General features: G+C 60.1%; 53 protein-coding genes and 2 pseudogenes (2 of these 55 cut by a window edge). 24 read left to right on the top strand and 31 right to left on the bottom strand.

All coding sequences use genetic code 11. From position 1 onward, the window contains the following. Positions 1-442: the start of an inorganic phosphate transporter gene (locus tag AC559A_RS11685; RefSeq protein WP_028571284.1), read on the bottom strand. The gene continues 794 nt to the left of window position 1, outside the view; the window shows 442 of its 1,236 coding nt (coding positions 1-442); the start codon lies at positions 440-442; the stop codon falls past the left edge of the window. A 373-nt stretch (positions 443-815) separates the two neighbouring features. Between AC559A_RS11685 and AC559A_RS11680 the strand changes: the two are divergent. Together AC559A_RS11680 and AC559A_RS11675 are read left to right on the top strand one after the other, a co-directional pair. Next, positions 816-2,099: pseudogene (locus AC559A_RS11680) on the top strand (sensor histidine kinase); the annotation flags it as partial. A 36-nt stretch (positions 2,100-2,135) separates the two neighbouring features. Continuing rightward, entirely contained in the window at positions 2,136-2,648 is a 513-nt protein-coding gene (locus AC559A_RS11675) for a sensor histidine kinase (RefSeq protein WP_498818052.1), read from the top strand. 32 nt (positions 2,649-2,680) lie between these two features. On the opposite strand, the gene AC559A_RS11670 is transcribed toward AC559A_RS11675, so the two are convergent. After that, a complete protein-coding gene (locus AC559A_RS11670; protein WP_498818049.1) occupies positions 2,681-5,845 on the bottom strand; it encodes a hypothetical protein in 3,165 nt (1,054 codons plus the stop codon). A gap of 235 nt (positions 5,846-6,080) precedes the next feature. On the opposite strand from AC559A_RS11670, the gene AC559A_RS11665 reads away from it, so the two are divergent. Both AC559A_RS11665 and AC559A_RS11660 read left to right on the top strand, forming a co-directional pair. After that, positions 6,081-6,677 (top strand): DUF1134 domain-containing protein, encoded by a 597-nt coding sequence (locus AC559A_RS11665; protein ID WP_498818048.1) that lies wholly within the window; start codon positions 6,081-6,083, stop codon positions 6,675-6,677. Positions 6,678-6,762: 85 nt separating this feature from the next. Continuing rightward, positions 6,763-7,230, top strand: coding sequence for a phosphatidylglycerophosphatase A family protein (locus AC559A_RS11660; RefSeq protein WP_498818047.1), 468 nt, complete (start codon positions 6,763-6,765; stop codon positions 7,228-7,230). A gap of 112 nt (positions 7,231-7,342) precedes the next feature. On the opposite strand, the gene pal is transcribed toward AC559A_RS11660, so the two are convergent. The 17 genes and pseudogenes from pal to AC559A_RS11575 form a co-directional block, all read right to left on the bottom strand. Continuing rightward, positions 7,343-7,918, bottom strand: a complete 576-nt coding sequence (gene pal, locus AC559A_RS11655; protein ID WP_028571282.1) for a peptidoglycan-associated lipoprotein Pal — start codon at positions 7,916-7,918, stop codon at positions 7,343-7,345. 39 nt (positions 7,919-7,957) lie between these two features. Continuing rightward, positions 7,958-9,289, bottom strand: a complete 1,332-nt coding sequence (locus AC559A_RS11650; RefSeq protein WP_498818046.1) for a hypothetical protein — start codon at positions 9,287-9,289, stop codon at positions 7,958-7,960. Positions 9,290-9,295: 6 nt separating this feature from the next. Further along, positions 9,296-10,183 (bottom strand): cell envelope integrity protein TolA, encoded by an 888-nt coding sequence (gene tolA / locus AC559A_RS11645; RefSeq protein ID WP_498818045.1) that lies wholly within the window; start codon positions 10,181-10,183, stop codon positions 9,296-9,298. A 36-nt stretch (positions 10,184-10,219) separates the two neighbouring features. Beyond that, positions 10,220-10,630 (bottom strand): ExbD/TolR family protein, encoded by a 411-nt coding sequence (locus AC559A_RS11640; protein WP_498818044.1) that lies wholly within the window; start codon positions 10,628-10,630, stop codon positions 10,220-10,222. Between the two features lie 24 nt (positions 10,631-10,654). Beyond that, positions 10,655-11,389 carry a MotA/TolQ/ExbB proton channel family protein gene (locus AC559A_RS11635; protein WP_028571278.1) on the bottom strand — a complete coding sequence of 245 codons (735 nt, stop codon included), beginning with the start codon at positions 11,387-11,389 and terminating at the stop codon, positions 10,655-10,657. An 85-nt stretch (positions 11,390-11,474) separates the two neighbouring features. Next, positions 11,475-12,224: an NAD-dependent deacylase gene (locus AC559A_RS11630; RefSeq protein ID WP_028571277.1), complete on the bottom strand. Its 750-nt coding sequence runs from the start codon at positions 12,222-12,224 to the stop codon at positions 11,475-11,477. A gap of 50 nt (positions 12,225-12,274) precedes the next feature. Continuing rightward, positions 12,275-12,937 (bottom strand): histidinol phosphate phosphatase domain-containing protein, encoded by a 663-nt coding sequence (locus AC559A_RS11625; protein WP_498818043.1) that lies wholly within the window; start codon positions 12,935-12,937, stop codon positions 12,275-12,277. A 7-nt stretch (positions 12,938-12,944) separates the two neighbouring features. Next, the gene (locus AC559A_RS11620) at positions 12,945-13,439 is read right to left on the bottom strand and encodes a bifunctional nuclease family protein (RefSeq protein WP_028571275.1); all 495 of its coding nucleotides are present in this window, start codon (positions 13,437-13,439) and stop codon (positions 12,945-12,947) included. Next, positions 13,436-14,800 (bottom strand): tRNA (N6-isopentenyl adenosine(37)-C2)-methylthiotransferase MiaB, encoded by a 1,365-nt coding sequence (miaB, locus tag AC559A_RS11615; protein ID WP_498818042.1) that lies wholly within the window; start codon positions 14,798-14,800, stop codon positions 13,436-13,438. Before miaB ends, AC559A_RS11620 begins: the two co-directional genes overlap by 4 nt. Further along, positions 14,797-15,399, bottom strand: a complete 603-nt coding sequence (locus AC559A_RS11610) for an adenylyl-sulfate kinase (protein ID WP_498818041.1) — start codon at positions 15,397-15,399, stop codon at positions 14,797-14,799. The genes miaB and AC559A_RS11610 overlap by 4 nt, the downstream gene beginning before the upstream one ends. 3 nt (positions 15,400-15,402) lie before the next feature. Continuing rightward, positions 15,403-16,509, bottom strand: a complete 1,107-nt coding sequence (locus AC559A_RS11605; protein WP_498818040.1) for a phosphotransferase — start codon at positions 16,507-16,509, stop codon at positions 15,403-15,405. Between the two features lie 42 nt (positions 16,510-16,551). Next, a complete protein-coding gene (locus tag AC559A_RS11600) occupies positions 16,552-17,478 on the bottom strand; it encodes a carbohydrate kinase family protein (RefSeq protein WP_498818039.1) in 927 nt (308 codons plus the stop codon). Positions 17,479-17,713: 235 nt separating this feature from the next. Then, entirely contained in the window at positions 17,714-18,190 is a 477-nt protein-coding gene (locus tag AC559A_RS11595) for a hypothetical protein (protein ID WP_498818038.1), read from the bottom strand. Continuing rightward, a complete protein-coding gene (locus tag AC559A_RS11590) occupies positions 18,187-18,483 on the bottom strand; it encodes a nucleotidyltransferase domain-containing protein (protein WP_498818037.1) in 297 nt (98 codons plus the stop codon). The genes AC559A_RS11595 and AC559A_RS11590 overlap by 4 nt, the downstream gene beginning before the upstream one ends. Before the next feature lie 105 nt (positions 18,484-18,588). Further along, positions 18,589-18,795 (bottom strand): annotated as a pseudogene (gene cutA, locus AC559A_RS11585) (divalent-cation tolerance protein CutA); the annotation flags it as partial. 47 nt (positions 18,796-18,842) lie between these two features. Beyond that, positions 18,843-19,136: a hypothetical protein gene (locus AC559A_RS11580; protein ID WP_498818036.1), complete on the bottom strand. Its 294-nt coding sequence runs from the start codon at positions 19,134-19,136 to the stop codon at positions 18,843-18,845. Positions 19,137-19,626: 490 nt separating this feature from the next. Then, complete coding sequence (locus tag AC559A_RS11575; RefSeq protein WP_084031833.1) at positions 19,627-20,121, bottom strand: MarR family winged helix-turn-helix transcriptional regulator; 495 nt, start codon at positions 20,119-20,121, stop codon at positions 19,627-19,629. 271 nt (positions 20,122-20,392) lie between these two features. Here AC559A_RS11575 and AC559A_RS11570 point away from each other — a divergent pair, with 271 nt between their 5' ends. The 5 genes from AC559A_RS11570 (at position 20,393) to AC559A_RS11550 (ending at position 28,132) form a co-directional block, all read left to right on the top strand. After that, positions 20,393-21,718: an OmpP1/FadL family transporter gene (locus tag AC559A_RS11570; protein ID WP_498818035.1), complete on the top strand. Its 1,326-nt coding sequence runs from the start codon at positions 20,393-20,395 to the stop codon at positions 21,716-21,718. A gap of 203 nt (positions 21,719-21,921) precedes the next feature. Further along, positions 21,922-22,290, top strand: coding sequence for a response regulator (locus AC559A_RS11565; RefSeq protein WP_498818034.1), 369 nt, complete (start codon positions 21,922-21,924; stop codon positions 22,288-22,290). An 11-nt stretch (positions 22,291-22,301) separates the two neighbouring features. Continuing rightward, a complete protein-coding gene (locus AC559A_RS11560; protein ID WP_028571266.1) occupies positions 22,302-22,925 on the top strand; it encodes a chemotaxis protein CheC in 624 nt (207 codons plus the stop codon). A gap of 21 nt (positions 22,926-22,946) precedes the next feature. After that, a complete protein-coding gene (locus tag AC559A_RS11555; protein ID WP_498818033.1) occupies positions 22,947-25,118 on the top strand; it encodes a PAS domain-containing hybrid sensor histidine kinase/response regulator in 2,172 nt (723 codons plus the stop codon). A 293-nt stretch (positions 25,119-25,411) separates the two neighbouring features. Beyond that, positions 25,412-28,132 carry a hybrid sensor histidine kinase/response regulator gene (locus AC559A_RS11550; RefSeq protein WP_498818032.1) on the top strand — a complete coding sequence of 907 codons (2,721 nt, stop codon included), beginning with the start codon at positions 25,412-25,414 and terminating at the stop codon, positions 28,130-28,132. Between the two features lie 17 nt (positions 28,133-28,149). Here AC559A_RS11550 and rnk read toward each other — a convergent pair whose 3' ends face one another. Beyond that, complete coding sequence (gene rnk, locus AC559A_RS11545) at positions 28,150-28,563, bottom strand: nucleoside diphosphate kinase regulator (protein ID WP_498818031.1); 414 nt, start codon at positions 28,561-28,563, stop codon at positions 28,150-28,152. A gap of 375 nt (positions 28,564-28,938) precedes the next feature. Between rnk and AC559A_RS11540 the strand changes: the two genes are divergently transcribed. Then, on the top strand, positions 28,939-30,531 hold the full coding sequence (locus tag AC559A_RS11540; RefSeq protein ID WP_498818030.1) for an FMN-binding glutamate synthase family protein: 1,593 nt from the start codon (positions 28,939-28,941) through the stop codon (positions 30,529-30,531). Positions 30,532-30,624: 93 nt separating this feature from the next. Here AC559A_RS11540 and AC559A_RS11535 read toward each other — a convergent pair whose 3' ends face one another. Further along, positions 30,625-31,008 carry a response regulator gene (locus AC559A_RS11535; RefSeq protein ID WP_498818029.1) on the bottom strand — a complete coding sequence of 128 codons (384 nt, stop codon included), beginning with the start codon at positions 31,006-31,008 and terminating at the stop codon, positions 30,625-30,627. Between the two features lie 36 nt (positions 31,009-31,044). After that, positions 31,045-32,541: a sigma-54 interaction domain-containing protein gene (locus AC559A_RS11530; protein ID WP_498818028.1), complete on the bottom strand. Its 1,497-nt coding sequence runs from the start codon at positions 32,539-32,541 to the stop codon at positions 31,045-31,047. 293 nt (positions 32,542-32,834) lie between these two features. Here AC559A_RS11530 and AC559A_RS11525 point away from each other — a divergent pair, with 293 nt between their 5' ends. The 5 genes from AC559A_RS11525 to AC559A_RS11505 all read left to right on the top strand — a co-directional run bounded on the left by AC559A_RS11525 (position 32,835) and on the right by AC559A_RS11505 (position 37,892). Then, the gene (locus AC559A_RS11525) at positions 32,835-33,860 is read left to right on the top strand and encodes a sensor histidine kinase (RefSeq protein WP_498818027.1); all 1,026 of its coding nucleotides are present in this window, start codon (positions 32,835-32,837) and stop codon (positions 33,858-33,860) included. Between the two features lie 139 nt (positions 33,861-33,999). Next, positions 34,000-34,431, top strand: coding sequence for a response regulator (locus AC559A_RS11520; RefSeq protein WP_028571260.1), 432 nt, complete (start codon positions 34,000-34,002; stop codon positions 34,429-34,431). A gap of 10 nt (positions 34,432-34,441) precedes the next feature. Continuing rightward, on the top strand, positions 34,442-34,852 hold the full coding sequence (locus AC559A_RS11515; protein WP_051434311.1) for a response regulator: 411 nt from the start codon (positions 34,442-34,444) through the stop codon (positions 34,850-34,852). Continuing rightward, positions 34,849-35,241 carry a response regulator gene (locus AC559A_RS11510; RefSeq protein ID WP_035261263.1) on the top strand — a complete coding sequence of 131 codons (393 nt, stop codon included), beginning with the start codon at positions 34,849-34,851 and terminating at the stop codon, positions 35,239-35,241. The genes AC559A_RS11515 and AC559A_RS11510 overlap by 4 nt, the downstream gene beginning before the upstream one ends. A gap of 44 nt (positions 35,242-35,285) precedes the next feature. Then, on the top strand, positions 35,286-37,892 hold the full coding sequence (locus tag AC559A_RS11505; protein ID WP_498818026.1) for a PEP/pyruvate-binding domain-containing protein: 2,607 nt from the start codon (positions 35,286-35,288) through the stop codon (positions 37,890-37,892). A gap of 6 nt (positions 37,893-37,898) precedes the next feature. Here the strand turns inward: AC559A_RS11505 and AC559A_RS11500 are convergent, their stop codons facing one another. Further along, positions 37,899-38,588, bottom strand: coding sequence for a sensor histidine kinase (locus AC559A_RS11500; protein WP_498818025.1), 690 nt, complete (start codon positions 38,586-38,588; stop codon positions 37,899-37,901). Between the two features lie 277 nt (positions 38,589-38,865). Between AC559A_RS11500 and AC559A_RS11495 the strand changes: the two genes are divergently transcribed. Together AC559A_RS11495 and AC559A_RS11490 are read left to right on the top strand one after the other, a co-directional pair. Beyond that, complete coding sequence (locus tag AC559A_RS11495; RefSeq protein WP_028571257.1) at positions 38,866-40,725, top strand: SLC13 family permease; 1,860 nt, start codon at positions 38,866-38,868, stop codon at positions 40,723-40,725. Between the two features lie 54 nt (positions 40,726-40,779). Beyond that, positions 40,780-42,000: a response regulator gene (locus AC559A_RS11490; protein WP_028571256.1), complete on the top strand. Its 1,221-nt coding sequence runs from the start codon at positions 40,780-40,782 to the stop codon at positions 41,998-42,000. 1 nt (position 42,001) lies between these two features. On the opposite strand, the gene AC559A_RS11485 is transcribed toward AC559A_RS11490, so the two are convergent. The 8 genes from AC559A_RS11485 to AC559A_RS11450 all read right to left on the bottom strand — a co-directional run bounded on the left by AC559A_RS11485 (position 42,002) and on the right by AC559A_RS11450 (position 51,357). Beyond that, positions 42,002-42,370, bottom strand: coding sequence for a response regulator (locus AC559A_RS11485; RefSeq protein ID WP_028571255.1), 369 nt, complete (start codon positions 42,368-42,370; stop codon positions 42,002-42,004). Then, positions 42,348-44,120 carry a sensor histidine kinase gene (locus tag AC559A_RS11480; protein ID WP_035262250.1) on the bottom strand — a complete coding sequence of 591 codons (1,773 nt, stop codon included), beginning with the start codon at positions 44,118-44,120 and terminating at the stop codon, positions 42,348-42,350. The genes AC559A_RS11485 and AC559A_RS11480 overlap by 23 nt, the downstream gene beginning before the upstream one ends. Beyond that, a complete protein-coding gene (locus tag AC559A_RS11475; RefSeq protein WP_498818024.1) occupies positions 44,110-45,366 on the bottom strand; it encodes a cytidylate kinase-like family protein in 1,257 nt (418 codons plus the stop codon). The genes AC559A_RS11480 and AC559A_RS11475 overlap by 11 nt, the downstream gene beginning before the upstream one ends. Before the next feature lie 9 nt (positions 45,367-45,375). Further along, positions 45,376-48,030 (bottom strand): PEP/pyruvate-binding domain-containing protein, encoded by a 2,655-nt coding sequence (locus tag AC559A_RS11470; protein WP_498818023.1) that lies wholly within the window; start codon positions 48,028-48,030, stop codon positions 45,376-45,378. Between the two features lie 268 nt (positions 48,031-48,298). Continuing rightward, positions 48,299-49,024: a hypothetical protein gene (locus AC559A_RS11465; RefSeq protein ID WP_051434309.1), complete on the bottom strand. Its 726-nt coding sequence runs from the start codon at positions 49,022-49,024 to the stop codon at positions 48,299-48,301. Between the two features lie 2 nt (positions 49,025-49,026). Next, positions 49,027-50,307, bottom strand: a complete 1,281-nt coding sequence (locus AC559A_RS11460; RefSeq protein WP_028571252.1) for a sulfite exporter TauE/SafE family protein — start codon at positions 50,305-50,307, stop codon at positions 49,027-49,029. Positions 50,308-50,375: 68 nt separating this feature from the next. Next, the gene (locus AC559A_RS11455) at positions 50,376-50,762 is read right to left on the bottom strand and encodes a response regulator (RefSeq protein ID WP_035261256.1); all 387 of its coding nucleotides are present in this window, start codon (positions 50,760-50,762) and stop codon (positions 50,376-50,378) included. A 19-nt stretch (positions 50,763-50,781) separates the two neighbouring features. Then, positions 50,782-51,357 carry a TetR/AcrR family transcriptional regulator gene (locus AC559A_RS11450; protein WP_498818022.1) on the bottom strand — a complete coding sequence of 192 codons (576 nt, stop codon included), beginning with the start codon at positions 51,355-51,357 and terminating at the stop codon, positions 50,782-50,784. Positions 51,358-51,618: 261 nt separating this feature from the next. Between AC559A_RS11450 and AC559A_RS11445 the strand changes: the two genes are divergently transcribed. The 7 genes from AC559A_RS11445 to AC559A_RS11415 all read left to right on the top strand — a co-directional run. Further along, complete coding sequence (locus AC559A_RS11445; RefSeq protein ID WP_156932840.1) at positions 51,619-51,993, top strand: dinitrogenase iron-molybdenum cofactor biosynthesis protein; 375 nt, start codon at positions 51,619-51,621, stop codon at positions 51,991-51,993. Positions 51,994-52,272: 279 nt separating this feature from the next. Then, positions 52,273-52,653 carry a response regulator gene (locus AC559A_RS11440; protein WP_498818021.1) on the top strand — a complete coding sequence of 127 codons (381 nt, stop codon included), beginning with the start codon at positions 52,273-52,275 and terminating at the stop codon, positions 52,651-52,653. A 132-nt stretch (positions 52,654-52,785) separates the two neighbouring features. After that, positions 52,786-53,355, top strand: a complete 570-nt coding sequence (locus tag AC559A_RS11435) for a CBS domain-containing protein (RefSeq protein ID WP_028571248.1) — start codon at positions 52,786-52,788, stop codon at positions 53,353-53,355. Positions 53,356-53,430: 75 nt separating this feature from the next. Next, positions 53,431-54,897, top strand: a complete 1,467-nt coding sequence (locus AC559A_RS11430) for an SLC13 family permease (protein WP_028571247.1) — start codon at positions 53,431-53,433, stop codon at positions 54,895-54,897. A 365-nt stretch (positions 54,898-55,262) separates the two neighbouring features. Then, positions 55,263-55,652: a response regulator gene (locus tag AC559A_RS11425; protein WP_028571246.1), complete on the top strand. Its 390-nt coding sequence runs from the start codon at positions 55,263-55,265 to the stop codon at positions 55,650-55,652. Positions 55,653-55,677: 25 nt separating this feature from the next. Beyond that, positions 55,678-56,247: a hypothetical protein gene (locus AC559A_RS11420; RefSeq protein ID WP_028571245.1), complete on the top strand. Its 570-nt coding sequence runs from the start codon at positions 55,678-55,680 to the stop codon at positions 56,245-56,247. A gap of 49 nt (positions 56,248-56,296) precedes the next feature. After that, positions 56,297-57,671, top strand: partial view of an SLC13 family permease gene (locus tag AC559A_RS11415; RefSeq protein ID WP_028571244.1) — the 5' portion only. The gene runs 92 nt beyond the window's last position; the window shows 1,375 of its 1,467 coding nt (coding positions 1-1,375); its start codon is at positions 56,297-56,299; its stop codon lies beyond the right edge, outside the window.

Genomic DNA, 57,671 nt, shown 5'->3' with positions numbered 1-57,671 from the left:
GTGAAATGATCCAGGACAGCACAATGCCGACCATTGTGCCCCACCGGACTACCTCCGGCCCGCCCGCCACGAACCCGAAACCGAGAATGCTCCCGACGATGGAATGGGTGGTGGAAACCGGAAAGCCGAACAGCGTGGCCAGAAGTACCCACAACCCGGCAGAAAGCAACGCCGCCAACATCCCCAACATCAGGATATTTTGATCCGGAATCATCTCCGGATTGATAATCCCCCTGGAGATTGTCGCGGCTACGTTGGCGCCGAGAAACACGGCGCCCGCGAAAGCCAGAGTGGAAGCAATCAGCACCGCCTGTTTGACGGTGATGGCCCGTGAACCCACGGAGGAGGCCATGGCGTTGGCGGCGTCGTTGGCGCCGATGCTGAAGGCCATCAGCAGGCCTCCGACAACAGCCAGAATCAGGACGATGGTGACGAGGTCCATTATGTATGGGGTAGGTTGTGTTCCGGAAATGTTTCGAGCTTTATGATCGGCGCTCCGACTCCAGCTCGTTGCGGCTCAAGGGTATCCGCCGTAAGATGTGGAAAAAAGCTTCAAGAACGGCCATGGAGAAACCGCCAAGTATAGAATCTTCACCTGTTTGTCAAAATATCGTCAACATCTTGTAACAAAGGTCCTGTAGCAGAAGATCGGTTCCTTCCGCCGACCTGGCTTGGCTCTCAATAAACCTTCCAGGTCGTTCCCAGGTCGTCCCAAGTCGTCACGGCATCTCCCGACCTGTTTTTTGCTTTAACCATCAATTATCAACGTATCGGGCGCAGATACGACGTCTCGCCCGAACTCCTTGAGGCCCGCCATGGCGAAATCATCCCTGCGTTTTCGAATTCTGGCCCTGTTCTGGGGGTTGTTACTGGCCGTGTTCATCCCCATGTACGTCTTCCTGGCCCAAACCGTCCGCTCAGACCTGATCGACCACGGCCAGGACCGGGCCCAAAAATTGCTCAACGCCACCTGCTGGCAGTTCCTCTCCGCGGGATTTCACGGCGATGAAGCCGCGATGCAGGCCTGGGCCACCGAGATTGGGGGACGGATGGACGTCCGGTTGACCTATACCGTCAATGGCCGGGTCGCGGCGGACAGCCATGTCCGGGCCGACCGCCTGGCGGAGGTGGAAGACCACGGAACGCGCCCGGAAATCATGGTCGCCCGGGAAGGCCGCGTCGGCACGGACATCCGGCTGAGCGGCACCATCGGCAGGGACTTGATCTATGTCGCCCAGCGCTGTCCCATGGGCGACGAAACCGCCGGAGTGCTGCGCATCGCCCTGCCCCTGTCCAACCTGTACGACCAAGTGGACATTCTCAAGAAGCGCTTCTTCATCATTCTCGGAATTTGCCTGATCGTCTCACTGCTGCTGAGCTTCTGGTTCACCCAGACGATTTTCTCCTCCATCAGGCGGCTGATCAATCTGGTTTCCGATGTAGGCAAAGGAGCCTATGACCGCCGCTTGCACGTCGACCGGGGCAGCGAATTCTCTCCCTTGGCCGAGGCCGTGAATACCATGGCCGAAGAAATTTCCCGGCACGTGAACCACATGGAGGAACAAAAGGCTCAGCTCGAAGCCCTGTTCAACGGCTTGAGCGAGGCCGTGCTCACCCTGGGGCAGAATGGACGAATCGTTTCCGCCAACCCGGCTTTTCGCAAATTCTTCCCGAAATTACAGAAACTGGAAGGCAAAACCATCCTGGAGGCCACTCTGGAGCCGGAACTGGCCTCAGCCATGGAGCGCGTCCTGCACGGCATGTCGGACCAGGAAGAACGCCTGTTGCTCCATCGCCCCGGCGGGAACGAACTTGAAGCCAGAATCAACACTTATCAGGACCCCTCCGGCGGTCAACGAGCCGTGCTGGTAGTCCAGGACGTCAGCCTGCCCAGGCGGATGGAGAAAATTCGCAGGGACTTCGTGGCCAACGTCTCCCACGAAATGCGCACCCCGCTGACATCCATCAAAGGCTACACCGAAACCCTGCTGGGCGACCCGCCGCCGGACCCGGAAACCGCCCGCTCCTTTTTACGGATCATCCAGCGCAATGCCGAACACATGGCGAACATCGTCACGGATCTGCTCAAACTGGCCCGCCTGGAGGCCGAGGCTCCCAGCAACACCCTGGAGATCATGGACGCCGCCGAGTCCTTGCGCTCGGCCATGGAGATGTGCGCCCCCTTGGCCCAGGGCAAGCAAATCCGGTTCGAAAACAATCTGGAGTCGGGCAGGAGCCAAAGAGGCGCTCCAGGAGGTGCCCCGGAAGGTGCATGGGTGCTTGGCGACAAGTCCCGGCTCGTCCAGGTTTTTCAGAACATTCTGGAAAACGCCATCCGATTCAGCCCCGAAAAAGGCAAGGTGAACATTTCCTGCCGTCCGGATGGCGAATACATGGTCTTCGCCATCCGGGACCACGGCGCCGGGATTCCCCGCGAACACCAGGAACGCCTCTTTGAACGGTTCTACCGCCAGGACGCGGCCCGTAGCGAGGGCAACGGCGGAACGGGCCTGGGGCTGGCCATCTGCAAGCACATCGTCCGCCACCACGGCGGCCGAATATGGGTGGAAAGCATCCCGGGCGAAGGCGCGACCTTTCTGTTCACCCTTAAGGCCGCGCAGCAAGGCAGGAAATCCGGGGCGAGTTGATCAGGATACTCGCCCATCTTCCTTGCCGGGGGTCAGCAAGAGGCCGGACGGCCCCCCCTTTCCGCGGACGGCAGATGCACGGCGAGACGCTGGATGTCCTCCAGATAGCCCCGCCAACCGTGGAGATAAAAGGCCAGGGCGCGAGAAAAGTTCTTGCCCACCAAGCCGTCCAGAAAGAGCTGGGAGATATCCCGTTCGCGCTGGAGCACATATTGGGAGAGCAGAAAAACCCGTCGCTCCTCCTGGCTCATCTGGCGCATCAGCCGTTCCAGTACATGCCGCGCCCGGGGCTGATACATCCAGAAGTACATCAAATCCAGGGCATTAACAATAACAGCCAGGTTCAGACTCTCTTCCTCCCTTGTCGCCGCGCAGACGAAACGCTCCGGTTTTTCCAGGACGCTGAGCACTTCGGTATCCGGATGCCGCAGCTCCAGGCCGGCGTACACGTCGAACATCCGGCGCAGTTTGGCCGCGTAGTCCAAGCTCCGCTCCCGAAAGTTCACGGCTCGGTCGGCCAGCCCCTCAATGAACCCGGCCACGATGTCCGAGGCCAGCTTGGAAATGACCGCGGCCCAGTTCTGAAGCACCACTCCCACCGCCGGCACGCCGGCCGCCCCCAAGGCAAAGCCGAGCAGAAAATTCAGAATCAAGGCCAATGGAATGGAGAGTATCGTCCGAAACAGGTTGCCCACGGCCGCGGCCTTGGGCAGTCCGCGAAACAAATTGTGCCCGGCCAGGTACAGCCCGTTGACCACCGCCATCACGGCATACAGCGCCATCGGCCCGGACTCGGCAGTTATCCCCATCCCCCGATCCAGAAGCATGGTCTTGACCAGCAAATCCAACAGCGGCACCGAAAACCCGGTGTACATCAACGAATCTGAGATCCGATTCCATTTGACGTATTCGCTCCAGTGCAAAAACGGAGTCCGCCGCAACCCTCCAGCCCCGAGCACGGCCTGGATAATGTTGCGCACCCCGGTGATCCCGAACCAGATCAACGCCCCGAAGTACGCCAGCACCCACCAGTCCTTGGTCAGAGCAAAGGTGGCGAAGGCCGGAACAAAGCCGCACAGAATTTTCAGCCAATTCTTAAGATGCGTGTTCAGGTAGCGCGAATGCGGGCGCTCCTTGGCCTTGGACGTGGCGGTGCAGTCCAGGCGCAGCTTCTTTTCCTCCTCGCTGGCGTACCCGCCCAGCAGGCGAATATTGCTTTGGTCAGGCGGAACGCAACGATATCCTTCCACCAGCCACTCCTCGCTTACCGGGCGAAGCAGACGACGCGATAAGCTTCGCGTAACCTGCTCTCCCAGGCCAAAACCCAGACCCAGGCACCGGCTTTGCCCCTGGTTGCGGCGACCAAGGCTGTACGTCCGGCGCAGAGCCACATCGATCCGAATGGGAATGCACCGCCTGCCGTTTCCGGAAACGCAGGCTCGCGAAGATTCCTGGACCGTTCCGAGAGCGTTCAAGGGAGTGCTTCCATGGGCGGATCCAAGCCTGTTCTCGGGCTCGCCGCGGAGGTGTTCCACCTGCCGTCGGCTCTTCTTGGGCAGCGTGTCCACCACGACCAGCCCCATCCCCGGAATCTTGGCTGATCCGCCGGTGGAGTCCGTACCGATGCGCGACTTGAGCATCGTGTTCCGGTAATACCCCCGAAAATGCTCCAACTCCTCAAGAATTTTCCGTAGCGCAGCCTTTTGGCCCGAATCGCGTTCCGGGTCGCCCTCCACCCGGTGCACGATGTCCATGACCAGACGCTTCAGGCGCACGGCATTGCCGGAATTGAGGGCGGCTTGCAGTTCCAGGATGCGGACGTGATCCGGACATCGCCCATACACGGCATCCTTGAAATTGAAGGATTCCAAACGAGTAATCCGGCCCCGGGCTTGATCCAACAGTTCCAGGACATCTTCGGCCCACAGTCCGCTGAGCCCCAGCGTGATCCGGAATCGGGCGTGCAGGCGCTCCAAACGGGCCAGCAGTTCCGGCAGGGACGCCCGCAACAATGACGGGGCCTGGTCGTCATCCGCCGGCACGAACGGGTTGAAAAGCTTGGGATTTCGAGCAGGGCGCAGATAGCCCTCAATCACGGCCTCGGCGTCGAACCGATTCATATCCTCGGCCAGCTCCATGGCGGCCCGGCGTTGGTCGTCCCCGCCAAAAGCGCAGCATTCGTGCAAATCGTCCAGTCGCTCCCGAAAGAGCGACAACAGGGAATCGTGGATCAACTTGCCCAGGTGGTGCAAGGAAGGTTGTCCGGTGCCGACGAGATGCAGCAGGTCGTCCCTGGACAGCTCGGGCATCAGCACGCCGAAACGACGGGTGATCTCCAGGCGGTGGGTCTCGTTGAAGGCGTCCAGGACCGCGAAGACATAGGCCTGTTTGAAATCGGAAGCACGGCGGCCCTCGTCCATGAACTCCTGGACATCCGGTTGGCGGATGAACCCCAGAAAATCACGGGTGTCCGTGAAGCCTCGCGGCGTCCAGATCAAGCGAAGATACCTTCCGCGAAACCGCGGCGAAAATTCCAGCCCGACCCGAACGTCCACCTCCATGATTTCAGCCGCGCGCATCAGTTCCTCGGCCACCTCCGGAGTCAGGGAGTTGTAATAGATCACCCGCAGCCGCCGGATGCCCTTGATCCAGGCGTCCATGATCAGGTGGGTGGCGGATTTACGGCCCTTGGTGTTGGCGTCGTGGACATGATCGTCAAAGGCGATCTGGTTCCAGGCCTCCGGCATTTCCACCAAATGGTACTTGCGCAACTGACGGGCAATGGCCCGAGGGCGTCCAGTGGCCGCGTCCCGAAAATCCCGTGCGAGTTGGAGTTTGGCGCTCTCGTCCTCGGCCCGAACCAGCTCCTTCATGATCTGCAGCAGCACCCGAGCCGTATTGTTGCGCAGCGCCACACCGGACATGGAGAAAATTTCCTCCCGCAACGCCTGCAGGGTGCGCAATCGCTCCTCAACGTCGCTGCGCTCCAGGGAACGAAACAGCCGAACCACGGCGTAGGCCACCCGCAACCCGGTGCTGGCGGCCATCTCCTTGATACCGTGAGGATGCAGGTACGGCGTGAGCAAGCTCTTCAAGTTCGGCTCGTCTTCGCCCTGCAGAACATCGTTGACGATGGCCAACAGCTCGAAGTCCTTCCGGTCGAAATAAAGACGGTCCACAAAGGTCGACAGCTTCACGAAATATCCATGAAATGTTGAAAAATTGGCAAAATCGAAAAACGACGTACTTTCGTAACCTCAATGTAACAATATCCGGAACAATGCACAATTCCGCCCCCCTGTATCTTCAAGCCTTTCCATCTTGATCATGCCCGCCGTTCAAAGTAGTGTCGCCTGCGGATCATCGCTTGAAATAACGATCCGACAGGAAACGTCATCCTGACTCCCAAACCGAGGCAACCCGGAGAAAATTATGAACACTTTTCGACGTACGATCATCGTCATGGGGCTGACGGCTTGGCTCTGCTCCTTCCTGGCCCTGACCCAGGTCATAGCCCAAGCCCCCCCTGAAATGGAAAGCGTATCCCAAACCTACAGCAAGGAAGAAATCAGTAATCATGTGGAGGGTTTCTTCGAAGGGACCTCCGAAGGGTTGGCCGACATCCTGAACAGAGTATTCGCCGACCAAGGCCGTCCAACCGGATTCATCAAGGGCGACGAGGCCGGCGGGGCCTTGGTGGTCGGGCTGCGTTACGGCAAGGGGCAGTTGCAGCTAAAGGGGCAGTCCCCTGTTGACGTGTACTGGCAGGGGCCGTCCATGGGCTTCGACGTTGGGCTGCATGCCGCGAAGGTCTTCACCCTGGTCTACAACCTGACCGACCCCAACCTGATTTTCCAGCGTTTCCCAGGGGTGGACGGCAGTGTCTACGTCCTCGGCGGGTTCAGCATGAACTACCAAAAGAGCAATGAGATCGTCCTCGCGCCCATCCGCACCGGTGTCGGCCTGCGCCTGGGTGCCAGCGTGGGCTACCTGCACTACACGAGACAGGAGCACATCAACCCGTTCTGATGCCGTTCCGGGCTCGGCACTTATGACGGAAGCGTATTTACCGCGCTTCTGAACAACCGGTCGGGCCCACACGAAAGATAACCCCATGCCCGCTTTTCTCGACCGCGTCGCTTCGACCATCGCCACCCTCGGACCGTTCGGCCTTCTGCCCAAGGCTCCGGGGACATGGGGCTCCCTGGCCGCAGTGGTCGCCGCTCCATGGCTGTTCATGCCGCTGTCTTTTTCCCTGCGCGTGCTGGTACTCGCGGGTGTGCTGGTGGTCGGGACCTGGGCCGCGGCCAGGGCCGAGCGGTTATTCGGGCGCAAGGATCCCGGATGCGTGGTGGTGGACGAGTTGTTGGGTCAGTGGTTGACTCTGCTGCCCTTTGCCGCGCTGACTCCCCTGCAACTGGCTGCGGGCTTCGTGTTCTTCCGAGTTGCCGATATTCTCAAACCCTGGCCGGTTCGCACGGTGGAACGGCGGGTTCCCGGAGGGCTGGGGGTGATGCTCGACGACGCGGTGGCCGCGCTACCGGCGGCGACCCTGCTCTGGCTCGTGGTTTCGCTGACATAGTCGCAATACAGACAGGACTGGCACGCATAGCCCCCACGCCGAATAAAAAACGCCGCCGGGCAACCCCGGCGGCGTTTTTTATTCGTGGTCGGTTCAAGAACCTTTCACATTCCTACATATCAAGTATCCGGAACTGCGCGCGACGGTTCTGGGCCCAGGCGGTCTCGTTGCTGGCCGGATTCAAGGGGCGTTCCTTGCCGTAGCTGACGATCTGCAGTCGATTGGGGCTGATGCCCAAAAGGACCAGGAACTCATACGCGGCCCGGGCACGGCGCTCACCCAAGGCCAGGTTGTACTCGGAGGTGCCTCGTTCGTCGGTATGACCTTCAATCAGCAGGCGGACATCCGGGTTTTGCTTCAGCAACTCGGCCTTGGTCTGCAAGACTTCCCGAGCGTCCGAACGCAGGTCGTATCTGTCAAAGTCAAAATGAATCATGTTCGCGGTGATCATTTCAGCCACCTGGCCCAACCGGGCCCGTTCCGATTCGGAACGCTCCCTGGCCAAACGCTCTTCAGCCAGTTGCTGCTCCCGCAGTCTGGCCTCTTCCCGCAGTCTCGCCTCTTCAGCGGCCTGTTCGGCACTGACGCCCACCGGGCTCGAATCAACCTGCTTCTTGGCGCAGCCAGACCCGAAGGCCAGCATCATGGCCAGGATCAGCCCCAATCCAACAACCCAATTCCCCCTCATACCTTTTCTCCTTAAAAAACTGTTGATGAAAAAAACGCATCACGGTTGCCGCGTCCAGGCCGGCGACGCGAACTCTCCCTCGCCCAGGGGCACCAGCCGGGCCTCGTCGCCGTTCCGGGTGGTCAGATAAATCTTGTACTCCCCACTCCGATTGGAACTGAATGCAATAAAATAACTATCCGGTGCCCAAGCCGGACTGACATCATTTCTTGGCCCAAAAGTCAACTGCCGTTCCCTCCCCGTAAGCAGGTCGTGCATAAAAATTCTATGCCCTTCGCTGGTTTGGCGAGAAAAAACCACCAGTCGCCCGTCCGGGCTCAGGCTGGGATTGGTATTGTAGGTCCCCTCGTACGTAACCCGGCGGGACTCCCCAGAGGCAATGTCCACAACAAAAATATGAGGATTTCCGAGCCTGCTGGAAACATAAGCCATTTTCGAGCCCGTAGCGTCGAAACTCGGCGAAATATCGATGGCCCAGCTCTGAACCACTCTTGGGCCCATGCGCAGATCCTCGGAAAGCTGGTAAATGTTCGGACTGCCTTCCGGATTCAAGCTGACGAAAATATTGCCTCTGTGGTCGAATACCGGAGAAATCACACTGTTCCCAGGCAGTTGAACGCGTCGAACGTCACCGCTTTCCTTGTCCAGAATCCCCAGATAATGCCGGCCGTCTTTGATCAGGGTGAACACCAGTCGTCGTCCGTCCCTGGACCAGGCCGGGCTCATGCTGATGCCCCCCAGGCTGGTCACCTGACGCATCCCCTGGCCCAGGGGAGAGGAGGCCCAGATTTCCTTGTTCTCTCCGTGGGTCCGGACCACCGCCAAGGTGGAACGAAAAAAATCCCCCTGCCCGGTCAGTTCCGCCATGAGGTCCGCGCAAAACCTGGCCGCGATCTCGGGCAGATCCGCCGGGGTCGCCCCGGTGTAGGCCTTGCCCAGAATCAGCCGCTGTTCAAAGGTCTCGAAGACCCGTAGCTCCACCGGACCGCTCGGACCGCCCCATCCGGCGGTAAGCACGAGATCGACCCGTTCCAGCCGAAACCGACGGAAATCCATGTCCTGGGCCGTGACTCCGGGCAGCACGTCACCTCCCAGGATACGGCTCCCCGGAATCAGCCGCAAAAACGGCATGAATCCGAGATAATCCTCCAGATACCCGGCAAGAGTATCGGCCTCGACCGGAGGCTGCTGTCCCGCGGCCAGTCCCAGGGGCTTGGCCATGACCATATTCAATTGGGACTGCCCCGGGCCGAAGATGTCGATGCTCAAGGTTTGTTGCGCGCCGACGTCTCGGACCGAGAAGACCACGCACGACAGGATCAACAAAAGCAGCGCCAAGCGTCGCGGGTCAGATACATGAAACAAGTGCATATTTGGTTACAACTCCTGAAGATTGAACGTGATGCGGACGGTACGCAAGTCGGGACGAGGCGGAGGCGGCAGTTGCCCGGTCTCCTCCACTGCTCGTTCCGCGGAGGCGTCGAAACCGGAATGCCCGGAGGAACGCACCACGCGGCTGCCCAGGACACGACCGTCCCGGTCCAGGGAGATATCCAGCACCGCGCTGAGATCCTGTCGCGAAGCGCCCTTGGGGAACCGCCACTGGGCCTTGACCCGATTCTCCACCATCTGCGCGTAAACTTCCAACAGCCCCCCGTAACCACTCCCGGCCTGTCCGTCCGCACCGCCGGAACCGGTGGCCCCGCTTTGGCGCAGGCCGGCCAGAGCCTGATCTCTTGCATCCGGCTGGGCCCGTTGTGCCACATCTCGCTGCACGGCCCCAAGGGCCTCGGCCATGACCTGCTCCCGGGTCGGTTCGGTCCGAGCGGGTTGTCGCGGCGGCTCTGGTTTGGGAGGACTCGGAGCGGGTTTCGGTGGTTCGGGTTTGGGTTCCGGCTTGGGTTCCGGCTTCGGCGCCGGTTTGGGTTCGGGGGTCGGTTTGGGCGGCTCCGGGATGGGGACCTCGGCCTTGGGCTGCGGTGGCGGCGGCGCGGGAGGCGTCACCGCCGGCTTGGGCGCGGGTTTGGGTTGTTCCTGGGCCGCCGGGACCGGCGGCGCGGGAGCCGGGGCGGAAGGGGCCAAGGGAGCGGGGCGACCGGGAGCGGGCGGATCAAGGCGGACCAAATCCACCTGATAGACCACGGGCTTGCTCAGATCGACCCGGATCTGCTTGCTGGAAGACAGCTGGAACAATCCAAGCCCCAGCACGCCGACATGCAGAAGCAGGGACAACCCAAAAACCAGAACATGCCTAGGAATACCCACCCTCACCTCGAAAAATCGCCCCGTCTTGGAACCGGCTTAAGGATCCCGAGGCTCGGACTCGGCCACGATGCCCAGCCGCTCGACACCGGCCTCGCGGGCTTCGGCCATCACCTGGACCACCAGCCCGTAAGGCACGTCCTTGTCCGCGCGGAGATAGAGAATTCTGTCACGGGTCTGGATCAAGCGTTGGACATGCTCACCCAGCCCGCCCAAGGCCACCTCGTATTGATCCAGAAAAATGGAGCCGTCGCTTCGGATGGTCAAGACCAAGGTGTCTTCGTCCTGCGGCAGGGTCTGCACGGTCCGGGTCTGGGGCAGATCCACCTCCAGCCCCTCGGTCATAAAGGGAGCCGTGGCCATGAAGATCACCAGCAATACGAGCATGACGTCGACGAACGGGACCACGTTCATCTGGTCCATATATCCTTGACCGGTATGGCCTTCCATAACTTTCTCCTTGCCCGGGAGCGCCTAGATTTCGTGTTCCGCCAGCCCGTTCTCTTCGGGCTCCAACTGCCCGGAAACCCAGGGCAGCTCACGTTGAACCCGGTTCAAGAACGCCCCGGCGAAATTGATCAGCTCCACCTCAATGCTGCCCAGCATTCCCCGAAAGTAATTGTAGGCCACGGACGCGGGGATGGCCACAGCCAAGCCGATGGCCGTGGCCACCAGCGCTTCGGACAAGCCCGGGGCCACGGTGGCCAGGGAAGCGCTGCCCATCTGCCCGATGGCATGGAACGAATGCATGATCCCCCAGACCGTGCCGAACAGCCCGATAAACGGGGCCGAACTGGCGCAGGTGGCCAGGAACGAGAGCGAGGAAGCCAGATTACGCATGGTGCTGCTGACGTTTTGACGCAGGACGCGGCGGAGGTTGTCCATGGCGATTTTGCTCTTCTGGGCCGCGGGCATGGTGGCCCCTTCCAGCCGCTTCAGTTCGGCCACTGCCTGGTAGGCCAGGGGGTAGAGCGGCGAGTCCGCGCCGCGAGCCAGGATATGAACCGCTGACCCAAGGTCCGGGGCGCTCTGAAAGCGCTTGAAGTCCACCAGGGCCTGCTGCTTGGCCCGGCGCAGAATCATGATCTTGTAGAAAATGATGCTCCAACTGGCCAGAGACATGCCCACCAAGAGCAGCATCACCAGTTGCACCACGATGGTCGCCTGACGGACCAGATCCCAAATGCCTGTCTGCGGAAGAAGCTCCATGAATGAATTTCCTGTACCTGTTTGTGATTATTGATGCCGTTTCGCGCGTCCGCTCAAGTCCGGTTCAAACTCCTGACTCCTGAACTCAATCCCCCTCCAACCGTTCCACCAGCTCCGGCAGGCACTCTTCGGCCGGCAGGTCCAAGCGAACGTCGGCCAGATCGCCGTAACTGGTCGGCCCCAGGTTGATCTCCACCACCCGACCGCCTCCGGCCTTGACCTGATAAGGGATGATGTTGGCCGGAGCCACGTCGCCGGAGGTGCCGATAATCACCGCCAGATCGGCCCGGTTGCTCCAGCGCTGGCTTTCGGTCAAGGCCGCCTGGGGGATGGCCTCGCCGAAAAAGACCAACGACGGGCGGACCACGCCGCCGCAGGCCTCGCACATCCAGGGCAGGTCCGCGGAGGTCAACCCCTCAGCCGCCTTGGTGGAATAATCGCGCCGACAGGCGTTGCAGTAAAACCCACGGCAGTTTCCGTGAAACTCGATCACGTTGCGCGTGCCGGCCTGCTGGTGCAAACCGTCGATGTTCTGGGTGATCACCACGTCCAGCCGTCCGGCCTGCTCCAGCCGGGTCAGCGCCAAATGAGCCGGGTTGGGCGCGGCGTTCCCAAACATGGTCAAAGCGTCCAGGAGAAACTCCCACACCGCCTTGGGGTTGCGTTCCAGGCCCCAGGTGCTGGCCACCACGTTGGCGTCGAACCGGGACCACAACCCGCCGGGGCTGCGAAAATCCGGAATCCCGCTGGGCACGGAAATCCCGGCCCCGGTCAACGCGACGACGCTCCGCGAGGAACGCCAGATATCGGCTGCCTGGTCGATAAGGTTGGACATGGTGGTGGGGGTTCAGGGGTTCAACGGTTCACGGTTCAGGGGTTGAGCCCTCATCCCTCTCCCTTCCGCCTTCCCCTGTCCACCAAGGCCCACGAATTGGCCTCGGCTTGCAGATATTCGTCCTGGGTCAGGCCGGCACCCAGGGCGACGCGGCGGCGCTGGTCGCGGGAGATCAGATCCCCAGGGGCGTGGGCGTCGTTGTTGATCACCAGTTTCGCGCCGAAACGGCGGGCCATGGCCGCCACGTGGCCGTTGGTCAGGCTGTGGCCCTTGCGGGTGGTGATTTCCAGGTGCACGCCCCGCTCGGCGGCCAGTTGGGCCTCCTCGGGGGTAATCAATCCGGGGTGGGCCAGGATGTCCACTCCGGCTTCGATGGCCGCCAGATTCGTGCCCAGTTCCACGGGTTCGACAATGGTTTCGCCGTGGACGACCACCAGTTCGGCCCCGTTCATCCGGGCCAAATCCGCCAAGCGGGCGATCAATCCGGGAGGAACGTGGGTCAATTCCACGCCCAGCAGGATGTCCAGCCCAAGGTACGTCGCGCCCTGGGCGGCCACGCGGCCCACGTTTTCCAAGACCAGAAACAGATTGCTGGCATCCACGTGATCGGTGAAGGCCATGGCCTGGTACCCGGCGGCCTTGGCCCGTCGGGCCAGTTCCGTGGGCAGCAGGGCTCCGTCGCTGAACAGGGTGTGGGTGTGCAGATCAATCATAAGCGGATCACATTTTGTATTTGGTGTCGTCAATAGTGTATTTTTCCAGGATCTCATTCCATTGCTGGGCGTCCTCGGTCTTCAGGACCGCCTGGTACCGGTTTTCGCGCACCTCCACGATATGGGCCAAAACCTCCTCGCTGACTCGGATCGGCACCTGGGCCCGCAAGCCCAGGGCGATGGCGTCCGAGGGTCGGGAATCGATCCGCTTCAATGACTCTCCCTGAAGCACCTCGATTTCCGCGAAATAGGTGTTGTCGTGCAGCCGGACCACGTCCACGTTGCGCACCTCGCCGCCCAGAGCCTCGATGGCCTGGAGCAGCAGATCATGGGTCATGGGGCGGGGCAGACGAACATCGTTGAGGACCATGGAGATGGCCACGGCTTCCATGGCCCCGATCCAGATGGGCAGAACCTGTTTATCCGACTTGTCCTTGAGGATCAGCACCGGAACCTGACTGTCCTCGTCCAGGGCCAGTCCGTAGATGTGCATTTCAATCATCCGTCCTCCTCCATGCATCCCCACAGCGAATGCTTTTTGGCCTCCCGAATCCGCACCGGAACGACGCTCCCGATCAAATCCCGCGGAACTCCCGACGTTACGGGAAAATTCACGGTCTGCCCGAATTCATCTCGCCCGCGACAGCTCGGGAGGTCTTCCGACGTTTTCTTGCTCTCGCCTTCCACCAGTACCTCGACCCGGCTGCCGACCATCCCGCGCAGCCACTGCTCGGACAGTTCGGCCTGCACGTCCTGCAGCTCCCGCAACCGTTCGGCCTTCACGTCCCGGTCCAGTTTGCCGTCCATGTTCGCGGCCCTGGTTCCGGGACGGTCCGAATAGACAAAAGAAAAACTGCTCGCAAAGCCCACGTGGCGCATGGCGTCCAGGGTGTGCTGGAAATCCCGATCCGTTTCGCCGGGAAAGCCGACGATCAGGTCCGTGGTCAGGGCTATTTCCGGGCGAGCCCGACGCAATCCCTCAACCAAGTCGAGATAGCGGTCAAGTGTATATTTTCGGCCCATGGCCCGCAATACCGCATCCGAACCCGACTGAAGAGGCAGATGCAGGTGGGGGCACAGGTTCGGGTGACGACCGAACGCGTCGATGGTTGCCGGAGACAGATCCTTGGGGTGGGAAGTGGTGAAACGCAGTCGCCGCAGCCCGGGCAGGGAGGCGATGGCCTCCAGCAAGGCCGGAAACCCAGGTTCTCCAGCTGTCTCCGCACCCTTCGAATCCAGCCCATAACTGTTCACGTTCTGGCCCAGCAGGGTGATCTCCCGTACACCCCGGTCCACCAGACCCCGACATTCGTCGAGAATCGACCCGCTGGACCTGGAGCGCTGGCGGCCCCTGGTCAGCGGGACGATGCAGTAGGCGCAAAAATTATCACACCCCTGCATGATGGTGACGTAGGCCTGGCGTTGGACGTTTTGCCCGGGCAGGGCCGCATCACGCTCGGGGAAGGACTCCGTGAAGTCCAGGAGGCTGAGTCGCAAACCGGGTTCGCGGATCAAACGGGCCAGGGCGTCAGGGACCATGGGCAGTCCGTCCGGACCGAAAACGAGCCGAACGTATGGAAACCGCGCGAAAAAGGCCTCCCCCACCTGCTGGGCCACGCAACCGCCCACGGCCACCAGCAGTTCGGGGTTGCGCAGCCACAGGTCTCGCAGTCGGCCCAAATGGCTGTAGACCTTCTGCTCCGGCTTCTCCCGCACGCTGCACGTGTTCAGAACCAGGACGTCGGCGTCGATCTCCGTGCCCTGCCCCCAACCCAGGCCTTCCAAAGACCGGGCGAGCCACTGGGAATCATGGACGTTCATCTGACAACCGAAGGTCGTGATGTGAAATCGCGGAGCGCTCATGAGAACCATTTCTCCAAAAATCGCAACACCTGATCCCTGGCCTGGTCAATGGTCGAGACCGCGCCGTCCACCACGCACTCCGCGTCGGGGTTTTCCTCAAAGGGCACGTCCACTCCGATCACCTGCCCCAAGCCGGGATGTTCGCGACCGGTGCGTTGTCGATCCAGAGCCTTTTCATACAACCCGGCCATGACCAGCCCTTCGGGCCGTTCCCGTTCCCGGGCCATGGCCACGTCCAGGGGGCAACGGATAAAGACTTCCGCAAATCGCCGAATCCGTTTTCGAGCCGTGGTCCGCACCGCTAAACGATGAGCCGTGCCGTCCATGAGCACGCCATGGCCCTGGGCGACCAGGTCCGCGGCTTCCTGGATAAAACGCTCGTAGGCCTGAATGCGTTCTTCGGGGGAATAGGACGGGGTCGGAAAGTAGGTCTTGCGACGAGCGTCCATTTCCAGATGAATGACCGAGGCCCCGCGCTCTTCCAATGCGCGGCCCACCGCCTTGGCCAGGGTGCTCTTTCCGCAGCCGGGCAGCCCGGTGAACCACACGGCCCAACCGTCAGGAAGCGCAATGGTCATGGAATCCTTGGAATCGGGCACGATTCAGTCCATATAGTCGTTGATCCGGTCATAGGCGAACCGCTCGTCGGCCAGGACATTTTCCATGAATCGGAACAACCCGAGGCGCACGTCCAAAGGGTGGCCGGGGTACCATTCCGGCGAGGCGATGACCAGGGCGCGAAAGACATGGAACGGGGCGATGACTTCCAGGATTTCCCGATCATTGGTCCGTTCCAGATAGGTGTCCCAGAAGGTCCGGTACAGCCGTTCGAAATCTCCGGAAAGCCGGGGTTGGCCGTACAGGCCGAAGAGCAGGTAGTTGCAGCTCATGGTCGAAACGTCGTCCGCTCCGTCGCCCCACTCGCCCCGGCTGCGGTCCAGGACCCGGAAGTCGCCGTCGGGCAGGATCAATACGTTCCAGGGATGAAAATCTCCGTGCACCGCGACCAGACGGTGCGCATAGCCGCGCAGCTTCCAGCGCCAGTCCACCAGTCGTCGTTCCAGGGCCTGGAAGCGCTCCGGCGTAAAGTGCTCATAGGGGTGTGGATAAGAGTCCACCAGCCCGAAAATACACTCCGACGCGCCGATCAGATTCCGGATCCGTCGCCAGTACAGGTCGGGATCATCCTTCTTTTGGCCATGCACCCCGGCCAGCCATAGAGCAAAGGCTTTGACCTTGGTCAGGTCCTCACGTTCCAGCCCGGTTCGGCGAATCCGCTCCAGGTCCCGGTAATAGTCGTAGCCCTGGACCATCTCGTTGACCATGAAGAATTCCTGGGGGGCCCGCACCGGAATCATCGCTCCGTCACTGTTCACGTAGCCCAGCCCCAAGGGACGGACATGCTTGTCCATCAGTCCCCCGGCCTCGTACTGGAACATCAGGATCGCGGCCCGATCCCAATAAAACTGGTGCCCGTACTTGTCCCCGCGCATGGTGGAAAGCACCGCCTCCCTGGTCTCTCCGCCCTGCTCGAAGCGGATGTACACCGGCTTGCCGTACCCGAAGTCCTTCATGCCTTGGGTTCCCTGTGCACCCATTTCCCGCGCTTCCAGGAGCTGGGCGTCCGGGCCGAACTGATCCCGCAGATACTGCCGCAAATAATCCAGATGCATCTGCAGGGCCGGGCGTTTCTGATTGCGCATGGGCATGGGAACCTCCCGTGGAATCTCGCTTGCCGTGTAGGAAAATGATCAGAAGTTTTCCGCGTACCTGGCCCAGAACTCCTCCACTGTGAAGTGGTGCTCCTGGGTGCCGTGATGTTCCACGGCGTAGGCCGCGCTGGTCAGGGCGACCTTGGCGGCCTCGGTCACGTCCCGGCCCTCCACCAAGCCCTTGATCAGCCCGGCCCGGAAGCAATCTCCGGCGCCGGTGGGATCGACCACCTTGGCGACTTTGGCCGCGGCCAGCCGGGTTTCTTCACCGGGCCTGAGCACCATGCAACCCTGCTCGCCCAGGGTGGTGATGATGGTCTTGGCCCGGGTAAGCAGCTGGGCCCGATCCGCCCCGGTGTTCTTCATGATCATCTCCAATTCGTAGTCGTTGGAAATGAGGATCTCCGCGCCGGTGAGCATCTCCAGCATTTGCTCGCCGGAAAAGGCCGGGATGTTCTGGCCCGGATCGAAAATGTAGCGCACGCCTTTTTCACGGTAGATCCGGCTGTACCCGGCCATGTCCTGAAGGTTGCCCGGAGCGACCACGGCCAGGGTGTCCTGAGGGACCACATTGGAGAAATCATACTCCGAGGAATGATTCATGGCCGCGGGGTTGAATCCGGTAATCTGGTTGTCGGACTGGTCCGTGGTGATATAGGCCGAGGCGGTCAGCTCGTCCGGAATGACACGGATGCCCGTTTGATCCATCTCCAGCTTCTCCAGCCACTGGACGTAGTTGCCAAAATCCTTGTCGCCCACCGAGGCCAGAATCCGGGGTTTCTCGCCCAGCAGACGCAGGGTGTAGGCAATGTTCCCGGCCGTGCCCCCAAATTTCTCGTTCACGCCGTTGACCAGAAAACAGACGTTCAAAATATGAATCTTGTCCGGCATAATGTGATCGGCAAAGCGGCCGGGAAAGGGCATGATGCGGTCATAGGCGATGGACCCGGAAACGAGAATTTGCATGGTTGCCTCGTGGTACGTGTTAAGTGGTGAACTAAAAAAAACACCAACGCCCTGGCGCGGTGATCCTGATGACGACGACACTGATCTTAATTGACCATTTTACCCCGCCCGCGCTTTATCGAGAGTGGCAGGAGGCATGTCATAATGGTGGGACAGGCATCTTGCCTGTCCGTGCAAACACGGATTCCTGCACCACCCAAATTCACAAACGGTACTTCAGCAACAGCCATATCCCTTACCGACCGCTTCGGTTTTTCATATAGCTTTTGATGCTTCCGTATGTCTCGATGAGATCCCAGACCGTTTTCATCAAGGCATTCAAGGCTTCAACCCGATCGCCGATATCGCCCGGATACTCATGAGCGAGGTCGTTGCGCAACTCTCTCCAGGAGGTCCATTCCGCGCGGGAGGGAATCAGCTCCAGGCGCTCCAAGCGATTCAAGATATCGATGAACGGTTTCGCCTCAACCTGCTCGCCAAGAAGAATCAAGGTCAGGGGAAACAGTTTTTCGCCGACGACATCCTGGAGCTTGGTATACCGATACACGAGCTGGTCGAGATAGGTGATGTCGTCCGCGCTCAAATCATCATAACCGGAGGGACTCAACGGGAAAAAACGCTGAACATGGTTATGGGCGTGCCGGATGCGGTCAATATGCAGATCGCACTCCGCGACAACGGTACGCCAGCGTTCCAGATGCAGTCCTTTCACAGCTCAATCCCCGTGGCCAGGGCCTGTTGCACGATGCCGCGGGCGTCCGTGGTGTCGGCCAGAACGACATCGATTTTTTGGTCGCCGATGGCGTGTTTTAGAGCCGCGCGAAACTGAAGCTTCCTTTTGTATTGATCCGCCACCGGTTCATTGAGTTGAATCAGCAGATCAATATCGCCGCCGCGTTTGCAATCGTCCACCCGTGAACCAAACAGGATAACGCTGCTCGAGGTTCCGAAAAACTGCTTGGCCAACTGAGAAATGGTGGCTTGTTCTCGTGGAGATAAGCGCATGGCTTACGCGAGTATAAAGCTCTACCTAACAGCGGAAGCGGTTTCCCGGCCGATCCAGTCGAGGAAGGGTTGGTGGCCGTCGGTGAGGGGCCAGGAGACGATGCAGGGGCAGTCGTAAGAGTGGACGGCCCGAACCCGTTCGGCCAGGGCGGGCAGTAGTTCGGCTCTGGTCTTGGCCAGGACCACCACTTCGCCGCTTTCCTCCACCTTTCCTTCCCACCAATAAAGGGATTGCATGCGGTCCAGAATGTTCACGCAGGCCGCCAGGCGGTTGGAAATCAGCTCGCGGGCGACGGTTTTGGCCTGGCCCATGGATTCCGCGGTCATGTAGACCATGATCGGCTGCATGGTCGCCTCCTCTACATGCCGGACAAATGATCCAGCACGGCGTTGCGTTCGGCGTCGTCGAGCAGGTCGACGCGCTTGCCCTGCATCCGCTCCACGGTCCGCTCCCACCAGGCCCGGTCCTGACCGACGCGGCGTTCCACGCGCACCAGGTCATGGCATTGCGTACAACGCTCCTTGACCAGGACCGCGCCGTCCAGCGCCTGGCCCAAAGCTTCACTTGGTGTTTTGGGGGATACGGCAGCCACAGCGGCGATCAATACAAAGCCAGCCATGGACAATCCAAGGATCGCTCTGAGTCTGTTCATTTGGTTTCTCCTTAGCATTGCGAATCGACGTTTTGAAAAACGACGCACACAGGCTCACCGACCAAGATCGTCATGCACAGTCGCATCTGAATCAAGAATTCGAGAACCGCAAATCAGGCTATGAGCTTTCGGAAAAGAAAGCAACGTGGGCCATGCGAGGCACAGGGCAGATTTGTTCTCGCACTACGGGCGCTCTAAATCGGTATCGAAATCGAAATCGTGATCGAAATCGATTTCTGGTAACTTTCCGATTTCGATAGCGATTTCGATTTCGATGATTGCTGGCCCACCCTGGAGTTTCCCCTTGAACATACTGCAATCTACCGCTCTGAAATTATAGAGATTTTGCAGAGTACAAAATAGCCCTGACGAGAGGCAAGGATACCCAGCCTCGCCACGGAAAGTCCATGGAGAAAAGGGATGGTTCCCCGCGAAGGGATGATAGGTCGATAATCTGCATTCATAAATAGGGGCCCGGCGCGCCGTGCCCCTACTCGAACGTCGCCGCGGATGGTTCGGCCTTGGGGGCGTCGTTCAGATTGGAGTAGATCAGCGACAAGACGTCCTTGAACTCTCTGATTTGCTTTTCACTCAGGCCGCGATAGGCTTGTTCGGCCAGTTGCCCGGCGACGCCCAAGATCCCCTCGCGCAGGGCCCGGCCTTCGGCGGTCAGGAATATCCGGCTGCATCGGCGATCGTGCTCGTCGCGTTGGCGCACCACCAACTGACGGCGTTCCAGGCCGTCGAGGATGCGAGTCATGTTGGTCATGTCCTTAAAGGTGGTCGAGGCCAGTTCACGCTGCACTCCGCCTTCGTGGCTCCAAAGCCGCCACAGGACCACGCACTGCTCCGGCGTCACGGAATAGCCTTGCTCTTCCAGCAAACGGTGAAACTCCCTTTTAATGCGCAGCGCCGCCCTGTTGACCAGAAATCCGGGAGAGTCCTCCAAGTCCATGTGCAACATCTTCTCCATCCATGCAGCCATTTAGTTGCCACTCCAATTATTGGTTGACTTTTTCCAGACCCGACAACATAGGCAGGCCTGTTGATGTATAGGCCGGGATCACCGCGTTCTGAAAGCTTGATGAACGATCGCGGACGTGCCCTGCTTCGCCTCCAGCTCCGTCGAATACCATTTTTTTCCTCCAGGGGAAAAAAGGTCCAGCGGCACGGGAGCACTGCTCGGCGAAACAAGCATTGGGCCCAGCCGCGGCGATGATCCATTTCCAGAATTGGCAACCGCAACAGGAGGACGTATGGCACGCACCGATGATTCGCAACGCTTCGGCATCACTCGAAGCCGCGCCCGTGGAGGGTACGGGGGACGCTCCCTTGGGATATCCAAATTTTTAGCCCTCGGTCTTGTCCTGATTATGGGACTGCTCGGCGTCGGTCCGGCCTACGGGGCGGGCTTCGCCCTGTACGAATTCGGGGCCAGGGGGACATCCATGGGGGGAACCATGATCGGGCGGGCGGACGACCCTTCGGCCGTGGCCTACAATCCCGCGGGAATCACTCAGCTTGAAGGGACCCAGACCATGGTCGGCTTCTCCCTGGTGATGCCCGAAGGAGATATTGAAACTCCCGGCGACACCACCAGCATCAAGAGCAACACCTGGATCCCGCCTCATGCCTACGTTACCCGCCAGATGAGCGACAGAATCTGGCTGGGCCTCGGCGTATACAACAGATTCGGTCTGGGAACCGAGTTCCCGGACGGTTGGCCGGGTGAGTACAATAACCTTTTTACACGTGTCAAATCGCTCTCTTTCAACCCGAACCTGGCCTACAAACTGACTGACTCCGTGTCGGTGGCCGTGGGCGCGGAGGTGATGTGGTTCGATTTTTACCAGAAGCGCATGGTCGGCCAGGCCTTGGGAGGGATGCGCGCCGAACTCGAGGGTGACTCCTGGGGCGTCGGCGGGAACATCGCCCTGCATTACAAGCCCAACGACACCTGGGCTCTGGGCCTGACCTACAAAAGCCGGGTCAAGCAGACCATCAAGGGCGATGCCACGTTCAAACGCAACCCCGCAGCCATGGCCCTGGGCTACTTCAACAACACCTCCGCCGAAGGCGACCTCACCCTGCCCGACTCCTTCGGGCTCGGCGTCATGTTCCGGCCTATTGAAAGGCTGAGCCTGGAAGCCAACGCCATCTACACCCTCTGGAGCACCTACGACAAGCTGGAAATCACTTACGGCAACGCCCTGACCCCGGGATCGCCCATGGGCGACAACAAGGTCTCCTCGGCCCAGAAAAATTGGAACGACGTCTGGCGTTTTCAGTTCGGCGCGGAATACGACCTGACCGACTTGATCAAACTGCGGCTCGGCTACGTCTACGACCAGATCCCGGACGACGACGAATACGCCGACTACATGACCCCCACCAACGACCGGAACATCATCACCACCGGCCTCGGTTTGGCCTGGGACAACCTCAGCCTGGACTTCTCCTATTCGTACCTCTGGTTCGGCGATCGCAGCATCAAAGGCCGGCCGGCCGACGGCGTACTGGACAGCACGTTCAAGGATGGGCGCACCCACCTGATCGGAACGAGTCTGAGCTACCGCTTCTAATCCCGCCCGCTTCACGGGCCCGGCGCATCCCCTCGCGCCGGGCCCTATTCTCCGCCTCCCCCGCGCAACAAGCCATTCGTTCCCCGCCATTCTTGACCTTGGCCGCGATCCCTGCAAAAGATGTTTTGTTGCGGCTTCACGGTGTTCCTCGAACCAAACCGTGATCCGTTGCACCACTAAACCATGAACGAATGGGAGCCCCCATGCCGAAAGTGCTTATTGCCGACGACTCCATGTTTCAACGTTCTGCTTTGACCAAGGCGGTCAAGAGCCTCGGACACGAAGTGATCGAGGCCAAAAACGGCCGGGAATGCCTGGACGCCGTGGCCGAACACGCCCCGGACGTGGTCCTGCTGGACCTGAACATGCCCGTACTCAACGGCTTCGAGGTTCTGGAAGCGTTGCAAACCCAGGGATCCACCGTTCCCGTGGTGGTCATCTCCGCTGACATTCAGGAAAGTTCCAGGGACCGTTGCCGGAAGCTGGGCGCCAGGGATATTCTGAGCAAGCCCTTCCCGGCTCAAAAGCTGGCAGCGCTGCTCACCGAGTTGACCGGCGCGTCGCCGAGCTAGGGAGGTTTTCGATGGGCCAACTCACCTCGAATCAACTGGACGTCCTTCAGGAGCTGATCAACATCGGCGTGGGCCATGCAGCGGGCACCTTGAACCAGATGAGCGGCCAGCACGTCAGCCTGTTCGCTCCGGAAGTGATCGTCGTTCCCATCGAAAAGATGCTTTCCGGCGAGATCATCGACGCCACGCAAAAAGTCACGGCCATCAAACTCAGCTTCAGTGGAAAATTCTCCGGCATGGCCTCGTTGATGTTCCCCCCGGAAAGCGCCAACAAGCTGATCACCATCATCCTCGGCGAAGAGCCCGTGGCCGAAGACATGGACATGATGCGCATGGGCGTGCTGCAGGAGGTGGGCAACATCGTCCTCAACGGCGTCATGGGCTCCATCGGCAACCTGCTCATGGAGCATATCGAATACCTGCCCCCGGATTATTACGAAACCAGTTTCGCCGACCTGCTGCTCAGCGACGGTCCACGCGACAACATGCTTCTGCTGGCCAAGACCAACTTCGTCCTGGAGGAACGCCTGATCCAGGGAGACATCCTGGTCATGTTCCGCTTGCGAACCTTCGACAGTCTGCTGGCGGCCCTGAACAGAATCATGGCCGAGCAGGGAATGCCCCTGGACGGCTGAGCCCACCGGATATCCATTGTCATGGACAACGCCACGACCGCCAGCGCGGACGCCGACCGATTCAGGATTCTCGACCACATCCCCCTGGGCGTTCTGGTCCTGGACGCCGACTACCGCGTCGTCTTCTGGAACAAATGCCTGGCGTACTGGACCGGACTGGGGGAAACGGGAATCACTGGTCGAGACATCCGGGAATTCTATCCCTTGTTTACCGAGAAGCGCTTCTCCACCCGCATTGAGTCGGTCCTGCGCGGCGGCCCGCCGATCATTTTTTCCTCCCACATCCACAAATATCTGATCCCGGCCAAGCTTCCGGACGGTTCGCACCGGCTTCAGCACGTCACCATCAGCCCCATGCGCGGACCGGACAACGTTTTTCAGGCCATGTTCATGATCCAGGACGTCACCGAGGTGAACACCCGGCTGATCCAGCGCAAACAGGCCGAGGACGAGCTGCGCCGCGTCCTGGCCCAGTTGGAAGCGACCAACGCCAAGTTGGAGGAATCCAGAGCCCAAGCCGTGCGCATGGCCGAGCAAGCCCAGGAAGCCAACGCGGCCAAGAGCATCTTTCTGGCCAACATGAGCCATGAAATCCGCACCCCCATGAGCGGGATACTCGGCGCCCTGGACATGCTCTCCAGCGATGAAAGGGACCCGGAAAAGCTGACGCTGTTGCGGATGACCACGGATTCCGCCCAGTCCCTGCTGCAAATCATCAACGACATCCTGGACCTGTCCAAGGTCGAGGCCGGAAAGCTGGAACTGCGTCCTGAAAACGTGGCCTTGGAACCGCTCATGGAGCGCTGCAGGCACCTCTACTCCTTTCCGGCCCAAGCCAAGAACCTGGAACTCCGGCTGGAGATGGGGCCCAACCTGCCCCAAACGTCGTGCCTCGACCCCACCCGTTTGGAGCAGGTACTCCGCAACTTACTGGACAATGCCGTCAAATTCACCACCCAGGGCCGGATCACCTTCGGCGTGGAACGCATCGACGCCCCCGACCTCGGCCCGGCCCTGCGCTTCCAGGTCCGAGACACCGGAATCGGCATTGCCGCCACAACCGGGGAATGTCTGTTTCAGCCTTTTTCCCAAGCCGACAGTTCCTACGCGAAAACCTACGGGGGCACCGGACTGGGGCTGTCCCTGTGTCGACGTTTAGTGGAGCTGATGGGTGGGACCATGTTTTTCCAGAGCACCGTCGGACAGGGCAGTACGTTTTCCTTTGTCATTCCTTTACATGACGCCGCGTTCCCGGCGTCAGAACCACCTTCCAGCGAACCTCCGCCCCTCTCGGCTTGCGACATGGCGCAAACAGCATCGCCTTCCCCCACGACCACCGCAAAAACGGCTGACTCGCCTGATGCGCACCCCTCGGCCCACATCCTGGTTGCCGAGGACGTGGACCTCAACCAGCAATACCTCGCCTTCATTTTGGGGCAGCATGGATACAGCTTCGACGTGGTTTCCAGCGGAGTCGAGGCCGTTCGAGCCTTCCAGGGCAGAGCCTACGACATCATTCTCATGGACATCCAGATGCCGGAAATGGACGGTCTGGAAGCCACGACCCGTATCCGCGACCTGGAACGGGATCGAGGCATGCCGCGTACGCCGATTATCGCCCTCACCGCCTACGTGCTGCCCGAGGAGCGGAAATCCTTCTTGAGCAAGGGCCTGGACGGCTTCTCGCCCAAGCCGATCCAGGGCGACCAGCTGCATGCCGAAATCCAGCGCTTGCTGACGGCACGGTCCGCCGAGACGCGCCTTTTCACTTTTTCAACCTCCCCCAGCGAATCTCCGCGGACACCGTCGGTTCCCGATTCCGAGCCCGTTCCCGATCCCTGCATTGATTCGCGACCGGTGTTCAATCTTCAGGACGTCAAGTCACGATTTCTGGGCAACGACAAACTGTGGCAAAAAATTGTCTTGCGCTTTAGCCAGGAAGAGCTGCCCGAATACCAGGAGCACATCATCCCCCTTCTCCACGGCCCGGACCTTCAGGAAACGGCCCGGCTGGCCCACAAGATCAAAGGAGCGCTGGCTACGCTCTGCGCCGACCCGGCCCGGGACGCAGCCCTGGTCGTGGAAACGGCGGCGAAAAGTGGAAATGTTCTGGAAACGCAAAACGGTTTGCATATGCTCCTCGCGGAGTTGAAACGCATCCCTGAGGCCCCGGAAACCGCAAAACGAGCATAACCATAAAAAAATAGTATCTACTCAGCACATTTTGTGTCCGCTCTTGCTCCGACAATCGGGGACGGGGTCGGCGCTTCGCTATCGGAGCAGGTATCGGAACAGGAAGAATTTAGAACGCCTCCCAGCGTTTTCGATTCCGATCCCGATTCCGACTCCGACTCCGACTCCGGCAACAGCATTACTCTGTGCTGAGTAGATACAAATTTATCAGCATTGTCGCATAGCCGCACCGGCCTTCACCCTGCTGCATCCCATCTGAAATAATGACGAACGAAAGAAAATCTCCTTGCGTCGTGTTGGTCAACGACGACCAGGCCCAACTGACGATCATGACCAACCTGCTACGCGGTGAGGGGCTGCGGGTCCGTCCCTTCTCCTCGGCCGAGGAGGCTTTGCAAGGCATGGCCGCCGACCCTCCGCCGGATTTGATCCTCACCGACCTGTACATGCCCCTGATAGACGGATGGCGGTTCTGCCGTCTGTTGCGCTCCCCCACTTACCAGGAGTTCAATACCGTCCCGCTGATGGTGGCTTCGGCTACCTTCTCGGGCGAGGAAGCCGCGCGGGTCACCGCTGAAACCGGGGCCGACGCCTTCGAACCCATCCCCCTGAATATTCCCCACTTTCTGAAAACGGTCCGCGACCTGCTCCGAGGACACAAGCAACCGCTGGACCGCTTGGTCCTGATCATCGAAGACAGCCGCTCCATGGCTCTCTTGTTGCAAAGCGAGTTCGCCGCCCAGGGATACCGGGCCCATGTGGCCCTGACCGCGGCCGAAGGCCGTGATCTGTTTCACAAACTGCCCTTCGAACTGGTAATCCTGGACTACCATTTGCCCGACCAGCTCGGCGACTCGGTCCTGGAAGAATTCATGAGCCTTCGGCCGGAAACGGTGTGCATCGTGATCACCAGCGATTCCAAACCGGAAATCGCCTTGAAATGCATTCGCAAAGGCGCCGCGGCCTATGTGCGCAAGCCCTTCAGCCCGGACTACCTTATTGATCTCTGCGCCAAGGCTCGAAGGGAACGGGCTTTGTTACGGGTCGAGGAACGCCTGGAGGAACGCACCCAGGAGCTGCGCAAAAGCGAAGCCCGCTACCGGTCCGTGCTGGAAAACATACTGGACGTCTACTATCGAACAGACGCTCAGGGGAACATCATTCTGGTCAGCCCGTCGGCCCTCCCAATGTTCGGCTGCTCCAGCCTGGAGGAAATCATTGGTCGCCCGGCGGCCTCGTTTTATCTGCACCCGGAGGAACGGCAAGGACTGCTGCTGGCCCTGAAACGTCAGGGCGAGGTTCTGGATTACGAGGTCACCCTGAAACGCCGGGACGGCGCCCCGGTCTTCGTTTCCACCAACAGCCGACTGTACACCGACGGCGAAGGCCACATACTCGGTGTGGAAGGGACGTTTCGAAACATCACGAAGCGCAAACAAGCCGAGGCCGCCCAGGCCAGGGCCGAGAGCAAATACAAGGAGCTCTTCGACAACGCGCCGGTGGCCGTCTTTCAGTCCACGCCGGATGGACGATTCCTGCGGGTCAACCCGATGTACGCCGAGCTTGTCGGCTACGACTCACCGCAAGAGATGCTGAACGCGATCACGGACATCGCGGCCCAGCTCTACGTCGATCCCGCGGATCGGGATGCCTACAAGCAGGAACTGGAACGCCACGATATGGTCAAGAACTACCAGGTGCGGCTGAAACGCCGCGACGGGACGCCGCTTTGGGTTTCCATGAACACCAAGGCCGTCCGGGACCGGGATGGAACCCTGATTTCCTACGACGGCTTTCTCAGCGACATTACCCAGGAAAAGGAGCTGGAGGAGCAGTTGCGCCAAGCCCAGAAGATCGAGGCCTTGGGTACCCTGGCCGGAGGCATGGCTCACGACTTCAACAACATCCTCCAGGCAGTGGGCGGCATGGCCCAGCTCATGCTGGGCCGAAAAACCAAACAGGACGAAGACTACCTGGGTCTGCTGAGCATCCGCAAGGCCTGCAACCGGGGCGCGGAGCTGATCCGCCAGCTCCTGGCGTACAGCAGGAAGACTCCAGGCGACCACCGGTCCATGGACCTGAACCGGGAAATCACGGAAGCGGTAGCCATTCTCCAGCGGACCATCCCCAAGATGATCGACATCCGCGTCCACCTGGCCCCGGACTTGAGGCCGATCCTGGCCGACCCGCTTCAAATCGAGCAGATCATTCTCAACCTCGGCACCAATGCCGCCGATGCCATGGCCGGAGTCGGCGCCCTGACGATCACCACCCTGAACATCCCGGATGAAGACGGCCCCCCGTCATCCCCGACGAATGTGGTCCGCCTATTGGTCACGGACACCGGTACCGGCATGGACCAAGACACGGCCCAGAAAATTTTCGATCCCTTCTTCACCACCAAGGAGGTGGACAAAGGTACCGGACTGGGGCTGGCCTCGGTCTACGGCACGGTCCAAAGCCACGGAGGCCGCATCACCTGCATCAGCACGCCGGGCAGCGGAACAACCTTTGTCATCGACTTCCCGGCCACGGACCACCCCCCGGACCCCTCTCAGATGTTCCCGGACGAACCAATCCCCGCTCCGCCAAAATCCTTCCATCAATTTGACGACCAGGACAGCGCCGACTCCACTCAAATCAGAATTCTCGTCGTGGACGACGACGATCTGGTCAGGGAAACCACCGTGGAAGGTCTGCGGCTGCAAGGATACGCAGTGGAGGAGGCCTCTCGCGGGGAGCAAGCCTTGGACCGAATTCAGGCCGACCCCGAAGCGTTCCATCTCGTGGTCCTGGATCTGAACATGCCGGGCATGGGCGGTCTGAAAACCCTGAATGTCCTGTTGAAGCTGAACCCGAAGCTCCGGGTCCTGATCGTCAGCGGCTATGTTGCCGACGGCTATGGCTCCAGCGTCCTGGCCACCGGGGCCGCGGGATTCCTGGGCAAGCCCTTCCAGCTTCAGACCCTGACGGAAACGGTGCGCGAGATACTTTCGCAAGGCGCTTCCGAGTAACCAGCCGCTTTGATTCGCTACATGCGATAATCTCCGGAACGCTCGGGCTGGTAGATCACGTCCACGATGGAAACCCGCATCATCCCGCCGCCGGGTCGCGGCCATTCGATTTCATCCCCCTGGGTCAAACCCAACAACGCACTACCCACCGGGGCCAGAATGGATATCTTTTGCCCCTGGGAATCCTCGCTGCCCGGATAGACCAAGGTCATGACGAACTCCTCCCCGGAGGGTTCCACCCGAAACTTCACGGTGGAATTCATGGTCACCACTGTCCCGGGAACCTCCTCCGGCGCGACGATCTCGGCCCGCTCCAGTTCCGCCTCCAGTTCGGCCATGCTTGGAAACGAGTTCGATGAAAGGGAGTCCAGCAACGTCTCCAGTCGCTTGGCATCCACTGACGACACGATGATATTTGGTTTTTTCCGCACGACTTCCTCTCGTTGATCAGAATGGGTGTTGTACGCAGGCAAAGGTCATCAAGCCCATATTTCTGAAAAAGGCAAGCCGAAGGAGACTTCCTCTCCCCCTTGCCCAGGCAGATTTGTTCCCTGGCCGTAGGCGCTCTGGATCGAAATCGAAATCGCTATCGAAATCGGAAAGATACCAGAAATCGATTTCGATCACGATTTCGGTGTTTTCTAGTCCACCCAAGGCGTTATCCCCTGGACACCCATCATCCTACGAATCTGAAATTATAGCGATTTTTCCGAGAACAAAATGGCCCTGCCCCCTTGCCTTTCCTCCCTACAATAATGTAGTCAATCCGGGCTTGTCCGCACTAATGTCTTTTTTCGGAGGAAAACATGAACCTGAACAAACCCAATGCCAACGAAGCCACCCAGAGCTTCAACCGCTCCAAGAGCGTCGTGGCCATGAGCGGGATCTGTACCCGCTGCGTGGACGGTTGCCGGGGCAATTGTGAAATCTTCAAGTCCACGTTTCGCGGCCGCGAAGTGATCTATCCCGGACCGTTCGGCAAGGTCACGGCCGGCGGGGACAAGGACTATCCCCTGGACTATTCCCATCTGAACATCCAGGGCTACGCCATGGGCGCCAAGGGCATGCCCGAAGGCGTGGAGCCCGGACCGGATACGGCCCTGTTTCCCAAGGTGGACACCCGCACCGAATACGGCTGGAACTCCAAGACCGCCATGGAAGTGCCGATTTTCACCGGAGCGCTGGGTTCCACGGAAATCGCCCGGGCCAACTGGGAGCATTTCGCCATGGGCGCGGCCATCAGCGGCATCAGCCTGGTCTGCGGCGAGAACGTCTGCGGCATCGACCCCGGCTTGGAGCTGAACAGCCAAAACATGGTCGTCAAGTCCCCGGAAATGGACCGGCGCATCGATGTTTATCGCCGCTATCACCGCGGATTCGGCGAGATGCTGGTCCAGATGAACGTGGAGGACGGCCGACTCGGCGTGGCCGAATACCTGATCGACAAGCACGGCCAGGAGTCCATCGAACTGAAATGGGGTCAGGGCGCCAAGTCCATCGGCGGCGAGATCATGGTCCACAGCCTGGAACGGGCTCTGGAACTGCAACGCCGGGGCTACATCGTCACCCCGGACCCATCCGACCCGGTCAATCAGGCGGCCTTCAACTCCGGCGGCATCAAGGAGTTCGAGCGGCACAGTCGGCTGGGCTTCATTTCCGAGGAGTCCTTCATGGCCGAGGTCCAGCGGTTGCGAAAGCTGGGCTACAAGCGGATCACCCTGAAGACCGGGGCCTACGGCATGCGCGAACTGGCCCTGGCCATGCGCTGGAGCAGCAAGGCGGAAATCGATCTGCTGACCATCGACGGCGCACCCGGCGGCACGGGCATGAGCCCCTGGCGGATGATGGCCGAATGGGGCGTGCCCAGCCTGTACCTGCACACGGCGGCCTACAAATTCGCCAGGCACCTGGAAGGACGCGGTCTGCGCGTGCCCGACCTGGCCTTTGCCGGAGCCTTTTCCAGCGAGGACGGCATTTTCAAGGCATTGGCCCTGGGCGCTCCGTACACCAAGGCGGTCTGCATGGGCCGGGCCCTGATGATCCCGGGCATGGTGGGCAAGAACATCGCCAAATGGATGATCGAAAAGGATCTGCCCAAGACCGTCTCGGCCTACGGGACCACCCCGGAGGAAATCTTCACCGACTATTCCAAGGTCAAGGACCTGGTGGGCGCCGACGAAATGCCCAACATCCCCCTGGGCGCGGTGGGCATCTACAGCTACTGCGACCGGATCAGGGTCGGCCTGCAACAACTCATGGCCGGAGCCCGCTGCTTCAACCTCCCGTCCATCACCCGCAACGAACTGATGTCCCTGACCGAGGAATGCGCCAAACTCACCGGCATCCCCTACGTCATGGACGCGTATCTGGATGAGGCCATGGAGATTTTGAACAGCTGAGAAACGCTTCCTCCAAAACGAAACACAAAAGGGCGCACCACGGTGCGCCCTTTGCCCCCCTCTTCACCACTATTACCATGTCTTCACAATGTGCTACCCCTCCCGCAACCGCTTCCGCTCCACCGCCTGCCGGACTTTTTGGAGCAGTTCGTCCAGTTTGGCGGGTTTCATCAGGTAGTCGAAGGCTCCGAGTTCCATGCCTCGGATTCCGGACTCCACGGAGGCATGTCCGGTGAGCATGATCACCTCCACCAGGGGCCAGCGGCCCTTGATTTCCTGGAGCAGGTTCAGGCCGTCCCGGCCTGGCATCTTCACGTCCAGGACCACTACGTCCATTTCGAGGCGTTGGAGCAGTTCCAGGGCCTCGTCTCCTCCGGCGGCCCCGTGTACGTCGTAACCGCGGTGTTTCAAACGCTTGATGATGGTGGATAAAAAATCCGCCTCGTCGTCCACCAGCAGCATTCTGACGTTTTCCATGCCTTTGTTCTCCTTACGAGTGGCCGCTTCAGCGCTTCAGGTATCCAGCCCCAACAGCTTCATTTTCCGCCACAAAGTGCTCCGCCCCCAGCCCAGTGCGTCCGCGGCTTGGCCGCGCTTGCCCTTGGCCTGCCGCAACGCTTCCAGGATCATCTGCTTTTCCATGTCCTTCCAGGTCGAGCCCATTGAGACGCCCAGTGGAACGCTCGGTGGATCGGTCGGTATGGAAGAATTTCCTCGCTCTTGCCCTGTTTCATCCCATAAATGATCGTTCGGGCCGGGTCGAGCCTCGTCGAGGAAGTTTTGTTGGCTCTTGCGAGCAGCGACCAGGCTGGAGGAGAATTCGGGCTCGGGACGTCCTTCCCGAAGCAGGTAGTCCGGCAGATGGGCGCGCTGGACCGTTTCCGTGAAACAGAAGGTCGCGGCATATTCCACGATATTCTTCAACTCCCGGACATTACCCGGATAATCGTAGTCCAGCAGAACGTCCAGGGCTTCCTGGGAAAACCCCGAGATGGTCTTGTTGGCCTGCATGGCAAAGGTGCGCAGGAACTGGTCCAGAAGCCGCCGCACGTCGCCCTCGCGTTCGCGCAGCGGCGGCAGATGGATGCGGATCACGTTCAGCCGAAAAAGCAGGTCGCTGCGGAATTGTCCGGAACGGACCATTGTTTCCAGATCTCGAAGGGTCGCGGCGACGATTCGGACGTTGACCTTGGTTCCCTGGCCGCTGCCCAAAGGAAAAACGGTCTTGTCGTCCAGAAAGGTCAAAAGCTTGGTTTGCAACCCCAGTGGCAGATCCCCGATTTCCGTAAGGAACAAGGTGCCGTTGTGAGCCAGCTTGAACCGTCCGGGCTTGCTTTCCGTGGCTCCGGTAAAGGCTCCTTTTTGATGGCCGAACAGTTCGGATTCCAGAAGCGTTTCCGGCAGGGCCCCGCAGTTGACCTTGATGAACGCGCCCTTGGCCCGGTCCGAGGCCAGATGGATGGCTTCCGCGATGATGTCCTTTCCTGTCCCGGTCTCCCCGGTGATCAGCACGGAGGAGTCCGTCTGCCCGATCATGGGCAGGATCTGGAAGATGCGCTCCATTTGGGGACTGTTTCCGATCAGGTGTCCGAAGCGGGCGGCATGCTCGGCCTTCCAGGACCATTCTCCTGAGTGTCGGATGTTTTCAACGGTTTCCAGATACCCACAGCACCCACCCCCTACGTCCGTCAACGGAGTCACGGTGATCCGAACCGGAATTTTCTTGCGATCCCGGTTGACGACGTTTCCATCCAGACAACAGGGCGCCGTCTCCTGGTCAAACCGCTCCCGTTCCACCGGACAGTTCTCAATGCACACCGCGTTGCGCAAAATATGCGCGCAACGGATTCCGCGGGCATCCAGTCGATCAAAACCGGTCAACGCTTCCATGGCCCGGTTCACGGCCACGATCCGTCGCTCCCGATCCAAAATCATCGCTCCCAGCGGAATTTCATCCAACAATCCCTGAAACGAAACCGCCCGGGAAAACAACCCATGTATTTCAGACAAATCAAGACTCCATGAATAACAAGACAGGGCAATTTTGTTCTCAATCCCTACCCGCTACTTGAATCGGTATCGAAATCGAAATCGTCATCGCAATCGAACGTCATGTCCAATAAAGATGGTGTAATCACGAGGTGATGCATAGCATTTTCCGATTTCGATTCCGATCGCGACGTGGATTGTGATAAGAACAGATTGGTTATGAATACCAAGACACCAGCCACTTGAACAAAACACCAGTCAAGGATAAAGGCAACCATAGCTGACTTGCAAGGATGAATCCCAGGAAACGGCCCATGTCCGAACACGCTTCCAGATACCGCTCCCTAACCGTGCTCATGGCCGTCGGTCTCGCCGCCCTGCCCTACTTGGCCGCCATGACGGTATTCTGGTTCAGCCTTACATCCTCCCCGCCCGCCATCCTGGCTCCTGAAAGCTACCCCCTGCGCGTCATTCTGGCCGGACTCCTCGGCCTCGGCCTGTTCGGCATCGGCGCGGCGATGGTCTTTTTGCGCCGCTGCATGGCCAGTGAGGCACTGCGCGAGTCACTGGTCATGGAGACCATGAGCGAACAGTTCATCGAAGCCGGGAAAATGGCCTCCATCGGCGAACTGGCCGCTGGCATCGCCCATGAAATCAACAACCCGGTGGCGATCATGGTCGAAGAGGCCGGATGGATGGAGGACCTGCTGCAAGAAGACGCCGAGATGGCCAACTCCCGAAACTTCGACGAGTTACGCCGGGCGTTGGGCCAAATCCGAACCCAGGGCGCCCGCTGCAAGGATATCACCCACAAGATGCTCAGCTTCGCCCGCAAGTCGGACCTACGGATGCAGGAGGTGCATCTTAACGCCATGATCCGGGACGTCGGCGCCTTGTCCGAAAATCACGCCCGTTACGCCAACGCCCGCATCGAACTGCACCTGGCCGACGACCTGCCGTCCATCACGGCTTCAGCTTCGGAAATACAGCAGGTCCTTCTGAACCTGTTCAACAACGCCCTGGACGCCTTGGAAGGCAGGGGGGGGACGATCACCGTCACCACCCACACCGTCGCAGACATGGCCGAGGTCGCCGTCGCGGACACGGGCATGGGCATTCCCAAAGCCAACCTTTCCCGGATTTTCGATCCCTTCTTCACCACGAAACCAGTGGGCAAGGGCACAGGCCTAGGACTTTCCATCTGCTACACCATCGTCAAAAACATGGGCGGCGACATCACCGTAGCCAGCCAGGTCAACGTCGGCACGACCATCACCATCCGTCTCCCCTTGACCAAGGACTCAAAAGAGCGGAAAGTTGCCGAAAGCGCGAGGACATGATCACGGACAAAAAAGCACGGCCGCTTCAAAACCACACCGGACTTCTTTGTGAAAAATTTACCGTGCGTCAATCCCACGCCGACGCCGGAAACGGAGACCTTCGTCTCACCCTTTGAACAACCAACCCCGGAGGCTGCACATGTCACTGGCAAAGATTCTTCTCGTGGACGATGAAGTTCCATTCGTGGACACCATGGTCAAACGGTTGTCCAAGCGGGACTTTGAAATCTTCACCGCCTACAGCGGACAAGAGGCCCTGGATCAACTGGACAAGCACCACGACATCGACATCGCGGTCCTGGACGTGAAAATGCCCGGCATGGACGGGATCGCAACGCTCAAGGAAATCAAGAGCCGCTTCCCCTTGGTCGAGGTGATCATGCTCACCGGCCATGGAACCGTGGAGTCGGCCATTGACGGCATGAAGCTGGGTGCTTTCGACTACCTGATGAAACCGGCGGAAATCGACGACTTGGTGGAAAAGGTCAAAAAAGCCGAACGGATCAAGCGCGAACGGGAAGAAAAGATCCGCGAGGCCGAAGCCAGGGAAGTCATGCATCGACGAGCTTGATTTCGAGTTCATGCCCACCGCTTCCCGGACCTCTCCCTTGGCGGCCCTTCACGTTCTGCTGGTGGACGACGAACAGGGCTTCGTCGACGTACTGACCAAGCGTCTGCGTCGGCGCGACGTTGCCGTAACCTCCGTCCTCTCCGGCAAAGAAGGCGTTCGCGCCCTGCGCGGAGGATCCTATGACGTCGCCGTACTGGATCTCAAAATGGAGGACTTGGACGGCATCGAGGTGTTGAAGATATTCAAGATCCTGGACCCGGCCATGCCGGTGATCATTTTGACCGGACACGGATCGGAACAGGCCGCCAGGGAAGGTCTGGCCCTGGGAGCAGCGGATTACCTGATGAAACCATGTGACCTGGACGAACTGCTGAACAAAATCGGCGCCCTGGCGCGCCATCCAGGGACGCAAGCCGCGTGAAGCGGACCAACGTACTGGTGGTGGACGACCAGGAAGATTTCCGAGTTCCCCTGGTCAAACGACTGCAAAAGCGCAATTTCACCGTCCGCGGGGTCCAAAAAGGCTGGGCGGCCCTGGAAATGATGGCCGAGGACCCCGCGGACGTGGTGCTCCTGGACCTGCGCCTGCAAGACATGGACGGCTTGGACATGCTCCAAATGCTGAAGCAGAGCCACCCCGCCACCCAGGTTGTCGTTCTCACGGGATACGCTTCTCTGGAGTCCGCCCAAACAGCCCAGCGCCTCGGTGCGTTGGACTACCTGATGAAGCCCGGCAACCTGGACGAAATTCTGTCCAAAATCAACGAGGCCGTGCTCTCCGATGCCCGCTCGGACTTCTCCCAAGCCTGATCCGTCGTCCCTGCGCTTTCGACCTCCCGGCTCCGCCCCCGACCATGCCCTCCACGCTATCCAGGCTCCTTGAGCAATTGCCCACGTCCACCCGCAAACGGGAAGAGGCCATATCCCGTAGCGTAGAGAATCTGCCCGGACTGCGGCAGGCCTGGGACCGTCTCGCCAACGCGGATACCGAATTCCTGAGCCGCGTCGCGGTGTGCGAACTCGCCTCGCGAGACGCCTCCCCGCCGACCATGACCACCCTGCGGGTCCAGAGCACCCGCATGTGCGTTTCGATCTTCGCCATGTTGCGCTCGGTCCGGGAAATGAGCACGCGGGATGTGAGCGATATTGAGGGACCGTTCCGGATCTTGGCTCAAACCATCCACATCGCCACCGCGCCTCCGGGGCCGTCGGAAGATCCGGAGTTGGTCGTTCCCCTTGCCCTGGTGAACGCGGATAACGCCCTGACCGTGGGATACAAGGCGGCCTTGCTGGGGAACGTTCGCCGACTTCACCCGCGTTCGAACCTTTCAGGGTGGCGCGTTCCGGACGGATTCGTGATCACCGCCGAGGCATACCGGCTGTTCATGGCCCACCAGGGTTTGGCGGACGAACTCAACCGGCTTTTGCAAATCCACGAAAGCGCCACGCTGGTGGATCAGTTGCGGCTCAGCTCGGAACTCCAACAACGCATCATCACCGCCCCGCTGCCGGATCGATTGCAAACGGCGGTCCGGGCAGCGTACCGCGAGCTGGAATCCGCCGCCGGACATCGCGGCGTGCGCGTCGTCCTGCGCCCCAGCTGCGTCGGAGAAGCCCCCCCGGAACGCTCGTTCACCGGGCAGCACCGCATCGAAGTCAATGTGGGCGAAGACCTGCTGCTCATGGCCTACAAGGAGGTCCTGGCTTCCCAATATGGCCCGGCGGCCATGAGCCACCGCCGAATTCGAGGATTGCGGGTCGAGGACCAGCCCATGGCCGTGGTCTGCTCGGCCATGGTGGACACCATGGCCGCCGGGCAGGTCGTCACCCGGCATTCCGCATCGTCGGCGTCCACCTTGGTGCATGTCCTCGCGGTCCCCGGCCTGGCCAAGGCTGTTTTCGAGGGCTATGTCCAGCCGGACGAATGGGAAGTGTCTCGCGAGTCGTCACGCATCATCGCCCGGCGGATTGTCGATAAACCGCAAAAATTCACGGCGTTTCTCGCTGAGGAAGGGGTTTCCCTCCTGGCCAACCCGCCCTCGATGCGCGACCAGCCCGCGTTGGAGGATGAGCGGATTGTGGACGTGGCCCGGCTGGGCATGGAGCTGGAAGCCCATTGCGGCGGTCCGTTACGCATGGAGTGGGCACTGTCCAAGGACGGTGATTTTTTTATCCAGCAGCTCCGGCATGTTCGCCATGCATCCTCTTCCGGAGCGCCAGGCCCGTCGTCGCTCCCTCGAGCATCCTCAGTCCCATCCGCCAACGAGGAGCCCCTTCTGGCTCAAGGAACCGAGTCGGTTTGTCCGGGCCTGGGCGCCGGGCGGGTCTTCGTCGCGCGCACCAACAACGACCTGCTGCACGTCCCGGAAGGATCAGTCCTGGTCGTCGCCCGCCCCTTGCGGCGCTGGTCCGGGGTTGTGCCCCACGTCGCCGCGGTGGTGGTCGAAACAGGCGGCGAGTTCAGCCATCTGGCCTCCATTGCCCGTGAATTTCAGATTCCCGTGCTCTGCGGCGTCCACAACGCCACGACCCTGCTGCAAAGCGGACAAGATGTCGTCGTCGACGCGACCAACCGCAACGTCCTCGCTCCCCCTTCGCCACAGGTCGCGCTCCCTCGCGGGAGCAGCTCCCTGAATCTTTCCACTCCACTTCCCGCTCAATCGGCAACCCCCGCCCACGCGACCCTGGCCACGATACTGAGCCAAGCGGCTCCCTTGAGCCGGGTCAACCCTTTGGCCCCGCGCATCGTGCCGGAAAACGTTCGGAGTCTCCGGGACGCGGCCCAGGCCAGTCGACTGCTCGCTTGCCGCCAACTCCTGAAGCTGTCTCATGCGCCCGGTCTGCTCCACCACCTGGCGGTCCCTCATCCGCTGAATTGGTGGGTCCTGGACCTGGACGATCCGCGCCTGGAAAAGCAGGTAGGCCGCCCCTCTTCCCTGGAGTCTCAAGCGTCGGCGTTCCATCCTGTTTTGCATCCAGTGCTCAACGCCGTCTGGACGGGCATCGCCCGAGCGGACTGGACCCTTTACGCCAATTCTCCCCGCCAGTTCCGCCTCTTCCGGTTCATTCGCCGCCTGCGGGCCGCGGTCCGTCCGCTTTCAGCACCCCGCCCGCGGATATTCATCCTTTCCGGAAGCACGACCCTGCTCAACCTCTCACTGGAACGCGCCCTGTTTACCATTCAGATCCATGAGGCATCACCAACCCGCAACGCCTTGAGCTTCCTCTGGCAGTGGTTCCCTCCCTGGACCCCGCTCCCGGACGTGCAAAACGTCGTGGTCGAAACGATCCGGGTTCGCGGCTTCTTTGTGGACCACGCCCCGGACGGCTTGTGCGCTTGGTCCACGGGGCACGATCCGTCGGAACTGCGCCGTCGCGCGGCCTTTCTCGGTGCGCTGATCGGGTTTGTCCAACGCCCGAAAGCCCCCTGGAATCTCGACTTCGACGATCCGCTATCGTGAGTGGGATCAAGAGATTCTGGTCTTTTCTCGGTCTTCAACGAGTTCCATCGGCAAACCCAGCGTGAGGCCCGTCCCGTCGGAAGCCAAGACCAGACGGGCCTGGAGACGCTGAAGAAGCAGAGCCAGGGCCGGGTCGGAAGCTTGCGCCCCGACAGCCCCATTGCCCCCGTTCCCGGACATCCGAACGCGGATCCCCTCAGAATCAGACTCCAGCCGGAGCCTCAAAGCCCCCTTGGAGGTTCCGGAACCAAGCAGAACGTTCATCGCGCAAAACAGCAAATGGAGCAGTTCAAAGGGTCTGGTCCGGATGGTTACGCATTCAGCACCCGGTTCCACGAGCACGGTCGCCCCCTTGCGCCGCGCCAGCCTCGCGGATATCTCTCCAAACAGCTTCAGAAAGTCCGCGACGTCCACGGCCCCAACCGGACTGTCGGCCGTATGGGCAAAGGTGTTGAAGCGCCGGACCACCCCGTCCGCCTTGATCACCTGATCGGCCACGTCCTGGACCACCTTGCCCAGGCGCTTTCGGTAGGCTGGACCATCATCGGCGTCCATGGCCAGCATGTCTCCCAGCAACCCGTTTTGTTCGTTGATAATCGCCAGATGGTTCTTGATTTCATGAGTAACGCTGGCCGAAATCGCCGCGAAAAACCCGAGTTCCTGACGATAAAGCCGTTTCCATTCCTCGCGCTGCATGTGCCCTCGCTTTGTGGAAAGAAGTTGTCCATCGGTCTGCATCCCGCGCTTATCCCCGGACTGACTGAAAAGTGCCGTGACCCCACCATCGACATCTCCACCCTGAACCAAACAAAAGCGCCGCTAATCGAGATCAGGTCGACACATCCCGGACCATGAGCTACAGGAAGAGCTCCTTCCAGCCCGGACCGCCCGCCAATGGCCCGGGATCACGGCCCGGATCGCCGCTGGAAAGATCGGCCAATGAAGCGAATCATCTTCAACAAGCGGGGAGCGCATGGCTGAAACGATTCCATTGACTCCGGAAATGCTTTGGGTCCTGGGTATTCTCGGTTTGACCGTCGTCCTGTTCATCTCCGAAGTGGTCCGGGTGGACGTGGCCGCGGTGACCATCATGATGATCCTGGGCGTCATGGGCCTGATCCCCGGCGTGCCCGCCCTGGTCCCCGGCGACCAGTTGTTCCGGGGCTTCGCCAGCAACGCGGTGATCTCCATCATCGCCGTGATCATTCTGGGCAAGGCCCTGGACAAAACAGGCCTGATGAACAAGCTGGCTTCCCTGATCCTGCGCGTCGGCGGACAGACCGAACGCCGGATCGTGCCGGTCATCTCCGGAACCGTGGGCGTGGTCTCCGGGTTCATGCAGAACGTGGGCGCGGCGGCCCTGTTCATGTCCGTGATCAAGCGCATCGCCATGCGAACCGGCCTGCCCATGTCCCGCCTGCTGATGCCCATGGGCTTTTGCGCCATTCTCGGCGGGACCCTGACCATGATCGGCTCCAGCCCGCTGATCCTGCTCAATGATCTGATCGCCACCTCCAATCGGATGCTGCCCGAAGGCGTGGCCCCCATGCGCACCTTCGCCATCTTCGACGTGACACCGGTGGGCGTCGCTCTGATTCTGACCGGCATCATCTATTTCGTGCTCCTGGGGCCCTTCGTCCTGCCGGCCCAAAAAGGGCAGGACCAAGAGGTTTCCACGGTGGAGTACTTCCGCCGGTTGTACGGCCTGGAAGGGGACATCTTCGAAATCCACGTCTTTGCCGGCAGCCTTTTGGACGGTAAGACCGTGGCCGACGCCGAAAGCCTGTTCGGCAACCGGGTCGCCGTCATCGGCCTGTACCAAAGCCGGGATCTGCGCATCGCGCCGGCCCACGACATCGTCATCCAGGCCGGTTCCCAGATAGGCCTGCTCGGCGCGCGCAAGGACATCGGCGACGTCTGCCAGGAGATGGACCTGCAATGCTCGGGCATGCTCACCCACTTCGCCGAAGTGCTTTCCGCGTCCCAGGCCGGAATTTCCGAGGTGGTCGTCCCGCCGCGTTCCAACCTGATCGGCAAGACGTTCCAGGACGTCCGGATGCGCAAGACCCACGGCATCTCGGTCCTGGCAGTGAACCGAGGAGGCAAGGTGATCCGCGGCAACCTGCGGGACCTGCCTTTGCAATCCGGAGACACGTTGGTCCTGCACAGCCTCTGGGAAGACTTGGCTGCCCTGGAGAAGAACCCGGACTTCGTGGTGGTCACCTCCAACTTTCCCCACGAGGTGATCCTGCACGAAAAGATGCCCCACGCCCTGGCCATTTCGCTGATCACCCTGGGGCTGGTGCTGTTCAGCGACCTGCGCTTGTCCGTCTCCCTGATGGCCGGGGCCGCGGCCATGATCGTCAGCGGCGTGCTGACCATGGATGAGGCTTACAAAAGCGTGAGCTGGCAGTCGGTCTTCCTGCTGGCCAGCCTGATTCCCCTGGGCTTGGCCGTGGAAACCACGGGCACGGCGGCCTGGATCGCGGTGCAGACCATCAACCTGCTGGGCGACGTGCCGGTCTGGGTGCTCCAGGCCGCGGTGGCCGTGCTCAGCACGGTCTTCACCCTGCTGATGTCCAACGTGGGAGCCACGGTTCTGCTGGTGCCCCTGGCCGTGAACATCGCCGTGCTGGCCGGAGCCGATCCGGCCATGTTCGCCCTGACCGTGGCCATCAGTACGTCCAACTCCTTCCTGATCCCCACGCACCAGGTCAACGCCCTGATCATGGGACCCGGCGGCTACCGCAACGCCGACTTCCTGCGCGCCGGGGGGATCATGACCGTGCTCTTCCTGGTCGTCTCCTTGACGGTGCTCAACCTGCTCTTTTAACTGTGTTGAAAAATCCTTATTCAGCTGTTCAACGGACAGCCGCGAGGTCGCTCCATGCCCATCCTGACCATATACAGCCCCGCCTACTGCCAGGAACAGGAAGTGGCCCACGCCGTTGCCGAGGCCCTCTCCCTGAAGATCCTGGAAGACCGCCGGATCATCGCCGAAGCCGCCTCCACCTACAACCTGTCGGAAAACAAGTTCTACCGCTCTCTGTTCGGCAAACCGTCCGTGTTCAACGCCTTCACCCGGGAACGGGAACGCTGCGTGAGCTGCTACAAGGCCGTGGTTGCCCGACACCTGCTTGAGGACGACCTGCTGCTTCTGGGCCTGGCCGGCTCCCTGGTTCCCAAGACCATGACCCATGTGCTCAAGGTCTGCCTGACCGCTGACGAGGCATTTCGGCTTCGGACCGCGGCCCGGTCCCACCACCTGGACCCCAAGGCTCTGGCCAAGTTGATCGCCCAGGAAGACGAGGCCAGAACCCGCTGGACCGAGTATCTGGCCCAGAGAGACCCCGCACGCGCCTCGCCCTGCGACATCCTGATCCCCATGGACGCGACCTCGCCCCAGGACGCCGCGGATCTGATCCAGGACCGGGCCCGGCGCGCCGTGACCCTGCCCACCCAGGAATCCTCCCAGGCGGCAACGGACTTCGCCCTGGCCGCCGGAGTCGAGGCGGCCCTGGCCGTCAAAGGTCATGTGTTCCGGGCGGACGTCAAACAGGGCCGGATCGAGCTTCGCGTGGACATGAACGTGATCCGGCCGGAACGCCTGGAAGAAGAATTGCGGGCCATCGTCCGGGATGAGGCCGGGGACGCCCCCCTGGAGATCAGGATGGGCCCGGACCTCTACCGGACCGACGTCTACCGCCCTTTTGACTTTGAAAACCCGGCCAAGGTGCTGGTGGTGGACGACGAGCGGGATTTCGCCGTGACGCTGTCCGAACGGCTCAAAATGCGTGAAATGGGCGCGGCCGTGGTCACCAGCGGGGAACAGGCCCTGCGGGTGGTCGAGGAAGACGAGCCCGAAGTGATCCTCCTGGATTTGAAAATGCCTGAAATCCACGGCATGGACGTCCTGCGCATCATTCGCCAAGGCCACCCCCGGGTGCCGGTGATCATCCTTTCCGGTACGGGCAACGAGGAAGATTTTCAAGCCTGCCTGAACCACGGGGCCTTCGCCTGCCTGCAAAAGCCCGTGGACTTCAGGGAACTCACCGAAACCATCCGCCGGGCCTACGCCACGTTGGACAGCGAACGAGGGAAAGGGTGAGTCACCCTCCCTCCCCCCGGCTCTCCAACAATTTGCGAATATTTTGAATCAGCACCTCGATTTTCAACGGCTTGAGCAGATACAGCGCCCCGGCCCGGGTTCCGGCCTGAAAGTCCCGCTCCGAGGTGTGCCCGGTCAGAAAGATGCAACGCATTCGCGGATGCAAAACGTGGAGCCGATCCCACAGTTCCAAACCGCTCACGTGAGGCATCTTCACGTCCAGCACGGCCAGATCGTAGTCATTTTCTCCGGCCAAACGCAGGGCCTGGTCTCCGGTGGTGGCATAGTCCGCGGCGATGCCCCGGATCGCCAGCCGTTCGGCCAAGGCGGAAACAAGCTCCAGTTCATCATCCACAAGCAGAATTCGCACCTTCCTCCTCCTTTTGAGCGTGAGTCACCGGCAGGGTTATCGTAAACGTGGTCCCCAGACCCAGCTCGCTCTGAACCTCGATCATCCCGCCCAGTTTTTTGACAAGTCCGTAGGTGATGGACAGCCCCAACCCCGTGCCGTGTTTCGGCTTGGTGGAAAAGAAGGGTTCGAAGATCCGCTTCATATTTTCCGGGGAAATGCCGCACCCGTTATCCGTGATGGCGATCCGGACCTCTGAAGATTCGGGGACGCTCAGGACAATGGCGATCCGTCCACCGTCCCGAACCGCGGCAAAAGCGTTGTTCACGATGTTCAGCAGCACCTGCTGCAACTGACCCTTGTCCGTGACGATCTCCGGAACAATTTCCGGAACGTCCAGGCTGACCTCGATGGCCCGGTACTGGGCCTCCTTGTCCAGAAAGCCCAGGACGTCCCGGACCGTTTGGACCACGTCCACCCGCTCCCACTGCACGTCCACATGCCGGGCAAAGCCCAGCAGCCGATGGGTGATGGCGCTGCAGCGCTCCACGGACCCGAGAATGGAGTCCACCAGCGACAACAGCTTCTTGTCCTGGCCGTACTTGTCCGAAAAGGAAAAGAGATCCTTGATCAAACCGGCCTTTTCATTGATTACGGCCAACGGATTGTTGATTTCATGAGCCACCCCCGCGGCCAAACGACCGATGGAGGCCATCTTGTTGGTGTGCTCCATGGTGTGCAAGGCGATGGAGCGCTTCATGTCCGCGTCGTAAATTCGCCGTACCAACATGGTGGCCGAGGTCAGAATGACCGCAACGATACAGGTCACGCTGATCAACAGGAAACCAAGCATTTCCAAGCGCAACCGCCACCAGTTGCGCATCATTTCCTGTTGCTGCTTGACGACCATGAAGATGAACGGCGTATTTTCCACGTAAACGTACCCCAGGTACGCGGGGTTTCGGCGTGTGTCATCGATTTCAAGAATGACCGGAACCTCCGAGTACGGAGGTACGGGATACGGAATCTCGCTCAACACATCGCCGTGAGAAAAGCTGGGGGTTTGCAGCACGCCTTGCCGATTGACCAGAAACGCGTCCGTCGTGGCTCGCAGGTTCAAGGACTGCACCAGATTGAAGAACTGTTCCGTGTCGATGGTCGCTCGAAGAATCATGATCGTGCCGTCGTAGCAGATCCGTTTCACGGCGATCACAAAATGCGGCACGTCCCGAAACCCCAGAAAAACGTCGCTGATGAACACCCGTCGATCCATGACTTCGGTAAACCAGTCCTGTTCTGAATAATCCTTGCCCTTCAGATCGAACGGTCCGACATAGGCCAGTTGTTTTCCCTGTCCGTCGATCAGACCGACATCAACGAATCCGCCGAAAGCCGCCTTCATGTTGTGGTAGAGTTCATGGAGAAAAAACTCGTCCGAAAGATCTTCGAACGAATGCTCGGCGATGATGAATTCCAACACAGCCCGGCGTTGCTGAAGAAACGAGGAGAGACTCAGCTTGGTGTTGGAAAGCAGGCTGTTGATCGGATAGACGAAATCCGCCTGCATGGCCCTGCGGTTCAGGTTGTAGTCCATGAACGTGATCAACAGCAGCGGCACCACGGACACCGTGGTTACCAGCAGCACGACCAGTTTCCAGATCCGCCGATAGTTGAATCCTCCTCCCCCGGCCTCGGGCTCCGGAGGATCGGCGGCGTCCCAGAACGCCGGCTTGAAGCGCTCCCACAGCGCGACGAGGGCGTTACGCGCCATTTTCATGCTCACCCGGATGTGTCGTCCGGGGCTGTTCCTCTTCCCGGACGCGAGCCTGTTCCAGGAGTCGGGTCAGGACGTCGATGTCCACCGGTTTTTGCAGGTAGGCGAAGGCTCCGGCGTCCAGGCAGTTGCGTTCATCCTCCTTGGAACCGTGGCCGGTGAGGATGATCACCTGGACCTGGGGATGGGCCGCCTTGACCCGGCGCAGAACCTCCAAACCGTCGATTCCGGGCATTTTCAGGTCCAAGACCATCACGTCCGGCTCGTCCTCCTCCACGAAGGCCAGGGCTTGCTCCCCGTCATACACCACCGCGGAGCCGATTTCCCGCATCAAAAGCCGCTCGGACAAGGTATGCACGAACTCCCGTTCGTCATCCACCAGCAACAATTTATTCCGTTTTTCGGGCTGATGTTGTCGATACATGGTCTTTTGGTAGAATTCCGGACTCAGGTTGATGATCACTTCCTCGACCCCAGGGACCCGGATTGCGATGTCCCGCAGTTCCTCTTCCAGCTTGGAAAGCATGATCACGTTCTGGGTGATGAGCAGCTCGACCCGGCCGCTCTCCGCCTTGACCTGCCCCGCGTGCCCTTCTTCGGCCAGGGCCAGTTCCACCGCGGCCTGGAGCTGAAAATCCCGCAACGCCTCGCGGGACAGATCGTCGGGTTGCAGCAGATCCTTGCGGGAGTGCTCTACGATGGCGTCCGCGGCTTCCTCCACGCTTTTGCGGTCCATGGGCAGGACCAGATCGTACAATGTATGGTCCCAGGGCTCCTTGCGGAGCAGTTCCTCGGCCCAGGTCGCCCGAACACGGTCGTCCCCGGCTACCCGTTCCCGAGCCAGGTCCAGGGAAAGCTTCAGATCGGCCATGGTCCGGTCCACCCGATATCCGAACTCCGCGATCAGGCAGACGTGAAAGACGTGGTTCACGGAACGGGGCACCAGGTGCGCCAGAAAACCCGAACAGAGAATCTTGTCCTGTTCCAGGTCCACCAGTTTGTCCGCCAGGGTCCGGCGGACCATGGCCAGATGATGCCGCTTTTCAACGGCGAGAAAGGCCCCCGTCCGCTTCCCCTGGAACAAGGACCGCTCCAGGGCCAGGGCCTGCACCCCGAACCGGGTCTGGGTCAGCTCCAGCAGCTTCGGATCGTCCAGCACCACCGCGCCGACCCGTTCGGCAACCAGCGCGACGACCTCCCCTTCGTGACAGAAGCACCCGTGAAAAATACTAATAATGCCCATGGCCGCACCTTATTGTTGGAGGTCCGATGTCTGTTCCAAAATGCATTTCCCGTTTTGGACCATGCCCCCGATGTCCGCGCACAGCATGGTCCGGTAATAGGACACCTGGTCCGGATTGAGCATGATCATGTCCAGCTGCCGGGTATGGATGGTCAGATAACCGAGAATCCGCAAAGCCGCCAATGTTTCCTCCAGGGGGCGGCCGCTGATCCGGGCGATGAGCATGTCCTCGTGGGACTCGATTTCAAAGCCTTGCTCCTCCAGCACGGACGCGATGAACCGGGTGCGCATGACCCGTCGCCGCAGATCCGCGGCTCCGCCCTTGAATGAAAACCGGGCGTAGTTCTCATAGGCCGGGTCGCCCGCCAGGGTCTCCACCGTGGAGAAATGAAAGCCCATCCTGGAGGTCAGATTGCAGAAATATTTCGAAATCATGAAGTAATTGCGCTGGGCGTACTCCGAGGCCCCGTCGGCGTTGAGGTTCGGGTTGGAGGCGGCCTGCAACATCACGGACATGAACCCCCTGCCGTCCACGGCCGGAGGCCCGGCCCAGGGCTTGGCCGTGATCCCGGCCCACAGCGCCTGCATGGGCAAGGACACGATATTGGAGATATGCACGTGCGGACCGACCACCGGTTCCCGGAACCCGTCCTCCAGGTCCAGCACCCACCACTGCATGGGCACGTCCACCACCAGACGCTTGCCGGCCCGCCGGACCAGGGCCGTCTCCTGTCCAAAGGAGAACATCTCCCGGACGCTCATTTCATGACAAAAGCGGGTGATGTCATGCAGGGTCCGACAATTCCCGGCCTTGAAATCCCGTCCGGCCGGATCGGTCAGGTTCAGCGGCGTGATCAGCCGGACCACTTCCTTCAAGGTCTCATGGACCGGGGTCCCTTCCATCAGTCCCTTGCGAGGTCGTTGCTGGGCCAAAAGCCGTTTCACTCGGCCGGAATGCACCCGACGCATGTCCGCGTCCAGGGTGACCTCGTTCCCGGTCCCGAGTTTTCGCGTCGCCTCGGGGACGTTGAACAACGCCGGAACCCCGAACTCCCGGGCCACGTTGGCCAGATGCCCGGTGATGCCTCCGGTTTCGGTGATCACGGCCGCGGCCCGGGGCAGCAGCGTGGCCCAGCGGGGATGGGCCTGGGCGGCCACCAGGACCGCGCCCGTTGGAAACCGCAGCATATCGTCGTTGGCCCGGACCACGAAGACCGGCCCGGCGGCAATGCCGGGACTGGCCGTATCCCCGCCCTGAAGCACCACGTCATCCGGTGCCGTTTCGCCGGTCACATCTTCATTCGGGGCAACGATTTCCGCGCCCCCCTCTTGCGGCAACTGCATCAACGGGCGGCACTGCACGATCACCAGACGGCCCTCTTCGTCCAGCACCCATTCCACGTCCACCGGAGTCTGAAACCCTTCTTCCAGCCGTCTGGTCGCCCGGGCCACCTGGGCGACCATGGCCCGGTCCAAGGAGGGAAGACGTCCTTCGGCCGGATCAAGATCCACGCGGGTCACGCCTTCCTCGGGCAGGCATTGAAATTTTTCCGTCTTCTCCGCCACCACTTCCTTCAGTATCCGCTCCGGATCGGTCCGGGAGACGACCCACAGGTCCGGAGTCACGCTGCCGTCCACCACGGCCTTGGGCAGGCCGGGCACGGCGTTGATCAGCAACGCGTCCGCCCGAATGTCCGTCGGACTGCGGGAATAGGCCACTCCTCCGGCACGAGCGTCCACCATGGCCATGCACCCCACGCACATGGGCACGTCCTCGTCCTTGATGCCCCGGTTCAAACGGTAGGAAATGGCGGTCACGGAATACTTTCCAGCCAAAATTTCCTTGAATGAAGCCAGCAGGTTGTTTGGATTGACGTTCAGCTCGGACCGGTACTGGCCCGCGAAGGACGCTCCGGAGGCGTCCTCCCCCACCGCGCTGGAACGCAGGGAAACCTTGACCCCGCCACGGGTCCGCCCCTCCAGCCGGATATACGCCGCTTCGATGGCCCGCCGCAGATCCTCGGGAACTTCGGCGTTGATGATCGCCAACTGGATCTCCGAGCTGACCCGGTACAGAGCCGAAGGGTCCTCCATTTCCGTGGATTGAAGCCGGCGGTCGATCTCCTTTTGCAGCGTGGTGTGGGCCATGAACCGCTCGTACCCGGCGGCGGTGACCACAAACCCGTGGGGAATACGCAAATCCGGGAAGCGCTTCAGAATTTCACCGAGATTGGCCATCTTGCCGCCCACGGCGTCGGCCATTTCCTTGTCCACCGCCTCCAGGTCCAGGACAAGGTCCGTGACCGGACTCACGCGACGTCGCTCCAGGATCTCGCGGATATCAGCGCGGATCTTCCGGAAGGCCGGCTCCAGATCCGCGTATCCGCCACCCGCCAATTCCCGGAGATTCTTGACGATGGAATAGACGTCCACCGTAACCGCCGTACACCGGGACCGCACAAAGACCATGCCGAAGCTGTGCATGCCCTTCAGGGTCTGATCCAGCTCGGTCATCACCCGCAAAGCCTGGTTGTTGGCTTCCAAAAGCCGCTTGAAGGAATTGTACTTGCCCTTGAACAGCGCGCTCACCGCCGCGGCCTCGACCTCGTCGATCTCCGGAGTCCGGTTGAACAGGCGTTTGATGTGGGTGAGCAGTGCGGTCATGGGGGGGGAGGGGTTCAGCGGTAAGCGTGCTCTGGGGCATCCCATGTATCGAGATCGAAATCGAGATCGAAATCGGGATCGAAATCGAAAATCATATAATGAGGATGATGGAATGAAAAGATGATTTGCATTCCTTTTGGAATTCGATTTCGATTTCGATTTCGCATACGGCAATGCATCAGCAGCGAAAAGATAGCGTGAAGGTTTCCGGTCCAGGGGTCCACGGCAACCGTTGAACCGCGAACCCCTGAACCATTGAACCCACGTCCTACACTTCCTTCTTCTTCCCGGCCTTCATCTTCATGCCGATCCCTTCGAACATATACAGGATGGCCATGCCCCACCACAGGGTGTAGATGACGTAAAAGACCAAGCTGAAAGTCAGGATGCCGGCCTTGGAGCGGGCGCTTTCGGGGACGATGCCGTAAAAATTGTAGCCCACTTCCACGGACTTGGAAATCACCTCGGCCACGTGTTTCGCATCCGCGAAACGTTCCTGGTGGTTCATCTCGTTTTCCAAGTCCTTGAACAGCCGATACCAGACATACATCAATTCCCGGGCGTCGGCCTCGCCGTAGCCGTACCGGGCTCCGACCCGTTGACCGTCGTTGTGGAACATATCCCGGGAGTCCGTGATCGCGGCCTGGACGATCAGCCCCAGGTCTCCCTCCACATGCACGGTGGCCCCGTCCGGGGAGACTCCTGCCCGCGCGGACTGAAGCACGGCTTGGGCCATCACGGCCCGACGCTCGTTGCCCACGTCGAGGCTGGCCTTGAATGTCTTACCCAGGAACGCTTCATTTTTCTCTTCCATCTGTTCCATGAAGTAGGCCGAGCCCTTGGAAATGGAGTTGAACAGATTGTCCGCGGCATGGAAAGCATTGACCTTGTCGTTTTCCAGACCCGGAAACAACGGCGACCACATCACTCCGAAGATGATGAAAAAACTGGCGCACAGAAACAGTCCGATGTTCAATTCCTTCTTGTTGATCATGACTATTCCTCCCCTTTCAGGGTCTTCATGTTCGTAAAGAACATATAGAAGACCCACGCGGCGAAGATGCCGATAATGATGAAGAACAAAACATTACCCGTGGCGCTGAGCGCCTTGCCCATGCCCGGAGAAATGTTCAGATAGCCCATGTCGCCCATCTTTTCCGGCAACACGAACAGCCGATTGATGAACCCGCCCAGGATGGTCGTGGCGTAAAAACCGCGAATGTAGATCCCCTTAACCACCTTGGTGGTCATGGCCCCGATCTGGATGCCGATCAGCGAGCCCAGCAGCATGCCCATGGCCAGGGTGTAAAAGATGAACCCATAGATGGCGTACTGGGCGATGGAAGCGTAGCCGGCGGTGAAGATGATCTGCAGGATGTCCGTGCCGATGGTGGTGAAAGAGGACACGCCCATCAGGTAGACGAAGATGGGGAAGGTCAGGAAGCCGCCGCCCACGCCCATGATCGCGGAGACGAAGCCGACCACCACGCCGCAGATGGCCACGAACCAGGCGGAAAGCTGCTTGCCGCCGGGGACCAGATCCTGGTCAAAGGTGATCATCGGCGGAATCTTCATGGCCTGGATCTTCGCGGCCATACCCGGTCCGGTGGGTTCGGAGCCGTGCGCCCCATGACCGCCGCTGCCGCCGTGCACGTCCACGATGTCCACCTTGCGCGCCCGCAGGAAGTCCAGCATGGCGTAGGTGCCCAAAAAACCCAGCAGCACCACGAACATCACGCTGATGAATGTGTCGCTGAGGATCGGGTTGATTTCATACAAGGTCCGGTTGACCACGCCGCCGCCGGTCACGCCCACGCCCGCGCCCACAAGAAAAGCCACGGCCAGGGCCACGGAGACGTTGCCCAACTTCCTGTGGATCACGGTGCCCATGATCGCCTTGGCGAAGATATGGAACAGGTCCGTGCCCACGGCCAGAATGCCCTTGATCCCGGCGCTCATCAGGGCCGGGGTGATGATGAAGCCGCCGCCCGCGCCGATGCACCCGGTGATCAGGCCGGCGAACATGCCGATCAGGATCGAAATGTAGAAGATGAAGGGGGAGTAGAAGCTGGGCATGTAGGAATACTTCCCGCCCAGCATTTCCGGCAGATCCGCGTGGGACAACCCCACGCCGATGGCACAGGGAATAAGCAGAAGCATCAGAATGAACATCCGCTTCCTGCTCCTGAGAATGTTCATGGACGTTTCATAGTCCCACTTGGCGTATTGGACGGCCCCGAGATGCATCATCGCGGCCAGGTTTCTGAAAAATCGCATTTTTAAATTCCTCCAGGGAAGAAGTTCAGAGTAAGGTGGACGATCCCCGAACAGAGCGAGCGTGTTGGTTATCCTGGTCTTGCCTCACCCCCTTCGCCGCGGCTCCGGATCGCTTCGGAGACCTTGTCCAGCAGTTCATCGATGGGACAGGGCTTCATCATGTAGTCGAACGCCCCCAGATCCATGCCTTGATCCGCGGTTTCCAGCGTGGCGTGCCCGGTGAGCATGATCACGGGAACCTCGGAATTGATGCGCTTCAACTCCCGCAACGTGGCCACCCCGTCCATGCCCGGCATGCTCACGTCCAAGACCACGGCGTCAAATGCTTTGCCCCGCATGGCTTCCAACGCCTTCTCCCCGGAATCCACGCCCTCGGCCGCGATGCCGCGCAGCCGCAGCCGCGTGATGATGGTTTCCAGAAAAGTCCGTTCGTCGTCGATCAAGAGAATGTGCATGACGCCTCCTCGTGTCTGTTCAGCGCGGTTCCAGCATCTTGCGACAGGAGTCCATGATCTCGGCGTAAAAGGACTCCACGGGATAGAGGTTGAACAACTTGAACCGAACGATGCCCACCACCAGAGCGAAAAGAATGACCGCCGTACGAAACGGCTTGCAGTCCCGGATGGTGCCATCTTGCCGGCCCTTTTCGATGCCTTCGATGAACAGCTCCAGGAAACAGTTGTAGATTTCCTCGATGCACTTGCGGCAATCCGGGTTCACGGCCGCGAGTTGATAGGGATAGTTGCGGAACAAAAGCAAAAATTCGAACTCCATGGTTTCCGAGAGCGTGAAAAACTGGTGCACCGCGCGCTCCACCAGCTCCATGCCGGTTCCCTGCTTTTCGATGTTCTCCGAAACTTCCCGCAGGATGTCCTTCTTCACCTTGATCAGCAGTTCGATCAGGATGCCTTCCTTGTTCTTGAAGTGGTGAAAAATAGTCCCCTCCGCGGCCCCGCTGAGCTTGGAGAGATCGGCGATGGACGTATCCTTGAAGCCGCGCTCGGCGAACAGCTTTGAGGCCGCGTTCAGGATTTCGATACGATAGGACACGGTGAGCTCCTTGACTTGATAAATTTTGAACAAGCTCCCGAGTGAGTACTCGGTCAGTTCGATTCGGCCTTATCGATTTCAAAAAATCTTGTCAAGCATCAAAACTCTCCGAGCGGATGCCCAAAGAAAGATTTGGCCGACATCAGCGACGCCCCCTCGGCTTGTCGAAATCATCGCTCAAAGGTAAGAACGGGCTGGCTCAGCCGAGCAATCACCCCTTCCCCTCACCCCCCAGGCCCTTCGGGCCATTGGAAACCGCCCATGAAACGCAAGAACTCCAAGCCAGGCAGCATTGCCAAGCCCCGAAAAATCATGGTCGTCCTGCATGAGGACGACGTGGCCCCTCGTTTCGATTTGGCTCTAGGGTTGTTCATCGCCGAGTTCGCTCCCGACGGAAGCAAAATCATGGAAAAAACCCTGGTCCTGCCGCATCCGTCGGCCGAGGACCTTTGCCGCTTGATTCTTACCGAAAAGATCACCGTGCTCATCTGCGGCGGAATCGAACAGGAATACTACGATTACCTGACCTGGAAAGATGTCCGGGTCGTCGATTCCGTCATCGGCGACTACCAGTGGGCCATCCGCCGTTGCCTGGAGACCCACCTCCAGCCCGGAGACATCCAGCGTCCGGCCTGACAGAACTCCCTCCCTCCTCCCCTCTCGCCTCAAATTGTTTCAACTAGAAACACCCTGGTTGATTCATTTTAATTCATTTTAATTCATCTTCGCACTCATCGCCCGCCACTCCTTATTATCCTATTGATATCATTGCTTGTTACATCTGGCACATGATTTGCTCAACTCATTGTATCCGAATGACGGCCAAGCGCCTTTGGTGACGTTCATTCAGGAGATCCGCGCTCACGAGGTCGCTGTCCGGCCTCGTTTCGGGAGCCGCCGGTCAAGGGAGAATCAATGTGCCTACTTGTTATCGAGACCGATCATCTCGTTCGCGACAATCTGACCCATCATCTGCGCCAGCGGGGTTTCACGGTGCGCGCGGGGCAAACCAGGGCGAGCGTAACGCGCATACTGGGAGAATGCGCCGTGGACGTGGCTCTGCTTGGTTTGGAGGGAGTCGGGCGCGAGGCATTGGAGTTTCTGCGGATCATCCTCGCGACAAGCCCCAAGACCAGGGTGATCCTGATGACGCCCCCGGACTGTCTGCATTACGCCATTGAGGGGATGAAGATGGGAGCTTTTGACGATGTCCCGGTGCCTTACGACATCGATTTGCTCTGCGCGAAAATCAGGCGGGCCGCGTCGCAAAGAGCCAGACGCACGAAACCTCCCTGATTCCGGAAAAGGATTTCTGAAAAGCGGCTATGGAAAGCGATCGATTTTGCGCTCATCGCGGGCGAGCGAGCTGCAAAACCAGTAACCCGCCGCCGAGGCGAGAACGACGACGTAACCAAGGAGGATAAACGAGTGAACACCACATTTACCATTCGCGAACTGATGCGTCCGGTAGACCAATTTCCACGCATTTCCGGCCGGTCCTTTTTCCATGAAGCCATGCTGGCTCTGCAAAAAGCCGATGAAGCATTTCAGTCCGGAAAAATCAGACAACGCATTTTACTGGTGGAGGACGAAAGGGGAAGGGTCATCGGCAAGATCACTCCCATGGACGTGGTCCGGGGGCTGGAGCCCAAGTACGACCGGGTCGACAGTCTCAGCGACGACATCCGCTACGGCGTGCCCCAGGTCGTCCAGTCCATGAAGGAGGAATTGCGGCTGTGGCAGGAACCGCTGGACGATCTGTGCCGCAAGGCCGCGGAAGTGCGGGTGGAAACCTTCATGAATAAACCGGAGCCGAACCAGACCGTGAACATCGACGAAAAGATGGACAATATCCTGCACATCTTCGTCACTTCCCGCCGTAATTCCCTGTTCGTCGTGGAAAACGACGCCGTCGTCGGCCTGCTGCGCTTTTCCGATCTCTATGCAGCCATCCGCGAGGTCGTTCAGGCCTGCGGCCTCAAAGCGCCCACGGCATAGCCGCCGTGTCGCGACATGTCACCGGTGACCGTTCAGAATCAGAATCCACCTCACATTTCTCAAGGAGCAAAAATCGTGAGCACCATACAGGCAACGCCATCCAAGATCGATTTCAAGCGGCTGTTTTTTCTCTTTCTCGGCATGTTTCTGTTTACCGTGGTCTACTACGCCCCGCCCTGGCCCGACGCCGTGGACCCCATGGGTAAGACCTTCGTTCTGTCCACGGAAGGCAAAGCCGCTATAGCCTTGTTCCTGCTGGCCGGGACCTGGTGGGTGTTCGAGGTCCTGCCCATCGGCATCACCGGCCTGACCATCGGCGTGGTCCAGGCTCTGTTCTTCATCCGTCCGGCCAGCGCGGCCTTCAAGGACTTCATGGACCCCTCGGTGCTGTTCATCTTCGGGTCCCTTGTCATCGGCATGGTCTTCACCAAGGTGGGCATCACCAAGCGGATGGCTTACAAAATGCTCTCCATCGTGGGCGAGCGCACCTCCATGATCTACCTGGGATGTTTCGTGGTCACGGCTTTGCTGACCCACGTCATGGCCCACACCGCGGTGGCCGCCACCATGTATCCTCTGTTGCTGTCCATCTACGCCCTGTACGGCGAGGGCGACCGGCCCACCAAGTTCGGAAAGGGGCTGTTCATCGGCATGGCCTTCATCGCCGGCGCGGGCAGCATCATCACCCTGCTCGGCGCGGCCCGTGGCATCGTGGCCTTGGGGTTTTACAACGAGATCACCGGCAACGAGATCACCTTTTTCGAGTTGACCTACTACATGGCCCCGGTGGGCTGGCTGATGGTCTTCATGCTCTGGGGGCTGATCATGGTCCTCTTCAAGCCGGAAAAATCCAGCATCGTCGGTCTACGGGAAAAGGCCAGGCAGCTCAGCCGGGAAATGGGCCCCATCACCCGCAATGAAATCATCTCCGGGTCCATCATTCTCTCGGTCATCGTCTTCCTGTCCCTGCAATCCTTTATCCCGGTCCTGGCCCAGTTCAACAAGGCCGCGGTACTCCTGGTCTCCACGGTCCTCTTCTTCATCCTGAAGATCCTGGACATCAAGGATCTGGAAGACATCCCCTGGAACATCGTTCTGCTCTTTTCCGGGGCCATGAGCATGGGCTTCTGCCTCTGGCAGACCGGGGCCGCCGAGTGGCTGGCCATCAACTGGCTGAGCTTTTTCCAGAACGCCCACTGGTTCGTCTTTATCCTGGCCATGGCCTTCTTCGTGATGGTCATGACCAACTTCATCATGAACGTGGCCGCCATCGCCATCTCCATGCCCGTGGCCCTGGTGGTCGCTCCCTATCTCGGCATGGCTCCGGAAGTCGTGGTCTTCGCGTGCCTGATCACCGCGGGCATGCCCTTCCTGCTCCTGGTGGGCGCGGCGCCCAATGCCATCGCCTACAACTCCAAGCAGTTCACCAGCGGCGAGTTCTTCGCCGCCGGCATCCCGGCCTCGATCCTGCTCATGGCCCTGGTGGCCCTGGCCGTACTGCTGATCTGGCCGTTGCTTGGCATGCCGGTGCTCGCCCAATAGCCGCCCAATAGTCCCTCCATTTGCGTCTCCCGGTCCGAAAAACGGACCGGGAGACGCTCTTCCCTTTCCCGCCCCTTTCTCTCGTCCCTGGCACAGACTCTCGACAGTCGGTCGCCTTCCCGCGGTTTCGACTCTTTCAAGCCATCTTGATTTACGTGAAAAAAAAAACTATCGGGGAATGTCTCGAAATGAGACTAGCGTTGACGTGGCAATTCAGCAGGGCTTCTCAAGGCGAAACAAAATGAAACGCCTCAACGCCATGACCAAGGACAAGCCTGGTCGATGGAAATCTCCATTGGCATGTGCTTTTTTGAACAAACTGTTTCAGACCCGTCCCTGAAGGCGATCCGGCCGATGGAGAACCGATGCCCCTACTTGTCGTCGAGTCCGACCAGCTCTTTCGGGACAACCTGGTCCATCATCTCCGCCAGCGCGACTTTACGGTCTATACCGGCGAGAATCTGGACGACGTTTTGCACCTGCTCAAGGAACGAACATTTCGCGTCATTCTGCTCGGCCTGAGCGGAGTGGGCCAGAAGGGTCTGGAGATGTTGCGCGCCATCCGCTCCGCCAGTCCGTTGACCAACGTTATCCTGATGACCACCCCGGATTGTTTGCAGTACTCCATTGAAGGCATGAAAATGGGAGCCTTTGACGACATTCTGGCGCCCTGCGACATTGACTTGCTGTGTACCAAGATCAAACTGGCTGAAACCAAACCGCAAACCATATCCCCGCACGAACCGAAAAGCTGATGGGGATGCAACAGGAGGACATCTCGTGGACACGACGTTGACAATTCGCGAACTTATGCGTCCCGTGGATCAATTTCCACGGATTTCCGATCAGGCCTATTTTTACGAGGTCATGCTGGCCCTGGAAAAAGCCAATGAAGAATTTCTGGCCGGCTCGGGCAAACAGCGCATCCTGCTGGTGGAGGACCAGAGCGGGGCCGTCGTGGGCAAGATTTCGCCCAAGGACGTGGTCCGCGGCCTGGAGCCGCAATACGACAAGATCGACAGCTTCAAGGACGACATCCGCTACGGCCTGCCGCAGATCGTGGAATCCATGAAGCGGGACTACATGCTCTGGCAGGAACCCCTGAGCGACCTGTGCCACAAAGCCGGGGAAATCAAGGCCGAACGCCTGGTCAGCAAGCCGGGGGCCCTTCATTCAGTAAAACTGACGGACCGCATGGACAGCGCCTTTCACCTTTTCGTCACCACCGGGCACGACTCCCTGTTCGTCATGGAGGAAGAGAACATCACCGGCTTGCTGCGCTTTTCCGACGTCTACACGGCCATCTGCAAGGTGGTACAATCTTGCGGCCTCAAGCCTTCCAAAGCGTAACGACCCTTTCACCACTACAATTCCCGAAAACATTTAAGGAGGACGAGGCGTGAGCGCTGCACAAGCAACCCCATCCAAAATTGATTTCAAACGGCTGTTTTTTCTCTTTCTCGGCCTGTTCCTGTTTACGGTCGTCTATTATTCGCCACCATGGCCCGACGCAGTAGACCCCATGGGCAAATCCTTCGTCTTGTCGCCGCAGGGCAAGGCCGCCTTGGCCCTGTTCCTGCTGGCCGGAACTTGGTGGGTGTTCGAGGTCTTGCCCATCGGCGTCACCGGGCTGACCATCGGCGTGGTCCAGGCCCTGTTCTTCATCCGACCGGCCCAGGACGCCTTCAAGGACTTCATGGACCCCTCGGTCCTGTTCATCTTCGGCTCCCTGATCATCGGCGCGGTGTTCACCAAGGTGGGCATCACCAAGCGGCTGGCCTACAAAATGCTGATCATCGTGGGTGAGCGCACGTCCATGATCTATCTCGGCTGTTTCGTGGTCACGGCCCTGCTGACCCACGTCATGGCCCACACCGCGGTGGCCGCCACCATGTACCCGCTGCTGCTGTCCATTTACGCATTGTACGGCGAGGGCGACCGGCCCACCAAATTCGGCAAGGGGCTGTTCATCGGCATGGCCTTCGTGGCCGGGGCCGGCAGCATCGTCACCCTGCTCGGCGCGGCCCGGGGTATTGTCGCCCTGGGATTTTACGAGGAAATTACTGGAAAGAGCATCTCCTTCTTCGAGCTGACCTACTACATGTTCCCCATCGGCTGGTTGATGGTTTTTCTGCTTTGGGGCTTTTTCATGATCTTCCTCAAGCCGGAAAAAGACGTCATCCCCGGACTGCGGGACAAGGCCCGTCAACTCAGCGCAGATATGGGGCCGATCACCCGCAACGAGATCGTGGCCTCGGTCATCATTTTCGGCGTAATCCTGTTCCTGTCCCTGCAGTCCTTCATCCCGGCCCTGGCTCCCTTCAACAAGGCAGCGGTGCTCCTGGTCTCCACGATTCTCTTTTTCATCTTGCGAATCCTGGACATCAAGGACCTGGAAGACGTTCCGTGGAACATCATCCTGCTCTTCGCCGGAGCCATGAGCATGGGCTTCTGCCTCTGGCAGACCGGAGCCGCTGAATGGCTGGCCATCAACTGGCTGGGCTTTTTCACCGAGGCCCACTGGTTCGTCTTCGTCATGGCCATCGCCTTCTTCGTCATGCTGATGACCAACTTCATCATGAACGTGGCGGCCATCGCCATCTCCATCCCGGTGTCCCTGGTGGTCGCCCCCTACCTGGGCGTGGCTCCGGAAGTCATCGTCTTCGCCTGCCTGGTCACCGCGGGCATGCCCTTCCTGCTCCTGGTCGGCGCGGCGCCCAACGCCATTGCCTACAACTCCAAGCAGTTCACCAGCGGTGAATTCTTCGCCTACG

This window comes from Desulfonatronum zhilinae, from assembly GCF_900182865.1.
Taxonomy (GTDB): Bacteria; Desulfobacterota; Desulfovibrionia; order Desulfovibrionales; family Desulfonatronaceae; genus Desulfonatronum; species Desulfonatronum lacustre.
The sequence above is the reverse complement of the archived record's forward strand: the minus strand, read 5'-3'. Positions and strand labels throughout refer to the sequence as shown.

Coding starts and splice junctions, on each gene's coding strand:
- AC559A_RS11675 (WP_498818052.1), top strand. CDS start 2,136: ATGGACGCCGCCGAGTCCTTGCGCTCGGCCATGGAGATGTGCGCCCCC.
- AC559A_RS11665 (WP_498818048.1), top strand. CDS start 6,081: ATGAACACTTTTCGACGTACGATCATCGTCATGGGGCTGACGGCTTGG.
- AC559A_RS11660 (WP_498818047.1), top strand. CDS start 6,763: ATGCCCGCTTTTCTCGACCGCGTCGCTTCGACCATCGCCACCCTCGGA.
- pal (WP_028571282.1), bottom strand. CDS start 7,918: ATGAGGGGGAATTGGGTTGTTGGATTGGGGCTGATCCTGGCCATGATG.
- AC559A_RS11650 (WP_498818046.1), bottom strand. CDS start 9,289: ATGCACTTGTTTCATGTATCTGACCCGCGACGCTTGGCGCTGCTTTTG.
- AC559A_RS11640 (WP_498818044.1), bottom strand. CDS start 10,630: ATGGAAGGCCATACCGGTCAAGGATATATGGACCAGATGAACGTGGTC.
- AC559A_RS11635 (WP_028571278.1), bottom strand. CDS start 11,389: ATGGAGCTTCTTCCGCAGACAGGCATTTGGGATCTGGTCCGTCAGGCG.
- AC559A_RS11630 (WP_028571277.1), bottom strand. CDS start 12,224: ATGTCCAACCTTATCGACCAGGCAGCCGATATCTGGCGTTCCTCGCGG.
- AC559A_RS11625 (WP_498818043.1), bottom strand. CDS start 12,937: ATGATTGATCTGCACACCCACACCCTGTTCAGCGACGGAGCCCTGCTG.
- AC559A_RS11620 (WP_028571275.1), bottom strand. CDS start 13,439: ATGATTGAAATGCACATCTACGGACTGGCCCTGGACGAGGACAGTCAG.
- miaB (WP_498818042.1), bottom strand. CDS start 14,800: ATGAGCGCTCCGCGATTTCACATCACGACCTTCGGTTGTCAGATGAAC.
- AC559A_RS11605 (WP_498818040.1), bottom strand. CDS start 16,509: ATGCCCATGCGCAATCAGAAACGCCCGGCCCTGCAGATGCATCTGGAT.
- AC559A_RS11600 (WP_498818039.1), bottom strand. CDS start 17,478: ATGCAAATTCTCGTTTCCGGGTCCATCGCCTATGACCGCATCATGCCC.
- AC559A_RS11590 (WP_498818037.1), bottom strand. CDS start 18,483: ATGCGCTTATCTCCACGAGAACAAGCCACCATTTCTCAGTTGGCCAAG.
- AC559A_RS11580 (WP_498818036.1), bottom strand. CDS start 19,136: ATGAACAGACTCAGAGCGATCCTTGGATTGTCCATGGCTGGCTTTGTA.
- AC559A_RS11575 (WP_084031833.1), bottom strand. CDS start 20,121: ATGGCTGCATGGATGGAGAAGATGTTGCACATGGACTTGGAGGACTCT.
- AC559A_RS11570 (WP_498818035.1), top strand. CDS start 20,393: ATGGCACGCACCGATGATTCGCAACGCTTCGGCATCACTCGAAGCCGC.
- AC559A_RS11565 (WP_498818034.1), top strand. CDS start 21,922: ATGCCGAAAGTGCTTATTGCCGACGACTCCATGTTTCAACGTTCTGCT.
- AC559A_RS11560 (WP_028571266.1), top strand. CDS start 22,302: ATGGGCCAACTCACCTCGAATCAACTGGACGTCCTTCAGGAGCTGATC.
- AC559A_RS11555 (WP_498818033.1), top strand. CDS start 22,947: ATGGACAACGCCACGACCGCCAGCGCGGACGCCGACCGATTCAGGATT.
- AC559A_RS11540 (WP_498818030.1), top strand. CDS start 28,939: ATGAACCTGAACAAACCCAATGCCAACGAAGCCACCCAGAGCTTCAAC.
- AC559A_RS11535 (WP_498818029.1), bottom strand. CDS start 31,008: ATGGAAAACGTCAGAATGCTGCTGGTGGACGACGAGGCGGATTTTTTA.
- AC559A_RS11525 (WP_498818027.1), top strand. CDS start 32,835: ATGTCCGAACACGCTTCCAGATACCGCTCCCTAACCGTGCTCATGGCC.
- AC559A_RS11520 (WP_028571260.1), top strand. CDS start 34,000: ATGTCACTGGCAAAGATTCTTCTCGTGGACGATGAAGTTCCATTCGTG.
- AC559A_RS11515 (WP_051434311.1), top strand. CDS start 34,442: ATGCCCACCGCTTCCCGGACCTCTCCCTTGGCGGCCCTTCACGTTCTG.
- AC559A_RS11505 (WP_498818026.1), top strand. CDS start 35,286: ATGCCCTCCACGCTATCCAGGCTCCTTGAGCAATTGCCCACGTCCACC.
- AC559A_RS11500 (WP_498818025.1), bottom strand. CDS start 38,588: ATGCAGCGCGAGGAATGGAAACGGCTTTATCGTCAGGAACTCGGGTTT.
- AC559A_RS11495 (WP_028571257.1), top strand. CDS start 38,866: ATGGCTGAAACGATTCCATTGACTCCGGAAATGCTTTGGGTCCTGGGT.
- AC559A_RS11490 (WP_028571256.1), top strand. CDS start 40,780: ATGCCCATCCTGACCATATACAGCCCCGCCTACTGCCAGGAACAGGAA.
- AC559A_RS11480 (WP_035262250.1), bottom strand. CDS start 44,120: ATGGCGCGTAACGCCCTCGTCGCGCTGTGGGAGCGCTTCAAGCCGGCG.
- AC559A_RS11475 (WP_498818024.1), bottom strand. CDS start 45,366: ATGGGCATTATTAGTATTTTTCACGGGTGCTTCTGTCACGAAGGGGAG.
- AC559A_RS11470 (WP_498818023.1), bottom strand. CDS start 48,030: ATGACCGCACTGCTCACCCACATCAAACGCCTGTTCAACCGGACTCCG.
- AC559A_RS11465 (WP_051434309.1), bottom strand. CDS start 49,024: ATGATCAACAAGAAGGAATTGAACATCGGACTGTTTCTGTGCGCCAGT.
- AC559A_RS11460 (WP_028571252.1), bottom strand. CDS start 50,307: ATGCGATTTTTCAGAAACCTGGCCGCGATGATGCATCTCGGGGCCGTC.
- AC559A_RS11455 (WP_035261256.1), bottom strand. CDS start 50,762: ATGCACATTCTCTTGATCGACGACGAACGGACTTTTCTGGAAACCATC.
- AC559A_RS11445 (WP_156932840.1), top strand. CDS start 51,619: ATGAAACGCAAGAACTCCAAGCCAGGCAGCATTGCCAAGCCCCGAAAA.
- AC559A_RS11440 (WP_498818021.1), top strand. CDS start 52,273: ATGTGCCTACTTGTTATCGAGACCGATCATCTCGTTCGCGACAATCTG.
- AC559A_RS11425 (WP_028571246.1), top strand. CDS start 55,263: ATGCCCCTACTTGTCGTCGAGTCCGACCAGCTCTTTCGGGACAACCTG.